Raw genomic sequence first — 56,119 nt, forward strand, 5'->3', positions numbered from 1 at the left:
TGTATTAGGCACGCCGCCAGCGTTCGTCCTGAGCCAGGATCAAACTCTCCGATAAAAGTTTGAATAGCTCTTTTTTGCAACGATTAAATCGTTGCGGTAAATCTAAAATTAACGTTGACGTATTGTCTTGTTTTGTTCAGTTTTCAAGGTTCAATTTGTTGCGTGCTTCGTTTGAAGCGACTTTATTAATTTATCACATTTTTCAATGTGATGTCAACTGTTTTTTAAAAATATTTTTCAGGGCGTTTTCGAGATATTCGATAGCGCAACAGCGACGTTTAATAATATACCAAGTTTTTTTTACGGGGTCAATACGTTTTTAAAGATTTTTTTACAAATGATTAAGTTCATGACATTTAAAAGCGGCTGCTCAATGAGAATGGTTCCTCCCCTCCGGGAGGCCCGTCCATTAAATAGCCGCTGGTCGTTTCAGTATTTTTCTTTTTTAGCACTGCTGTTCTTCATATATTTGAGGCATTCTTTATGACTTGCAAATCTGCGGAATAGAGAAAACAATATTTTATATCGTTCGTCCATGGCCCTTTTTACGATATGATCAATCCGGGCATCTTTCATGTCGAATAGGATTTCATCCATTTCTCTTTTCAACAGATATTCTAGTTCTTGTCTTTCTCTGTCGTCAATCATTAACCCCAGCAAGTAAGTCACCCCTTTATGTTGTTATTTGTAGTTTTTTCCATAAGCGGGATATTATAATCAATTTTTTCACTGAAGTTAGATATTTTTTCCGGGGACATGCATATCTTTAATAGAGATATACGTCACGGAGGGATTATGAAATGAATGTTTTCTATACCGTCAATGCGAAAAGAATGAAGCAGATCAGTCTCGTCATCATCATCTCTTTCTTTACCGCCCTTTTTGTCTATAGCGGTACGCTCTCTTCTGTCCCTGTATTCGGAACTAAAGATGGTCCAAAGGCGATCTATAAGGGAGAAAAAGGAGTTGCCCTGACTTTCAATGTTGGGTGGGGAGATGAGAAGGCAAAACCGATTTTGGATGAATTAAAAAAGCTAAAGGTGCAGTCGGCGACCTTTTTCCTTTCCGGATCATGGGCTGAGCGTCATCCCGACCTGGTTGAGGAGATCGTCAAAGCCGGATATGAAATCGGGAATTTGGGGTATGCATACTCTGATTATACGGATATGGAGCCCCAGAAGATCCGGCAAGATATTACGAAAGCTGATGATGTGTTTGAAAAATTGAATGTAAAAGATGTAAAGCTTCTCCGTGTCCCCACCGGTCACTTTAACAAGGAAACATTGAAGGTCGCGGATAGTCTGGGGTTAACAGTCGTTCATTGGAGCGTCGACTCCAAAGATTGGACCAATCCAGGAACAGAAGAAATCATCAACAATGTGAAGGATGCGAAGAAAGGGGATATCATCCTCCTCCATGCATCCGATTCTGCAAAGCAGACCAAAAATGCACTGCCGGCCATCGTAAAGACTCTTAGAGGAAAAGGGAGTTTTGTGTCGGTATCGGATATGATCTCAAACGGAGATGCGAAATCATCTTTAATTCAATAAGAAAACCCCGGAAAGGCATATTGCACTCTTCCGGGGTCTTTTTTAATTCTTCTGTTGTTTATTCTGTCTTTCGATTTGGGATTGCTCGATGTATTTAGGAAGCTTCAGCAGCTGATAGGCATTACATACCAATAATGCGATCAACATTAGATACAACCACTTAATGGAGTTCACCAGGAGCACCGGAAGCCATTCCAGCGTGGTGACGACGACCATGAAGAATAATGCTGATATAAAAGTGTTGGTCTTCGATTCCGATTGTTGATTCTTCGCATAGGCAACAATCATCCCCACAAGCAGGATGCCTATTCCCAATAGGATATACGGAGTGTAAGAAGAACCTTCTTCTGCAAAAGCCCGGAACCGGAAGTAAATAAGGTCAAATAACACAAAAGCAATCAAAACGAGCTGAACGGAATTCCAAAAACCCCTGAACATTCCCATTCCAAATTGGTGAATGGTCAGATATGCAAAGTATCCCATTTGACTGATGACACTGAATGTAAATCCAACGAATAAAAACCATAAAAGGCTGGATAATATGCCGATTACATCCCCGTCTTGAATGAACGGGCTGTATTGATCCCACCTGATGAACAGAGATGCAACCGCTGTCACGGCACCGCCGAGAACCAATGTATGTACAAAAAAACGAATCCAATTTCGGATGGTCACTTCATTTTTCCCCCAACTATATAATATACACTCTGTTGATTGTACCAACGCTTCCCTAAAAAATCTAGGTTCCAGTGCCGGATGTGTATATTTTTTTCGCAACTTCTCATATTAAAGGTAAGGGAATTTGTATGGAAGGAGCCTACCCATGAAAAAATATTCCTTTCTATTTCTCCTGCCAATGCTCCTCTTGGCCGCTTGCGGCGGAGGCGGAGACACAGGCAGCAGTAAAATGGATTATGAAGAAACCAAGAAAATGGTTGTCGATATATTAAAGACCGATGATGGAAAAAAAGCCATCCAGGAAGTAATGTCAGACGATAAGATGAAGTCAGAGCTTATTATGGATCAGAAAGTAGTAAAAGATACCATATCAAAAACCCTTACGTCAGAAAAAGGCACAGAATTTTGGAAGAAATCCTTTGAAGATCCAAAGTTTGCCGAAACCATGGCCAAAAGCATGAAGGACGGCAACGAAAAGCTGCTCAAGGATTTAATGAAAGACCCTGAATACCAGGGGATGATGATGGATTTGATGAAGGACCCTGAATTCCAGAAAGAATTGACAGAGGCCTTAAAGAGCAAAGAGTTCCGCGAACATCTTCAAAAAGTGATACTTGAAACATTTGAAAGCCCATTGTTCAAAGCTAAAATGCAGGATATTCTCCTGAAAGCAGCGGAGGAAGCCGGAGGTGGCAAACAAGGAGAAGACGGCGGCGGTGCCAGTCAAAGCGGCCAAACCGGAGGCGGTCAAGGCGGCGGTGGCGGTGCAGGCGGTTCTTCGGGCAGCGGCGGCTGATAAACCCGGGCCCCTCTATGAAAGGCGAAGAAGCATTGTTCAGACGGCAAGCGTCTTAGGCCGGCCAGGTGAAGTCATTATTTGACACCAGCTGCCGGCATGGAACATCTTAAGGGGCTGGTGCTTTGCCAGTTCTCAACTCCAACACAAAAAAGGACAAATAGCAGAGGGTGCTCCCCCGCTATTTGTCCTTTTCATTTTCTCAGGATAATTTATCTATGACTTTATGGGCGATCTCCCCATAAATCTGTCCGAGCCTGTGGTCTTCAGCATAAATGGAAGGAGCGAAATCCTCTTCATTCCAATCAGGCTGCTGCAGCGGTAATTTGCCAAGCAGGTCGGTCCGGAGTTCTTCCGTCAGCTTCTCTCCTCCGCCTTGTCCGAACACGAATTCCTTCTCACCGGTCAGCTTGCTTTCAAAGTAAGACATATTTTCAATGACACCGAGGATATCGTGATCCGTCTGCAGCGCCATCGCTCCTGCACGGGCCGCTACAAAGGCAGCGGTCGGATGAGGGGTTGTAACGATGATTTCCTTACAGTGCGGAAGCATCGTGTGAACATCCAGTGCCACATCCCCCGTACCCGGCGGCAGGTCGAGAAGAAGATAATCAAGATCTCCCCACTCTACTTCCGAGAAGAAGTTGTTCAGCATTTTCCCGAGCATCGGCCCCCTCCATATAACTGGAGCATTGTCCTCGACGAAGAAGCCCATTGAGATGACTTTTACGCCAAAACGTTCTACCGGGATAATTCTTTCACCTCGGACGACCGGACGCTTTACGATCCCCATCATATCTGGGACGCTGAATCCGTAAATATCAGCATCGATCAATCCAACTTTCTTTCCTTGGCGGGCAAGTGCCACGGCAAGATTCACTGAAACCGTCGATTTACCTACACCGCCTTTACCGCTGGCAATGGCAATGAATGTTGTTTTGCTGGCAGGAGACAATAAATCGGTGCCTTCCCCGCCTGTACCGCGGTGTTTTTCAAGCTCTTCCTGCGGGAGTTCCGTAAAACGGATCCCAACTGTTCCCGCCCCGTTTTCCTTTAATAATTCAACGACCTTTTGCTGGAATTGCATCTGTTCGCCTGTACCGGTCTTGGCGAGCGCAATTTTCACACTGACATGTGCTTTTTCTTCTTTTACACTCACTTCCACAATACCGTTCGTTTCTTTTAACGTTTTATGTAAAAAAGGATCCTCTAATTGTGATAAAAGATCGCGAGTCTGTTGTTCTGTTAACATGAATAACCACCCTTTTTTATGTATTCGTTTACACCCATTATCAGTATAACATATCGTTGTCAGAAATAACTGTAAAAAGGGCTGGAATACTTTCTGCATATACTATTGAAGGTGAGCGGAATTTGGTGCTGAAGGCTTTACACACCCGCCGGCACCCAGATATTGTTATCCTTTGAGCGCGTTTAGGCAAAAAAAGAACCGCCGTCATGACAGTTCTTTTATTTGCTGCTAATGATTCATTTGATTTTGTGCAAAAATCAGACCGTTGTTGAGGGAACTGAATGTCCTGAGCTCTTTCAGATCGATTCCCAGGTTGATGAGGGTCTGGGCAATTTCCGGACGTACGCCGACGAGGATGCATTCAGCACCGAGCAGCCCTGCCGCCTTTGTGGATTCAATGATTCCCTGGGCTGCAAATGTATCCAATACCGGTACGCCTGTTATGTCCATGAAGACAATGGAAGAATGATATTTCGTCACCCCTTCGAGCAGATTTTCTTTGATCCTGCTGATCCGTTCTTCATCAATATTCCCTACTAAAGGCATCACCGAGATATGATCATATAATTGAATGACGGGTGCAGACAATTCAACAAGTGTCTGTCTCTGCATGTTAAACGTTTCTTCCCAGGTATCCGTACACATACTGATCATCTTATTGAAGACGGGATCAAACCAGTGATCGATTTCCATATAAAAACCCAATACCTCTTCTTTAGTCAACTCATCTTTTAAAAGAATTTCCAATGCAGCCCGCCGAAAAGACTGGTATCCGGCAGAAATAAATTCAAGGGCTTCATTATTCTCTACAATTTTTTTATACAAATCGTTGAATTCCCTGATGAAGTCTTCATTCTCCTGTTGAAGACTTTTATAGATTGATTCGAATAATTCATTCTTCACGTGGGTGTTCTGGTAATAAGAGATATTCAACTTGTCTGTTGTCTCATCAAGATCCCGGATCCATTTCGAATATAGATCCTGATAATGCTGTTCAAGAGTTTCGATAGTCGCTGCTTTCATATTTGAACCCTTCCTATCCTGATAACTTGTTTACTTCAAGTGTAGACTACTTCGAAGTTTCTAATACTCTATACCCCTGCCTTTAACTTTCTTAACGTGGTTTCGGGTTTTTCACAAAAAATAAAAAAGCCGCTCCTATGGTGAGGAGAAGCTTTTGTTGTCATTCTTTTTCGGTAAGATAGTTCAGGACTCCCTGGTATATGGAGGCAGCCACTTTTTCCTGGTAATCTTCCTTAAGGAGGTTAGACCGCTCCTCCGCGTTTGAAAGGAAGCCGATTTCCACCAAAGCGCCCGGTTTTTTCGCATGTTTCAGGATATACACACTTTGAAGACCTTTCGCTTCACGGGTTGTGTTTTCAAGGTTGCGGGTGAGTTCTTTCTGGATGGCTTTTGAAAGGGCTTTGTTTTCTTCATACTTTGGATTATAGAATGTCTGTGCTCCGCTCCACCTTGGAGAAGGAATGGAATTCAAATGGATGCTTAAGAACATATCTGCTTCAGACTCATTGACCAGCTTGAGACGTTTGTGAAGGTCCTCTACCTTTCTCCTGCTGTACCCCTTCATATCCTCCGGGGCAAGATCCTTGTCCTCTTCACGTGTCATCAGCACAAGCGCCCCCTGCTCCTGAAGATAGTCCCTGATCATCAATGACACATTCAGGGCGATATCTTTCTCAAGGGCCTTTTCATCCCCCGCACCTCCATCTGGACCGCCATGCCCCGGATCAATATAGATGATCTTTCCTGACAAGGGAAGGTTCCATGAGTCCCACGTATCTTTATCCATGATTTTATATTGAACGATAAATAATAGGATTCCGAGGGCGGCAATGATCCCTGCAAGTTTCAGTTTCTGTTTCATGTCTCTCCCCCTATTTTCAGTAACCACGCTTTTCTCTTTACTAAAAATATGGGACAAGAAACCATTTTAGAACTGAAAAAAAATCAGTGGAGCCGAAGCTTACGGCGTTTAATTCCCTTTTCATACCCCTCCGACCACCATGTCTCCACAAAATGCTCGCAGCTGTAGAAAATGGATTCATCCACTTGATTGGAGATGCCCATCTCGGACCAGTACAGCCAGAAGTTATAAAGTGTATCGATGAAGTGTTTCAATTCTTCACTGCACCGCTTCTTCACAGCCTCCCTGTCTTCCCCGCTGTATCCAAATTTACTCACTTTACCCCCGAGGAGGTAGGCTTCAATCGCGACATCGAAGCACGCCTCATCAAAACCCTGCTGCATGAATACGCCGCCTTGAATCTTTATATATCCAAAATGCTTCCGGACACTTTCCTGGAGCATTTTTATTGAAATTTCCTTTAGCAGTTTTCTTTCTGTCTTGATTTGCTTTTCTCTTCTCTTTGTATTGAAGGTTGTAATAACGTTCAATGTAGATCCACCCCTTTGAACGTATTTTCCTTCTTAAGAGAAGTCTTCATTCGAGTAACTGTTACCAATTTTATTGGGAAATCAGTTGGCTTATTCTCTAAAAACTGTTCCCTTATCTTGCTTTCCGCGGGGAGGAAGTCGAGCCTCCTCGGCACATATGCCTGCGGGGTCTCGACTTTTCCTCTACATCCCGCCGGAGTCAATTGCCTTCCGCTCCAATCCACTCTAGGTTTTATTGAGGTTTGATTCTTTAACAAAGGCTATTCCCAAAAATATTACCTAATGAAAAGTGAATCCAAATACAAAACACGCTTCATTAAGTCTTATTTTATAAAAACCCGAACTTTCATTTAAATCATTTCAAGGTTTTATTAGTAATACAAAATACTTTATTTTTTAGCTCGTTCCAGCGTTTGATTGGAGTGGAAGACGAAGACTCCTAATCGAAAAGCGGAAGGGCTTTGCTCAGAGGCGTGTGGCATAAGACGAATCGGCCACGAAGGCGTTCTTTGCCTTCTTGGTCGATTTGGCTTATGACTTGTGCCTCTAAGCCCTGGAGCTGGACAGTTACCCCCATGACCGAGGCTCAGCAACCGCCCGCGGAAAGCGAAGTCTTCCACGGAAATCAAAAGCGGAGTTAGAGGACTATAACTAAAACCAGAACAGGTTCGTTGATCATCATTTCGTAAAATACCACTTCCACAACGACAATCCGATGATGGTGAGGAAGGTGATGAAGCCGTAGAGCCAGATTGAGAGCATTTCGTTAACGAACATGTTGTTTCATCCTTTCCTTTACTTAATATTGTAGACTTTTTCGAGCCTTTGGCTGGTTTGCGGTTGTTTTTCTTTCAAGATAGGGGCGAGCACTGTGATCACGGCGATGCCGATGAAGGTTGAAACTGCTCCCGCTGCCATGGTGCTTGGTACGATTCCCCCAAAGTATAGGATGAGGTAAGAAAGCAGTCCGAGCAACATGGAAAGTTCCGCTGCCCTTGCAGATGCTTTTCTACGGCCGTATACTGCGTGTAAAATCGGCCCCATCGTTCCGGCTGCGATTCCTGAAATGCCGATCCACATGATATCTCCCATATACGCGGGCGGCTTCAGCACAATCAAGTATGCCAGGACCCCAATGATGGGCACTGAAAGACGGCTGATCTGCAGCGCGATCTTTTCTGCTTTCACGTCGCTCACTTTCACGATTCCTCTTTTCACCAATACTTTCAAAAAGATATCATTGGCAAAAACAGTCGAAATCGAAACAAACAATCCATCCGTTGTCGACATCGCCGCAGCAAGGACCACTACTCCCAAAAGGGCAACGATGACTGCCGGAAATGCATAGACTGCATATTCCATCAGTGCCAGATCAGGAGCAGCGACGTTATCTCCCAGGGCTGCCCTGCTGTAAATCCCTCCGAATAACACCAAAACTGATAACGCGGCGGTAATCACATAAGTCAAAATCATTTTTCCTAAATCTTTTTCACTCTTCAGCCCGAGCACTTTGTTAAACAGATGGGGGGCTGAGGCAAATGCCCACTGAATCACGATCGCCCCTGTCACTAAACTCAGGGAAGAGAAATGAGCAGAATCGGGGTTGAAAGCCTGGATCAGATTCACATCCTGTCCAGCCAATTTCCCGCTGATGCCGCTGAAGGTCGCCTGGATGCTCCCCTTCCAGAAGAGGACGAGCCCTGAAATGAAAATAAACACACCGGCCGCGGCCATCATCACCGCCTGGACGGCATCCGTATAAATATCGGCGAATGCCCCTCCGCCAAAGACGTAAAGCACAACAATCACGGCTATAAAAATCAATCCGCCCTGATAGGACATGCCGAGAAGATATTCAAAGATGCGGGCCCCTGCAACAAACTGGGCGGCTATATAAAAAATGTTGAACAAAAGAATCAACCCTGTACCCACCCGGAGAAGATCGCTGTTATAAAAATCCCCCAGCCAGTCGGGAAGCGACAGCGACTTTTGTTCATTATTGAGCTTCCGGACTTTCTTGGCTACCATCAATACGCCGATCGGCCCCCCGCCGATCATTGCCAGGAACAGCCAAAGATTCGATAGTCCCCAATCATGCGACCAGCCAGGGTAACCGAGGAAGGTGGCGGCACTTAAGTACGTGGCGGCAAAGGAAAGCCCCAGGACATAAGGGCCAAGGTTCCCCCCGCCTATGGCAAAATCTCTGACACTTTTCGTCTTTTTCATACTGATAAAGCCCAGCGCGAACATCGCTGCAAGAAATATGGCAAATCCTATCCATGTATATAATGCAATTTGACTCATTTTCTTCTCCCTTCTTTTTTCAGTGTTTTATGAATGAACCGGTACAAGCTTCTTGGCAGGATGATCAGCAGGCAAGTGTCTCCGGCCTCTGCCAAACATGTTTTCCCTCAGGGTGGAGCCTTCATAATCAGTCCGGTAAATCCCCCTCTTCTGGAGTTCCGGGACAACATGGTCGACAAACTCGGTAAAGGTGCCCGGTGAATACGTCTGGGCGATATTGAAGCCGTCCGCGTCCCCTTCTACAGCCCATCTTTCGATTTCATCCGCAATCTGCTCAGGGGTGCCGATGAACTTGACCGTCCCGTTACCCAGGCCGTGATTCTTGATCGCTTCCCGGAGCGTCCACCTTTTGTTCGGATCTTTTCCGTACATATCGAGATTCCCCTGCATTGCATCCGTTTCAATGTCTTCGATATATTGATCGGGGTCGAATTGCGAGAAATCAATACCCGTATGACCTGATAAAAGAGATGCCGTTCCTTCGTAGCTGACATGGTTTGTAAGTTCTTCATATTTGGCATATGCTTCTTCCTCTGATGAACCTATGATAGGCAGGATCATCGGGAAGATCAGGAGCTCGGCCGGGTTTCTTCCCTGTTCCTCTGCCCGTCTCCGGATATCCGATGTATAAAGCTTCAGCCCGTCCAGTGAGTGATTTTTTGTAAATACCGCTTCGGCATGCTTTGCTGCAAAATCCCTGCCTTTAGGGGAAGATCCCGCCTGGAATAATACCGGGGTGCGCTGCGGCGACGGCTCCACCAGATGAGGACCCGGCACACTGAAGAATTCTCCTTCGTGGTTGATGGGGTGAACTTTTTCAGGTTCCGCAAAGGTATCATTTTCTTTATCATAAACAACCGCTTCGTCCTCCCAGCTGTGCTCCCACAATTTATAAGCGACCTGGAGAAATTCATCGGCTCTGTCATATCTCAGTTCCTTCGGAAGCCTGCCCGAAAGCCCAAGGTTCACGGCTTCACTCTCCAGATACGAGGTAACCACATTCCACGCAATTCTTCCGCCTGTCAGATGATCGAGCGTCGATAACTGCCGTGCCAGTGAATAAGGCTTTGCATAGGTAGTCGAAATGGTCGGGGCGAATCCCAGGTGTTCAGTTACGGCGGCCATCGCTGAAATTGGAATGACCGGATCATGTGCAGGCAGCTGCACTGCACCCCTGACCGCTGCATCATGACTGTTTTCATATACGCTGTATGTACCAAGCACATCCGCGATGAACATCGCATCAAATTTCCCGCGTTCGAGCGTCTCTGCGGTTTCGATCCAGTAAGCCAGGCTGTTATGAGAAGTACCTTGATCTTTTTCATGCTTCCATAAGCCTGTTGAATGCGGTGAAGGCGAATTTTGAATAAAGCCGTTTAGATGAATTTGTTTTTTCATGGGACAGGTCTCCTTTTTCTTAAAAATTGATTGGCCGTGGCTTGGGATTGGATTGATATGATGCTGGGTGATGAGATGGGAGTAGGTAGGGTTGTGACTTTTAGTGTTAGTATTCTTATCGTTATACTTGGTTTAGAAACAGCGACTCACCAACTATCTGCTGCAACGAAAAAACCTCTCCCGATGAGGAAGAGGTTCAATTCTATACCATCCACTCATCTTTCAAGCATCTGCTTGCTGGAATTAGCACCTTGTTACAAGTAACGGTTGCTGCGGGATCACGGGACCAGATTCCTCCCCCGGCTCTTGATAAGGATTTATTCAGTTGTGTTGTTCGAATTTTTATCATCATAACGGAGTCGGAATAATCTGTCAAATCAGAATTTTAATTTATAAGTGGGCTGATTTGTGAAGATGGTCACAAGTTTAAATTTGGAAACGCTTACCTTTATTCTTAAATCTAAAAGAGTGTTTTAATAGAAAATCTTGATGTTCCAGCCTTTATTGGCAGTTAATTCGGGAGAGACTCTTTTACTTTAAAGGAATAATGAACTATATATGGTGGAGAATCTAGTTATAAATGATCCTTTTTGTGAGTTTTTTGTTGGGGGAGGAGCCATGGGGACAGGTCCGGCGGTTTTTTTAAAAGTTAATTCGATCTTATAGTGTGAGAAATCCGTCCTTGTGGTGAGTGTTGCTGATGAAAGCAGATTAACGTTCGCGGTAATCCAAATTTCAGGACAATAAGGACGAAAACCTGACGATAAGGCGAACTATAATGTGGAATGGACCACCAAATACCGGCTTTGACGTTCATCTGGCTTTCAAAACCCAGGAATGGCACGGCGGTTCAAAACGAACTTGAAGTAATCTTTTAATTTTGCTGTATAATCTTCGAATTTAGCCCGAAAATCTTTTAATTTTGACCATTAATCTTTTAATTTCCTCCACTTATCTTTCGATTTTCAGGATAATTCCGCCACTTGGGAAATTAAGGAAAAACGATGAGATGTTTCAAAATCCTGTACATAGATATGTGCGGGGTCTGCCGATATAAGTGCGAAATTCCCAATATAAGAGCGGAAAATCTGATATAAGTGCGAAATTCACCTATTAAGTGCGAACTGCCGATTTTTCGACAAACGTCTGCCATACAACCTCCGCATTCTCGACACCCAAACCACACAATAAAAAAGACCCCCAACCAAAAGGTTGAGAGTCTCTTGTAAGCAAATTAACGCTTTGAGAATTGTGGTGCACGACGAGCGCCTTTAAGACCGTATTTTTTACGTTCTTTCATACGAGCGTCACGAGTTAACAATCCAGCGCGTTTTAGAGAACCGCGGTACTCAGGATCAGCTTGTAGTAAAGCACGAGCGATACCGTGACGGATCGCACCAGCTTGACCAGCGTAACCTCCACCGTGTACGTTTACTAAAACGTCATAGTTACCAAGAGTTTCAGTTGCAACTAGTGGCTGCTTGATTACTTCTCTTAGTGCTGCGAATGGGATATATACTTCTACTTCACGATCATTGATAACAATGTTACCGTTACCTGGTACTAAACGTACGCGAGCTACTGAGCTCTTACGACGACCAGTTCCGTAATATTGAACTTGAGCCAAGATAATAACCTCCTCTTTTTAATTATCCACGAAGTTCGTAAACTTCTGGTTGTTGTGCTTGGTGTGGATGCTCAGATCCAGAGTATACATGTAGCTTCTTGATCATTTGACGACCTAGAGAACCTTTAGGAAGCATACCTTTGATCGTAAGCTCTAGCATTTTCTCTGAGTAGTTTGTACGCATTTCTAATGCAGTACGCTGCTTCAAACCACCAGGGTGGTTACTGTGACGGTAGTAGATCTTATCAGTAAGCTTTTTACCAGTCAATTCGATTTTTGAAGCGTTAAGAATAATTACGTGATCACCAGTGTCAACATGTGGTGTGAAAGTTGGTTTGTGTTTACCGCGTAGAACTGAAGCTACTTCACTAGCCAGACGACCAAGAGTCTTGCCTTCAGCATCTACAACGTACCATTTACGATCGATTTCGTTGGCTTTTGCCATATACGTAGTACGCATGAGTTTACCTCCTATTAAATGAATCCGTAGTATTTATTTTCTAATCACAATAAGATTCCGGGGCTTATCGTGGGGTTAATAACATACCATATGCTATAATATCTTGTTCCCAGATGATTGTCAAGGGGATGTTACACCAGGATTAGTTGTTTTAGAAAAAAAGTTTATTTCCAGTTACTATTCTCTAAACTTAGTCCGCAGTCTGAATACCCTTCGCTTTCCGCGGGTGACCCGTGAGCCTCCTCGGTCGTTCCTCCCTGCGGGGTCTCACATTGGCCACGAATCCCGCAGGAGTCTGCGTGTATTCAGACTGCTCAGAAATAACCTCATCACAATAGTCCACTAATTATGGTATTAACAAACCCTCCAGACACTCCTCTTACTCCCCATACTCCACCTTCCACAAATACAATCCATGTGGCGGAGCGGTCTTCCCTGCCTGGTTCCTGTCTTTGGCTTCAAGTATATCCTTCATGTCCTCACTGCGGAGACTCCCGGAACCTGCCTCCAGCAGGGTTCCAACCAGGATTCTGACCATATTATAAAGGAACCCATTCCCCGTAAAGGAAAAAATGATTTCTCCTTCTTGTTCGGTGATGGTGATGCGCTGGAGGTTCCTGACCTTGTCTTCCACTTCCGTTTTTGCAGAGCAGAAGCTTGTGAAGTCATGCTCCCCTATTAAATGTTCTGCCGCCTTTTTCATGTCATCCACTGAAAGAGTATATGGGTGGTGGAGGGCATAATGGCGGAGGAAGGGGCTCCGCGACTGAGCCGTGTATACCCTGTACCGGTATTCCTTCCTCTTGACGGAAAATCTGGCATGAAAGTCCTCAGGTACATATTGAGCCTCTTTGATGACCATTTCGTCAGGGAGGCGCGTGTTCAGGACCACCGGCCACTTTTCTTCAGGTATGGTCAGAGGGGTATCAAAGTGGAACACCTGTCCATTTGCATGGACCCCTGCATCCGTCCTGCCCGAAGCAGTGACACGGACCCGTTCCCCTTTATGGACAGCACTGAGGGTGTCTTCCAGGAGCCCTTGCACCGTCCGCCGATTCGGCTGTATCTGATAGCCGCTGAAATGGGTGCCGTCGTATGAAATTGTACATTTTACACGCTTCATAGATTCACTCCCCTACCCTCTGAAGACCAATAATAAGGCTGTCAGGATGCCCAGTACAACCAGAGCACCCGTATCTTTTTTATGCCAGGAGAGAAGTCTGTATTTCGTCCTTCCTTCACCGCCCTGGTATCCCCTTGCTTCCATTGCTGTTGCCAGGTCTTCGGCACGCTTGAACGCACTAACGAATAATGGGATCAAGAGTGGGATGATCGCTTTAATACGGTCTTTGACCGGCCCAGAGGAAAACTCTGCTCCCCTTGCGATCTGAGCCTTCATGATTTTATCCGTTTCTTCCATCAGTGTCGGGATGAAACGCAATGAGATTGACATCATCAGGGCAAGCTCGTGAACGGGGAACTTTACCTTCCGCAATGGATTCAATAATGTTTCAAGCCCATCTGTGATCGTGATCGGCGACGTTGTCAGCGTCAGCAGGGACGTAATCAGGATCAGGTAAAAGAATCTCAGTGAAATGAATATCCCCTGGCGCAAGCCTTCCTCATGAACCTTCAGGAAACCAAGATCGAGGACGACCGCCCCTTCTTTTGTAAAGAACACATGAAGGAAAAACGTAAACAGAATCAGCCACAGGATCGGTTTCAATCCTCCGATAATAAATCGGATGGAAAGATTAGAAAAAATAAGTGCAGTAAGCGTGAATGCCCCCAATATGGCATAGGTGGCTGCATTATCGGCTAAGAATACAACACAAATAAATCCGAAAATAAAGAGAAGCTTCGCTCTTGGATCCATGCTGTGAAGAATGGAGTTTGCCGGTACATACCGTCCGAAAATCATTTTTTCCATCATGGCCGGCCGCCTCCTTCCTGAAGGGGACGAATGGCATCTGCAAGCTCTTCAATCGTCAAACAGGTGACCCCGAGTTTTCTGCCGATGCGCTCTTCCAGCTTAAACTGGAACCTGACTACATCGGGAACATCAAGACCCATCTCAAACAGTTCCTCAGGATTTGAGAATATATCCTGAGGGGTGCCTTTCTTCTTTAAACGTCCCTTCTGCATGATGACGATCTCATTCGCATAATGAGCCGCATCTTCCATGCTGTGCGTGACCAGGATCGTGGTTAGCCCCTTCTCCTTATGAAGGTCATGGAACATATCCATGATCTCGCGCTGCCCCCTCGGATCGAGTCCTGCTGTCGGCTCGTCCAGAACGATGACATCCGGGTTCATGGCAAGAACGCCGGCAATGGCCACCCTTCTCATCTGGCCGCCTGAAAGATCGAAAGGCGACTTCTCCAGGACCTCTTCTGTGAGCCCTACTTTCACGATCAGTTCCTTCGCCCGTTCTTTCGCCACTTCTTCGGAAACACCGAAATTCATAGGTCCGTAGCAAATATCCTTCAATACAGTTTCTTCAAATAATTGATGCTCCGGGAATTGAAAGACAATCCCGACCTTCTGCCGGATCGGCTTCAGGCTTTTCGTCTTTTTATCGGGGCTGATGGCATAATCCCCTACATTCACTACACCAGAAGTCGGCTTTAGCAATGCGTTCAGATGCTGAAGCAAGGTCGACTTTCCTGAACCGGTATGGCCGATGACAGCCAGAAACTGCCCGGAAGGAATGGAAAGATTAATATCTTCAAGAGCAAGCTTTTCAAACGGGGTCTTATATGAATAACGATATTCTACTTGTTGAAATGAGATTTGCATAACTCGTTCACCAGCTCTTCTTCTGTAAAATATGTGTCAGATAATGATATCCCCGCGTTCTTGAGTGCCCCTGAAAGCTTGATCGTAAAGGGTGAATCAAGCCCCAGCTTCTTCAGTTCATCCTCAAGCAGGAAAATCTCCTGAGGCGTGCCTTCCTTAAAAACCTTGCCCCTATTCAGTACGATGATCCTGTCTGCCTTCGCTGCTTCTTCCAAGTCGTGGGTAATGGAGATGACAGTCAGATTCTCTTTTTCCTTCAGATCCCTGACCGTCTCAAGCACTTCCTTCTTTCCTTTCGGGTCAAGCATCGAGGTGGATTCATCCAAAATGATGATGTCAGGCTGCAGCGCCACCACACCTGCAATCGCCACCCTCTGCTTTTGTCCGCCGGATAAATGGTGCGGCTCTTGATCAAGAAAATCTTCCATATGGACACGCTTAAGGGCGTCACTCACGCGTTGTACCATTGCTTCATAAGGTACTCCATGGTTTTCTAACCCAAAAGCCACATCATCTTCCACTGTAGCACCGACGAATTGATTATCTGGATTCTGAAAGACCATACCCATTTTGGCTCGGATATCCCAGATCGTCTCTTCTCCGAGAGCAATCCCGTCAACCGATACATCACCCTTTTCAGGAAAATGAAGGCCGTTCAGCATCTTTGCAAGTGTGGACTTACCCGACCCATTATGGCCGACGATTGCAAGCCACTCCCCCTGCTCCACATGAAGGCTGATTCCCTCAAGAGCATAAGCTTCCTGATCGGGATAACGGAAATACACATCCTTAACGTTAATCATCTCTCGCACAATACATACCTCCTCTATGCTCATCAATTCTCAACTATAAATTCACTCTGCTCTGCTTTTTATCATTTTGTAAGAACAGGTTTATTTTATTTTCGAACATACTATCTTTATTAAACTGTTTCCAGCTATTGATTGGAGTGGAAGGCGAAGACTCCTGCGGGAAAAGCGAGACAGATGAGACCACGGAGGCGAAGCCGAGGAGGCTCACCGGCCGCCCTCGGAAAGCGAAGCCTTCCACGGAAATCAATAGCGGTATTAAGAACTGGTATATAATCCACTAAATAAATAATAGCAAAAATCCATATAAATAAAAAAAAGCCTGCACCCCGACCAAAGAAAAGAAACCTTTTCTTGTTCATCCACTGAACAGCTTCTATCGATATAGAAGTCGGAAGGGGCGCACGAGCTAGACGAGTCAGCAGTGCTGCTCATCGTAACGCTCTGCTTTTCATCATCAATCATGCACTTATACAAAAAGGGCAAAGAAGCAGTTAAGGATTAACTGTCCCGCCCTTAATGTAGTAGTCACGAATTATTAAACTAATTCGATGATTGCCATTGGAGCACCGTCACCACGGCGAGGACCAACCTTCATAATGCGAGTATATCCGCCTTGACGCTCGTTGTAACGAGGAGCGATGTCAGAGAATAACTTTTGAAGAGCATCTTGGTTGTTTTCAGCGTTTGCAACTTCTTTACGAATGAATGCAGCAGCTTGACGACGTGCGTGAACATCACCACGTTTACCTAATGTGATCATTTTTTCGACAACTGAACGAAGCTCTTTCGCACGAGTTTCAGTTGTTTCAATACGCTCATTGATGATTAGGTCAGTAGCTAAATCACGTAGCATTGCTTTACGTTGAGCACTTGTACGTCCTAACTTTCTGTAAGCCATTAAGGGTTCCCTCCTTTGTTGAAACTATCTATCTAAAATGATTATCAATCGTCTTTACGCAACCCTAATCCAAGGTCTTCAAGTTTAACTTTAACTTCTTCAAGAGATTTACGTCCTAGGTTACGTACTTTCATCATATCTTCTTCAGTCTTGTTGGCAAGCTCTTGAACAGTGTTGATTCCAGCACGCTTCAGGCAGTTGTAAGAACGAACAGAAAGATCTAATTCTTCGATCGTCATCTCTAGAACTTTTTCTTTTTGATCTTCTTCTTTTTCTACCATGATTTCAGCATTCTGCGCTTCATCTGTAAGGCCGACGAAAATATTCAAGTGTTCTGTCAGAATCTTGGCACCAAGAGAAATGGCTTCTTTAGGTCCAATACTTCCATCAGTCCAAACATCAAGAGAAAGTTTGTCATAGTTAGTCATTTGACCAACACGAGTGTTTTCTACTTGATAGTTAACGCGTGAAACTGGAGTGTAAATAGAATCGATTGGGATCACACCGATAGGAAGATCCTCACGTTTGTTTTGGTCAGCAGGTCTGTATCCACGTCCGCGTGATGCGCTTAAACGCACACGGAAGTGACCACTTTTAGATAATGTGGCGATGTGTAAATCAGGATTTAGCACTTCCACATCACTATCATGAGTAATATCAGCAGCTGTAACGACTCCTTCACCCTGCACATCAATTTCAAGCGTCTTCTCTTCATCAGAGTAAATCTTTAACGCTAGCTTTTTGATATTCAAAATGATGGATGTGACATCCTCTACGACGCCTTCAATTGTTGAAAACTCATGCAGTACTCCATCTATTTGAATAGATGTGACAGCGGCACCTGGGAGTGACGATAATAGGATACGACGTAAGGAGTTACCCAAAGTTGTACCATATCCACGCTCAAGTGGTTCTACGACGAACTTTCCATATGTGGCATCATCGCTGATCTCAACCGTTTCAATTTTTGGTTTTTCAATTTCGATCATTAATATTTACCCTCCTTCAAAACGTCGAAACTCCGGGCTAAATAAATGAAGTCCGAAATTCCCCATGTTTACGTTCCCTATTGTGCACCAACAACTGGTTACATTTTTCTGAACGAACGTATTTTGTATCATATCCCATTATAGACAACGATACAAAATTTATACAGAAAAATTAAACGCGGCGACGTTTTGGCGGACGGCATCCGTTATGAGGAACTGGAGTAACGTCTCTGATTGCAGTAACCTCAAGACCGGCAGCTTGAAGAGCACGGATGGCAGCTTCACGTCCAGCTCCAGGTCCTTTAACTGTTACTTCAAGAGTTTTCAAACCGTGTTCCTGGGAAGCTTTTGCAGCAGTTTCAGCAGCCATTTGTGCTGCGAAAGGAGTAGATTTACGAGAACCTCTGAATCCTAGTGAACCTGCACTTGACCATGCAACAGCGTTTCCGTGAACATCAGTGATAGTTACGATTGTGTTATTAAATGTAGAACGAATGTGTGCAATACCAGCTTCGATATTCTTTTTCACACGACGTTTACGAGTGTTAGTTTTACGTGCCATGTTAAGAAGTAACCTCCTTTACCTATTATTTTTTCTTGTTTGCTACAGTCTTACGAGGACCTTTACGTGTACGAGCGTTGTTCTTCGTATGTTGTCCACGAACAGGTAGTCCACGACGGTGACGAAGACCGCGGTATGAACCGATTTCCATAAGACGTTTGATGTTTAGAGAGATCTCACGACGAAGATCACCTTCAACCTTTAATTTATCAACGATATCACGAATCTTTCCTAGTTCGTCTTCAGTTAGATCACGAACGCGAGTATCTGCAGAGACACCAGCTTCTGAAAGAATTTGTTGTGCAGTATTTTTACCAATACCGTAGATGTATGTTAATGAAATGACAACACGTTTGTCACGTGGAATGTCTACACCAGCAATACGTGCCATAGTGATAGCGCACCTCCTTTAAGTTTAGCCTTGTTTTTGTTTGTGTTTAGGGTTTTCACAGATAACCATGACTTTACCTTTTCTGCGGATGACTTTACACTTTTCGCAGATCGGCTTAACAGATGGTCTAACTTTCATCTTATTCTAACCTCCTTAATAGTACGGAGTGCAATGAATTATTTATAACGATAAGTGATTCTACCACGAGTTAAGTCATACGGTGATAATTCAACTGTCACCTTGTCACCAGGTAAGATACGGATGAAATGCATACGAATCTTTCCTGAAACATGGGCCAGAACTGTATGACCATTTTCTAATTCTACCTTAAACATCGCGTTAGGCAAAGTCTCGGCGACCGTACCTTCCACTTCAATTACATCATCCTTAGCCATCGAACATGTCTCCCTTCTTCTCATCAATTAATACTTCATTCACAAACTTTGTAACAGCATAGCGCAGTTTACCGTTCGTTACTTTTCCTGTTTCGATAATACTGTTTTGAACTTCTGGAGAAACATAGTCAAACAGTTGAAGATGTCCGATATTCTTTCGCTTGGCGCGGTCGAATTTCCTTCTATCTCCGTCTGCTATGAGTACAAAACGTTCATCCAATTGCTGAACAACGACCGAATACGTTCCAGCTTCCCTGCCCTTGAGCGGCAGGACGATCTGGCCTATACTCGGAACCGTCGAATCTGACTCGATCAATCCAATCACCTTCACTTAGGCTTTCGTCAATATCTCATAGCCGTCTTCAGTAATTGCAATGGTGTGTTCAAAGTGCGCACACATTTTATCATCAACTGTCACGACTGTCCAGTTATCCGATAACGTTCTAACATATCGACTTCCTGCATTAACCATTGGTTCAATCGCCAGTACCATGCCAGGCTTCAAGCGAGGACCTTTGTTAGGCGGTCCATAATGAGGAATCTGAGGGTCCTCATGTAAGTCTTGACCAACTCCGTGTCCCACATACTCTCGAACGATAGAAAAGCCATTTGCCTCAACAAAAGTTTGAATACTATGAGAGATATTCGACAGACGTTCGCCTGGTTTAGCTTCCTTAAGCCCCAGATATAAAGATTCCTCTGTTACATCCAGAAGCTTGCGGGTTTCATCATCAATCTTCCCAACTGGATAGGTCCAGGCGGAGTCACCGTGATAGCCGTTATATTTCGCACCGATATCGATACTGATTATATCGCCATCTTTCAGCACCCGATCTCCCGGAATTCCATGTACCAGCTCGTTGTTGACCGAAGCACAGATGCTGCCACGAAACCCATTATACCCTTTAAAAGATGGAATTGCATCATGTTTACGAATGAATTTTTCAGCAATTGCATCCAATTCTTTCGTCGATATTCCAGGAAGAATATGCTTTTGCAATTCCGCATGAGTCAGTGCCACGATTTTACCAGCGTGACGCATGATCTCAATCTCTCTCGGAGTTTTACAAATGATCATACTGAAAGGCCTCCAAGTAGTACATCAATGTCAGCAAACACTTTATCGATGTCTTGTTGACCGTCAATGTTTTTGAGATAGCCTTTATCTTCGTAGTATGCCAAAAGCGGCTGGGTTTGTTTGATGTTTACATCCAGGCGGTTTTGAACTGTTTCTTCGTTATCATCAGCACGCTGATACAGTTCTCCTCCACAGCGGTCGCAAACGCCCTCTTCTTTTGGCGGATTAAAGACAAGATGATAAGTAGCGCCGCACTCTTTACAGATTCTGCGACCTGTCAAGCGCTCCATCAGGATGTCCTTATCTACATCTATATTAATGACATAATTCATTTTTTTACCAAGATCAGCGAGAATGTTTTCAAGTGCTTCTGCCTGGGCTACCGTTCTCGGGAACCCGTCAAGCAAGAAGCCCTTTTCACAGTCCTCTTTGCTTAATCGTTCACGGACGATTCCGATTGTCACTTCATCAGGGACAAGATCGCCGTTATCCATGAATGATTTAGCCTTCAAGCCAAGCTCAGTGCCATCTTTGATAGCAGCACGGAACATGTCACCAGTCGAAATATGAGGGATACCATATTTTTCAACGATTTTCTCAGCTTGAGTGCCTTTTCCTGCGCCTGGTAAGCCCATAAGAACAATATTCACTCGAACTCCCCCTCAATGTCTATAAAATGGCTTCAGGAACTGGACGTTCCCGAAAACCCTCTTATTTAATGAATCCTTTGTAGTGACGTTTCACTAGCTGTGCTTCCAATTGCTTCATTGTCTCAAGTGCCACACCGACTACGATGAGCAGGCTTGTTCCGCCAATTTGTGCCGCAGGCGGCAGACCGGCGAAGTTAATGAAAAGCATTGGGAGAATTGAGATCACAGATAAGAATATAGCCCCTACAAATGTTAGGCGGTACAGAACGCGAGTGAGATACTCCTGAGTGGTTTTACCCGGTCGGATACCAGGGATATATCCACCCTGCTTCTTCAAGTTCTCCGCCATTTGTTCCGGATTTACTTGAATGAAAGCATAGAAGTAAGTAAACGCGACGATCAATGCAACATAGATGATCATACCGACCGGCTTCGTGTAATCAAAGATGTACTGGATCGTACTTGTCACATCATTATCTCCAAAGAATGTCGAGATGGTCTGAGGTGTAATGATAAAGGAAATCGCGAAGATTACCGGAATAACACCTGCAGCATTGACTTTCAAAGGAAGATGCGTTGATTGTCCGCCAACCGGACTGCGCCCCACTAAACGTTTTGCATATTGAATCGGGATTTTACGAAGTGCTTGTTGAATGAACACTGTACCAACCACGATTGCAATAACTGCCAAAAGTATAAGTGCAAGAACCACAATGCGAAGGAAAAGCTGCTCGCCTGCACCTTCGATTTGTTGAGCATAAATTTGGTTTACAGTGTTAGGGATCGCAGCTACGATACCTGCAAAGATCAGGATCGAGATACCATTTCCAACACCCTTAGCCGTGATTTGTTCACCCAGCCACATAAGAAAAGCCGTACCGGCTGTCAATACCAAAGCGATTAACAGGTACGTGCTTACTCCAGGGCTTTGGATAAGCATTCCACCATAAATTCGGTTAAAGCCGTAGGACATACCCAGAGCTTGGATGAAACCGAGAATGATTGTGAAATAACGAGTGAACTGAGCTAATTTACGGCGGCCTACTTCACCTTGCTTCGACCATTCAGTGAACTTAGGGACAACGTCCATTTGAAGCAGCTGAACAATGATCGAAGCCGTGATGTAAGGCATGATTCCCATCGCGAAGATGGAGAAGTTCTGCAGCGCACCACCGCCAAAAGTATTCAGGAATCCGAGAATTCCTGCCTGGTCTTGCATCTTCAGTACATTTGCGTCTACGTTTGGCACCGGAATGAAGGTACCAAGACGGAAGACGACTAACATTAAAAGGGTGAAGATAATTTTATTTCTTATATCACCCACGCGCATAAAATTGGAGATAGTTTGGAACATTAGATCACCTCAGATGTACCGCCAGCAGCTTCGATAGCTTCTTTAGCAGTGGTTGAGAATTTGTGTGCTTTTACTGTAAGCTTTTTCTCGATTGAACCTTTACCAAGAATCTTGATTCCTGCTTTTTCGTTACTTACTAGACCAGTTTCAACTAGTAGAGTAGGAGTAACTTCTGTACCATCTTCGAAGCGATTCAATGCGTCAAGATTGACGATTGCATATTCTTTACGGTTGATGTTGGTGAAACCGCGTTTAGGTAAACGTTGGAATAAAGGAGTTTGACCACCCTCGAATCCTGGGCGAGTTCCTCCGCCTGAACGAGCGTTTTGTCCTTTATGACCTTTACCGGCAGTTTTACCATTACCAGAACCAATTCCACGTCCTACGCGATTGCGGACTTTACGTGAACCTTCTGCAGGTTGTAACTCATGTAATTTCATGTCGGCACCTCCTTGTTATCGAAAGAAATCGATTATTTTTCTGTTACCGTTACAAGGTGAGCAACCTTGTTAATCATTCCGCGGATAGCAGCGTTGTCTTGTTGCTCAACTGTTTGATGCATTTTACGAAGTCCTAAGGCTTCAACAGTCTTACGTTGGTCTTGTGGACGTCCGATTACACTGCGAGTGAGGGTAATTTCTAGTTTGTTAGCCATCGTTATCCCTCCCTTATCCTAGTAGTTCTTCTACTGATTTACCACGTAACTTAGCTACGTCTTCAGCACGCTTTAATTGTTTTAAACCTTCGATTGTTGCACGAACCATGTTGATCGGAGTGTTGGATCCTAGTGATTTAGAAAGGATATCTTGTACCCCTGCTAATTCTAGTACCGCACGAACAGGTCCACCAGCAATAATTCCTGTACCCGCAGAAGCAGGCTTGATAAGAATTTGACCAGCACCAAATCGTCCAGTTACTACGTGAGGAGTTGTACCTCCTACCATAGGAACTTCAACAAGATTCTTTTTCGCATCTTCAATTGCTTTGCGGATTGCCTCAGGTACTTCTTGAGCTTTACCCGTTCCGAAACCAACGTGACCGTTTTTGTCGCCTACTACTACAAGAGCAGCGAAACGGAAACGACGTCCACCTTTAACAACTTTCGCAACACGATTGACTGTAACTACGCGTTCTTCAAATTCTAGTTTGCTTGGATCAATATTACGCATCTGGATTGTCCCTCCTTTTTATTAAAATTCTAAGCCGTTTTCACGAGCTGATTCAGCTAGAGCTTTGATACGGCCATGATATAGATATCCACCACGGTCAAATACTACAGATTTTACACCTTTATCTGCCGCACGCTTCGCAACTAGTTCTCCAACTTTAGCAGCTGCATCAACAGTCGCTGTGGATTCTAATCCGAAATCTTTATCTTTAGAAGATGCACTTGCAAGAGTAACACCGTTCATATCATCGATAATTTGAGCATAGATGTTTTTGTTAGAACGGAAAACGTTCAGACGAGGACGAGTTTCAGTTCCAGTAATTTTTGAACGTACACGGGCATGTCTTTTCTTACGTGTTTTGTTCTTATCTGGCTTAGTAATCACCTACGGTCACTCCTTTCTTTTGCCTACGCGGCATTATTTACCTGTTTTACCTTCTTTACGACGAACATATTCACCTTCGTAGCGAATACCTTTTCCTTTGTAAGGCTCAGGAGAGCGTACTGCACGAATGTTAGCTGCTAATGCACCAACACGTTCTTTGTCGATCCCTTTGATAGAGATCTTTGTATTTGCTGGTACTTCGATTTCGATACCTGCTTCAGGCTCGATTTCAACCGGGTGAGAGTACCCAACGTTAAGCACAAGCTTAGTACCTTGTTTCTGAGCACGGTAACCTACACCGACAAGCTCAAGATTTCTTTCGAATCCTTTAGATACACCTTCAACCATGTTCGCGATCAAGGCACGAGTTGTACCGTGTAACGCGCGGTGTTCTTTTGCATCAGAAGGACGCGTAACTGTTACTGTGTTACCTTCTAATTCAACTTTAATATCAGAACTGAATGTACGAGAAAGTTCACCTTTTGGTCCTTTTACAGTTACTAGGTTGTCTTCACCTACTGTAAGAGTAACGTCAGATGGCATTTCGATAGGCTGTTTTCCTACACGTGACATCCTGTTGCACCTCCATTCATTTAAAAACTATTACCAAACGTAAGCTAATACTTCTCCGCCCACTTGTTGTGCACGAGCTTCTTTATCAGTTAAAACACCTTGAGAAGTGGAAACAAGTGCGATACCTAATCCGTTTAATACTTTAGGTACTTCTGTAGATTTTGCATATACACGTAAACCTGGTTTAGAGATACGCTTTAATCCAGTGATTACGCGCTCGTTGTTTGCTCCATATTTTAAGAAAATGCGGATAACACCTTGTTTGTTATCTTCAACATATTCTACGTCACGTACGAAACCTTCACGCTTGAGGATTTCGGCGATTTCTTTCTTGATGTTAGAAGCAGGAACTTCCAGTCTTTCGTGACGAACCATGTTCGCATTACGGATGCGAGTAAGCAAATCTGCAATTGGATCTGTCATTGTCATAATAATTTACCTCCTTCCCAATATAGGGTATTACCAACTAGCTTTCTTAACGCCAGGAATCTGACCCTTGTATGCAAGTTCACGGAAACAAATACGGCAAAGCTTGAATTTACGGATTACTGAATGAGGACGTCCGCAACGTTCGCAACGAGTGTACGCTTGAACATTATGCTTTGGCGTGCGTTTTTGTTTCGCAATCATTGATTTTTTAGCCACATTTTCGCCTCCCTTATATAGCGATTACTTTTGGAATGGCATTCCGATTTGAGTCAATAGCTCACGAGCTTCTTCGTCTGTGTTAGCAGTAGTAACGATAACGATATCCATACCGCGTACTTTAGACACTTTATCATAATCAATCTCAGGGAAAATCAATTGCTCTTTCACACCAAGAGTGTAGTTACCGCGACCGTCGAATGCTTTTTTAGAAACACCGCGGAAGTCACGTACACGTGGAAGTGATACAGAGATCAATTTATCTAAGAATTGGTACATACGCTCTCCGCGTAGAGTAACTTTTGCACCGATAGGCATACCTTCACGAAGACGGAAGCCTGCGATAGATTTTTTAGCTTTTGTTACAACTGGTTTTTGACCAGTGATTTGAGTCAATTCGTCAACTGCTACATCAAGAGCCTTTGAGTTTTGAACTGCATCACCGATACCCATGTTGACAACGATCTTTTCAACTTTAGGTACTTCCATTACTGATTTGTAATTGAATTTGCTCACTAGAGCTGGGCTGATTTCACTTTGAAATTTTTCTTTTAGGCGGTTCATTCAGAATACCTCCCTTCTTAATCGTACTATTTATCTAGAACTTCACCTGATTTTTTTGCTACACGTACTTTTTTACCGTTTTCCGTTTTGTAACCTACACGAGTTGCCTCGTTAGATTTCGGATCTAGAAGCATAACGTTTGATACGTGGATAGATGCTTCCTGGCTGATGATTCCGCCTTGCGGGTTCATCTGTGAAGGCTTAGCGTGTTTTTTCACAACGTTGATTCCTTCAACAAGCACTCGGTCGTTCTTAGGGAACGCAGCAAGAACAGTTCCTGTTTTGCCTTTGTCTTTCCCAGTAATGACCACTACTTTATCGCCTTTTTTCACATGCATTTCATCGCACCTCCTTGATTGGCCAATGCTAATCTATTAAAGAACTTCTGGAGCTAAAGATACAATTTTCATAAAGTTGCTGTCACGTAATTCACGAGCAACAGGTCCGAAGATACGAGTTCCACGTGGTCCTTTATCGTCACGGATGATTACACATGCGTTCTCGTCGAACTTGATGTAAGTACCGTCTTGACGGCGCACACCAGACTTCGTACGAACGACAACCGCCTTTACTACGTCACCTTTTTTAACAACGCCACCTGGTGTTGCTTGTTTTACTGTACATACGATTACATCACCGATGTTAGCAGTCTTGCGTCCAGAACCACCAAGAACTTTAATCGTTAATACTTCACGAGCACCAGAGTTGTCAGCAACTTTTAAACGTGATTCTTGTTGAATCATGTAGGTTACCTCCCTTCGGAATTACAAATTATCCGAGCAAATATATTAGATAATAACTGCTTTTTCAACAACTTCTACTAAACGGAAACGTTTCGTAGCAGATAGTGGACGAGTCTCCATGATACGTACGATATCGCCTACTTTTGCTTCGTTGTTCTCATCATGAGTTTTGAACTTCTTAGAGTACTTTACGCGCTTGCCGTATAGAGAATGCTTTTTATAAGTTTCTACCATAACCGTTACTGTTTTATCCATTTTGTCGGAAACAACACGGCCAGTGTAAACCTTACGTTGGTTGCGGTCACTCATTTAAGCAAACCTCCTCTCATTTATCGATTGTTAACCCCGATCTCTCTTTCACGGATTACAGTTTTCATACGAGCGATCCCTTTGCGGACTTCACGGATGCGGGCTGTGTTTTCAAGTTGGCCAGTCGCAAGTTGGAAGCGAAGGTTAAATAACTCTTCTTTCAGAGTTTTTACTTTTTGTTCAATTTCGGCAGTGGTTAGGTCACGAATTTCATTAGTTTTCATTTGATTCACCACCAATTTCTTCTCGTTTTACAAACTTGCATTTAACAGGAAGTTTGTGTGCTGCAAGACGAAGAGCTTCACGAGCAACCTCTTCAGAAACACCAGCTACTTCAAACATGATTTTTCCAGGCTTAACTACTGCTACCCAACCTTCTGGAGCCCCTTTACCAGAACCCATACGTACTTCTAGAGGTTTAGCAGTGTAAGGTTTATGAGGGAAGATTTTAATCCATACTTTACCGCCACGTTTCATGTAACGAGTCATAGCGATACGAGCTGATTCGATTTGACGGTTTGTGATCCAAGAAGCTTCAGTAGCTTGAAGACCGTATTCACCGAACGCAACTTCCTGACCGCCTTTAGCACGACCACGCATTTTACCACGGTGTTCGCGACGATGTTTAACGCGTTTAGGTAATAACATAATTATTTGCCTCCTTCCTCAGATTTCTTTCTTGTAGGAAGAACTTCTCCACGGTAGATCCATACTTTAACACCAAGCTTACCGTAAGTTGTGTCAGCTTCTGCGTGAGCATAATCAATGTCAGCGCGAAGAGTATGAAGTGGAACAGTACCTTCACTGTAATGTTCAGCACGAGCGATGTCAGCTCCGCCAAGACGACCAGATACTTGTGTTTTGATTCCTTTTGCACCAGCACGCATCGCACGTTGGATGGCTTGCTTTTGAGCACGACGGAATGAAACACGGTTTTCCAGTTGGCGAGCAATGTTTTCTGCTACTAATTTAGCATCAACGTCAGCTCTCTTGATTTCAACGATATTGATGTGTACACGTTTTGAAGTAAGTTCGTTAAGTGCTTTACGAAGAGCTTCAACTTCAGTACCACCTTTACCGATAACCATACCAGGTTTTGCTGTATGAACAGTAATGTTGATACGGTTTGCAGCGCGTTCGATTTCTACTTTAGAAACAGATGCGTCTACTAAACGTTTTGCAATATATTCACGTACTTTTAAGTCTTCGTGTAAAAGTGTAGCGTAATCTTTGTCTGCGTACCATTTAGACTCCCAATCACGAATTATACCGACACGAAGTCCGACCGGATGTACTTTTTGACCCACGGATTATCCCTCCTTCTTTTCTGATACTACAAGTGTAATGTGACTTGTACGTTTGTTGATTTGACTTGCACGACCCATCGCACGTGGACGGAAACGTTTAAGTGTTGGTCCTTCATTTACATAAGCCTCAGTTACGATCAGGCTGTTAATATCCATGTCATAGTTATGCTCTGCGTTTGCGATAGCAGATTTAAGTACTTTTTCAACGACTGGTGAAGCTGCCTTAGGCGTGTGCTTAAGAATCGCAACTGCTTCTCCAACTTGCTTACCTCGGATTAGATCGATGACTAAACGTACTTTACGAGGAGCAATACGTACTGTTCTAGCAACAGCTTTTGCTTGCATTAGGATACCCTCCTCTCAATTAGCGTCTTGTTTTCTTATCATCACTGCCATGACCTTTGTAAGTACGAGATGGTGCAAATTCACCAAGCTTGTGTCCTACCATGTCTTCAGTGACGTATACAGGTACATGTTTACGACCATCGTAAACTGCGATAGTGTGACCGATGAATGCTGGGAAGATCGTTGAACGGCGAGACCAAGTCTTAACAACTTGTTTGCCTTCAGTTTCGTTCAATTTTTCGATCTTTGTCATTAAATGATCATCAACAAAAGGTCCCTTTTTTAAGCTACGACCCATGTTTGAACCTCCCTTCGTGATTGTGCTACGGCTCTGTGAACGAACCGTAGTTCAATCCCGTTATTTTTTGCGACGACGCACAATAAATTTATCAGATTTGTTGTTCTTCTTACGTGTCTTGTATCCAAGAGTAGGTTTGCCCCATGGAGACATTGGTGACTTACGTCCGATTGGCGCACGTCCTTCACCACCACCGTGTGGGTGATCGTTAGGGTTCATAACAGAACCACGAACTGTTGGGCGCTTACCTAACCAGCGAGAACGTCCTGCTTTACCGATGTTGATAAGTTCGTGCTGTTCGTTTCCAACTTGACCTACTGTAGCGCGGCAAGCAGAAAGGATCATACGAGTCTCACCAGAGTTAAGGCGTACAAGAACGTATTTACCTTCTTTACCAAGTACTTGTGCAGATGTACCAGCAGAACGTACCAGCTGACCACCTTTACCTGGTTTAAGTTCGATATTGTGTACTACTGTACCAACAGGAATGTTGATAAGTGGTAACGCATTACCTGTTTTGATATCTGCTTCTGGTCCAGACATTACTTCCATACCTACTTCGATTGACTTAGGTGCAAGGATGTAACGCTTTTCTCCATCAGCGTAATTGATTAGTGCAATATTTGCAGAGCGGTTTGGATCGTATTCGACCGTAGCAACGCGTCCAGGTATACCATCTTTATCACGCTTGAAGTCGATGATACGGTATTGACGCTTATGACCGCCGCCTTGATGACGAACTGTTAACTTACCTTGGTTGTTACGGCCACCCTTTTTATGCAGGGGTGCTAAAAGTGACTTTTCCGGAGAATCCGTAGTGATTTCAGCGAAATCAGATGAAGTCATACCGCGACGACCATTAGAGGTAGGTTTGTACTTTTTAATCGCCATGTTTTTCCCTCCTCTTCTTAATTAAGTGAATTATACTTCAAAGAATTCGATTTCTTTACTATCAGCAGTAAGTTTAACGATTGCTTTACGACGCTTGTTAGTGTAACCAACGTGTTTACCCATACGCTTGAACTTACCTTTGTAGTTCATGATGTTGACTTTATCTACTTTAACGTCAAAGATTTCTTCGACAGCATCTTTAACTTGAGTTTTGTTCGCTCTAGTATCAACTTCGAACGTGTACTTTTTCTCAGACATAAGATCTGTAGAAGCTTCTGTGATTACGGGGCGCTTAATGATTTCACGTACATCCATTATGCAAGCACCTCCTCTACTTTTTCGACAGCTGTTTTAGTCATCACTAGTTTGTCGTGTCCTAATACATCTAGAACGCTGATTCCATCTGCAGGAACAACAGTCACACCAGGGATGTTACGAGCTGAAAGTGCTACGTTTTCGTCAAGACCGTCAGTTACGACTAATGTTTTAGCGTTAATTGAAAGACCTTTAAGAACGTTAGCAAATTCTTTTGTTTTTGGAGCATCAAATGATAATGCTTCTAATACTAAGATGTTCTCTTCCACTACTTTAGAAGAAAGAGCAGATTTGATCGCTAAGCGACGAACTTTCTTAGGTAATTTATAGCTGTAGCTGCGTGGAACTGGTCCAAATACAGTACCACCGCCGCGCCATTGTGGAGAACGGATTGACCCTTGACGAGCACGACCTGTTCCCTTTTGACGCCAAGGCTTGCGCCCACCGCCACGTACTTCAGAACGATTTTTTACTTTATGATTTCCTTGACGTAAAGAAGCTCTTTGCATTAATACTGCTTCGAACAGTACATGCTTGTTTGGTTCGATACCAAATACAGAATCATTAAGTTCGATATCACCAACTTTAGAACCTGTTTGGTTAAATAATGCTACTTTCGGCATTCTTGTTTCCTCCTTTCCTGAGAAGTTCTATTATTTAGCTGCTTTGACAGCTGTTTTTACTTTGATAAGTTGTTTCTTAGGTCCAGGTACATTACCTTTTACCAAGATAAGGTTGCGTTCTGCATCCACTTTTACGATTTCAAGGTTTTGAATCGTGATTTGTTCTCCACCCATGCGCCCAGGTAGTAATTTACCTTTGAATACGCGGTTCGGATCGACAGGACCCATTGAACCAGGACGACGGTGATAACGAGAACCGTGAGACATAGGTCCGCGAGATTGGTTATGACGCTTGATAGCACCTTGGAAACCTTTCCCTTTTGAAACTCCTGTTACATCTACTACATCGCCTGCAGCGAAAATATCAACTTTGACTTCTTGACCAACTTCGTACTCTTCTACGTTTACACCGCGGATTTCACGGATGAAGCGCTTAGGAGCAGTTTCAGCTTTAGCAACGTGGCCTTTCGACGGTTTGTTAGAAAGCTTGTCGCGTTTGTCTTCGAAACCTACTTGGATCGCTTCATAGCCATCAACTTCAGTAGTTTTCTTTTGAAGAACAACGTTTTGAGCAGCTTCGATAACTGTTACCGGGATAAGATCACCGTTTTCAGCAAAAACTTGAGTCATACCAATCTTTCTTCCTAAGATTCCTTTGGTCATAAGTCACACCTCCTGTTAATGTTGTTTTTATAAAATTAAAGTTTGATTTCGATATCTACACCAGATGGTAAGTCTAAACGCATTAGCGCATCAACTGTTTGTGGTGTTGGGTTCACAATGTCGATTAAGCGTTTGTGTGTACGCATTTCGAATTGCTCACGAGAATCTTTGTATTTGTGCACAGCACGCAAGATTGTGTAAACAGATTTTTCAGTCGGTAGTGGGATCGGTCCTGAAACCGCCGCACCTGAACGTTTTGCTGTTTCAACAATTTTCTCAGCTGATTGATCAAGAATTCTGTGATCATAAGCCTTTAAACGGATACGAATCTTTTGTTTTGCCATTATTTTCCCTCCTTTTTCGCCTATTTTTGAATAGACATTCTCCATGGAAATTTCCCACACACTCGCCATGGCAAAGCGGCCGGGTGTGTCAGCAACCTTCCATTTCATCGCAGTCAAAGACCAACATTGTCTATTATAACTAAAACACCTAGAAGATGCAAGGGTTTCTTGCAGAATCTATATGTTTCGCACACTTTCTCTATTATACAAAGTGGGTAGGTGAATATCAAGGGTATGGGAAGTTTTCATAATATTTAATAATGGGTGATGGGTTTGAGGATTTGTTTTTGTATTTTGGTGGGTTACTTATATAGAAGAAAGTCGGTTTTTACGTGAATTTTTAATGCGGTTTGACTGGTGACAATGAGTAGTGGATGATTTTTTGAGTAGTTCCAGTTCAAGTTAGGTTTCATTACAATTGTTCTTAGAAGATTATAAATCGGAAAATAGGAACGTATTTTTGATATTAGGAATGTAAATCCCAGATTAGGATCATAAATCTTGAAATTGGAACGTAAAATTTTATAAAGGGTCGTACACAACTGTAAAACTTGTATTGTCATTGATCGAGAAACAAATTTCAGCAGCTTTATGTATTTTCTTTCTCTAACTTTTCATTTTAACTAATACTCCTTTCAGACCCCCTGCATATTTAGTCCACAATAAAACTTAAATATAAAAAAGCAGGCGGACAAAATGCCCGCCTGCTTTTGAAAAATCAATATTACTCAGTGATTGTAGCTACTACTCCAGCACCTACAGTACGTCCACCCTCACGGATAGAGAACTTAGTACCTTCTTCGATCGCGATTGGCGCGATTAGCTCAACAGTCATTTCGATGTTGTCGCCAGGCATAACCATTTCTACGCCTTCAGGAAGGTTACAGATACCAGTTACGTCAGTTGTACGGAAGTAGAACTGAGGACGGTAGTTAGAGAAGAATGGAGTGTGACGTCCACCTTCTTCTTTAGAAAGAACATAAACTTCTGCTTTGAACTTTGTGTGTGGAGTGATTGTACCTGGCTTAGCAAGTACTTGTCCACGTTGGATATCGTCACGGGATACACCACGAAGCAGCGCACCGATGTTGTCTCCAGCTTCAGCATAGTCAAGAAGCTTACGGAACATTTCTACACCTGTAACAGTAGTCTTTTTAGACTCTTCAGAGATACCGATGATTTCGATTTCGTCACCGACTTTAACTTGTCCACGCTCAACACGACCAGTAGCAACTGTACCACGACCAGTGATTGAGAATACGTCCTCAACTGGCATCATGAATGGCTTGTCAGTGTCACGCTCTGGAGTCGGGATGTAGCTGTCAACAGCTTCCATAAGTTCGAAGATTTTCGCTTCCCACTCAGGATCTCCTTCTAGAGCTTTAAGAGCAGAACCTTTGATCACTGGTACGTCATCTCCAGGGAAATCGTACTCAGAAAGAAGGTCACGTACTTCCATTTCTACTAGTTCAAGTAGCTCTTCGTCGTCTACCATGTCACATTTGTTCATGAATACAACTAGGTAAGGTACACCTACTTGACGAGAAAGAAGGATGTGCTCACGAGTTTGTGGCATTGGACCATCAGCAGCAGATACTACTAGGATTCCGCCGTCCATTTGCGCAGCACCAGTGATCATGTTTTTAACATAGTCAGCGTGTCCTGGGCAGTCAACGTGTGCATAGTGACGAGTGTCAGTTTCGTACTCAACGTGTGCAGTAGAGATTGTGATACCACGTTCTCTTTCTTCTGGTGCACCATCGATTTGGTCATAAGCCATTGCAGTTCCACGACCATACTTCTTGTGAAGTGTAGTTGTGATTGCAGCAGTTAAAGTAGTTTTACCATGGTCAACGTGACCGATTGTACCGATATTCGCATGTTGCTTGGAACGATCAAATTTTTCCTTACCCATTTGAAAATCCTCCTTTAATTTTAAAAGAAATAAGTATATTGTTTGGTTATTTTCAGAAGTGGATTGCTCCACCCCTGAAAATGTACTAGCTTACAATAGTAGTTATACTTTATAAAAATGAATAAATCAATTATTCACCTTTATTTTTTTTGATGATTTCTTCAGAAATCGATTTAGGTACTTCTTCGTAGTGATCGAAGTGCATGGAGTACGTTCCGCGCCCTTGTGTGTTAGAACGAAGTGACGTAGCGTAACCAAACATTTCAGATAGAGGTACGAACGCTTTAACGACTTGTGCGTTACCGCGTGCTTCCATACCTTCTACACGTCCACGACGGGAAGTGACGTCACCCATGATATCTCCGAGGTATTCCTCAGGGATAACAACCTCTACCTTCATCATTGGCTCAAGGATTACCGGCTTACATTTAGAAGCGGCATTCTTAAGTGCCATTGAAGCAGCGATCTTAAACGCCATTTCAGAGGAGTCAACATCATGGTATGATCCATCGAATAATCTTGCTTTAACATCAACAAGTGGGAAACCAGCAAGTACACCATTTTCAAGTGCATCTTCAAGGCCGGCTTGTACTGCAGGGATGTATTCACGTGGAACTACACCACCGACGATACCATTCTCGAATTCGAATCCTTTACCTTCTTCGTTAGGCGCGAATTCGATCCAAACGTGTCCGAATTGTCCACGTCCACCAGATTGACGAGCGAACTTACCTTCAACTTTAGCCGTATCACGGAAAGTCTCACGGTAAGATACTTGAGGAGCACCAACGTTTGCTTCTACTTTGAATTCACGTTTCATACGGTCAACGATGATATCTAAGTGAAGCTCACCCATACCCGCGATGATAACCTGTCCAGTTTCCTGGTCAGTGTGAGCGCGGAATGTAGGATCTTCCTCTTGAAGTTTTTGCAGTGCAGTAGTCATTTTATCTTGGTCAGCCTTGGATTTAGGCTCAACAGATAGAGAGATAACAGGCTCTGGGAAGACCATAGATTCAAGAATGACAAGATTCTTTTCATCACATAGTGTATCTCCAGTACTTGTATCTTTAAGACCAACTGCTGCTGCGATATCCCCAGCGTAAACGCTTGAGATCTCTTCACGGGAGTTAGCGTGCATTTGAAGGATACGTCCTACACGTTCACGCTTGCCTTTTGAAGAGTTTCTTACGTATGAACCTGACTCTAAGATACCAGAGTACACACGGAAGAATGTTAATTTACCAACATAAGGGTCAGTTGCAACTTTGAACGCCAAAGCAGAGAATGGAGCATCGTCTGAAGATGGACGAGTTACTTCTTCTTCTGTTTCAGGAACAAAGCCTTTGATATCTTCAACATCAGTTGGTGCTGGAAGATAATCGATAACTGAGTCAATTAGTAATTGAACCCCTTTGTTTTTGAAGGCAGATCCACATACTACCGGATAGAACTCAACAGTTAGAGTTGCTGTACGGATAGCAGCTTTAAGCTCATCATTTGTAAGCTCTTCGCCTTCTAGGTATTTCATCATTAGCTCTTCATCAAGTTCAGAAACTGCTTCAATTAACTTTCCGCGGTATTCTTCAGCTTGATCTTTGTACTCATCAGGAATTTCACGAGCTTCTGCACGAGTTCCAAGGTCATCTTCGTAGAAGTAAGCTTTCATTTCCACTAGGTCGATGATACCTTCGAAATCATCTTCAGCACCGATTGGAAGCTGAATTGGGTGTGCATTCGCTTGTAAACGCTCATGAAGAGTTTTTACAGAGTAAAGGAAGTCAGCACCGATTTTGTCCATTTTGTTTACGAACACAACACGGGGAACCCCGTAAGTTGTTGCTTGGCGCCAAACTGTTTCAGTTTGAGGCTCAACACCAGATTGAGCATCAAGAACTGCTACTGCACCATCAAGTACACGAAGTGAACGTTCAACTTCAACAGTGAAGTCTACGTGTCCAGGTGTATCGATGATGTTGATACGATGGCCTTTCCATTGAGCTGTTGTCGCAGCAGATGTGATCGTGATTCCACGTTCTTGCTCCTGCTCCATCCAGTCCATTTGAGAAGCACCTTCGTGAGTTTCTCCAATTTTATGGATACGACCAGTGTAAAATAGGATACGCTCAGTTGCAGTTGTTTTACCGGCATCGATGTGTGCCATGATACCGATATTACGAGTGTTTTCTAAGGAGAACTCTCTTGGCATGTGGTCTTTCTCCTTCCTTATATGGGTGTGATTTGATTGAAATTAAAGATTACCAGCGATAGTGAGCAAACGCTTTGTTCGCTTCAGCCATCTTGTGTGTATCTTCACGCTTCTTAACAGAAGCACCAGTGTTGTTAGCTGCATCAAGGATTTCGTTAGCTAAACGCTCTTCCATTGTCTTCTCACCGCGAAGACGGGAATAGTTTACTAACCAACGAAGACCTAGTGTAGTACGGCGCTCAGGGCGGACCTCAACTGGTACTTGGTAGTTTGAACCACCAACACGACGAGCTTTTACTTCCAATACCGGCATGATATTTTTCAAAGCTGCATCGAATACTTCCATTGCATCTTTCCCAGAACGCTCGCTGATGATATCAAACGCAGAGTATAATTTCTTTTGAGCTTTACCTCTTTTACCGTCAATCATGATTTTGTTGATTAAACGGGTAACTAATTTAGAATTGTACATAGGATCAGGTAAAACGTCTCTTTTTGCTACAGGACCTTTACGTGGCATGTGATTTCCTCCTTTCAACGAGAAATGAATTTATGATTTGTCGATTATTTTTTAGCTGCTTTAGGGCGCTTAGTTCCGTATTTAGAACGTCCTTGCATACGGCCTTCAACTCCAGCTGTATCAAGCGCACCACGTACGATATGATAACGTACCCCCGGTAAATCCTTTACACGTCCTCCACGGATAAGCACGACACTGTGCTCTTGAAGGTTGTGTCCGATACCAGGAATGTAAGCAGTAACCTCGATTCCATTAGTCAAACGAACACGTGCATATTTACGAAGCGCGGAGTTCGGTTTCTTTGGAGTCATAGTACCTACACGAGTACAAACACCACGTTTTTGTGGAGAAGACAAGTTAGTGTGCACTTTCTTAAAGCTGTTGTAACCTTTGTTAAGTGCTGGTGACTTAGACTTTGTAGATTTTGACTGACGAGGCTTGCGAACTAATTGGTTAATAGTTGGCATTATGTTTTCCTCCCTTCTTACTTGGTAAGCCCACACATCCAGGTGGATCATTTTTGGGTAAAAGTAAAGTTTTTGCAGAGTCGTCTACAAAAACTATTTTACTGTATAATCGCAACAGCTGCTGCTCCAACATCTATTCCGCACGATTTCCCAAGCTTCTTCATAGAATCCACTTTGTTAACCGGTACTTCAAGATCTTCAGCGGCCTGCACTACTTTCGCTATCACCCTCGGATCAGCATCTTCCGCGACGACAACTTCCAGTACATGACCATTCTTCAGAGCTTTCACTGCTTGCTTTGTCCCTACAATAATTTCTTGCGCCTGTGATACTTTTTCATAAGACATTTCATATCCTCCAAAGTAGCAGGTTATTAATAGGAGCAACCTTGAATATATTATCATCTTAAATTTTCAATGTCAACATCGAAATAAAAGATTTATAAAAGCTAACTCTCAGAAAGATGAAATATCCCCTGAGAGTTAGCCTTATTTTATTACTCTACAGTCACTGTCTCTTCCGTGTTTTCTTCGGCGAGGACAGGTTCTGCCTTGCGGTAACGCTGCATACCTGTACCAGCAGGAACCAGTTTACCGATGATAACATTTTCTTTCAATCCTAGAAGCTCATCGCGTTTTCCTTTAATTGCAGCATCCGTCAACACGCGGGTTGTTTCTTGGAATGAAGCTGCAGATAAGAAGGAATCCGTCTCAAGGGAAGCTTTTGTGATTCCGAGCAATACAGGTCTGCCTGTTGCCGGGATGCTTCCATCAAGTAATGCTTTTTCATTCGCATCTCTGAACTGATGAATGTCCATAAGAGTACCCGGAAGTACCTCAGTTTCACCAGCGTCGATCACGCGAACTTTTCGAAGCATTTGACGAACCATTACTTCTACGTGCTTATCGCCGATTTCAACCCCTTGCATACGATATACTTTTTGTACTTCGCGCAGCAAGTATTCTTGAACGGCAGATACGTCACGTACTTTAAGTAATTCTTTCGGATCGATCGAACCTTCAGTAAGCTCTTGTCCGCGGGCAACTTTATCGTTGACACCGAACTTGAGGCGAGCTGTATAAGGAGCTGTATAGCTTCTTGTTTCGACATCACCTTGGACAGTGATTTCATATTGACGGTCTTTTCCTTCACCGATGGAAGTAATGACACCGTCCATTTCAGAGATGACAGCCTGACCTTTAGGGTTACGCGCTTCGAAGATCTCTTGGATACGCGGTAAACCTTGGGTGATATCGTCCCCTGCAACACCACCGGTATGGAATGTACGCATTGTAAGCTGTGTACCAGGTTCCCCGATGGATTGTGCAGCGATGATACCGACTGCTTCTCCCACTTCTACTTTTTGACCAGTAGCAAGGTTTGTTCCATAACATTTCTCACATACACCGTGGCGGGTGTTACATGTGAATGCAGAACGGATCGAAACGTGTTCAACGCCCGCATCTACGATGGACTTCGCCAAGTCTTCATTGATCAGCTGATTTTCATCGACGAGAATCTCATCCGTTTCAGGGTGACGCAATGTTTTACGTGAGTAACGGCCAAGCAGGCGCTCTTCAAGAGGCTCGATGATTTCTGTGCCTTCTTTAATGGAACCTACTAACAGACCTCTGTCAGTTCCACAGTCTTCTTCACGTACGATAACATCCTGTGCCACATCAACAAGACGACGAGTCAGGTAACCTGAGTCAGCTGTTTTCAGTGCTGTATCGGCAAGACCTTTACGCGCACCGTGGGTAGAAATAAAGTACTCAAGAACCGTCAGACCTTCACGGAAACTTGATTTGATCGGTAATTCAATGATACGTCCAGCCGGGTTGGCCATCAGACCACGCATACCGGCAAGCTGAGTGAAGTTAGATGCGTTACCACGGGCACCTGAGTCACTCATCATGAAGATCGGGTTGCGTTTATCAAGTGTAGCCATCAGCTTACCTTGGATCGTATCTTTCGCAGCACTCCAGATCGAGATGACACGGTCGTATCTCTCATCTTCTGTAATCAGACCACGTTTGAATTGCTTCAATACGTTGTCTACTTTACTTTGTGCTTCAACCAGGATCTGTTCTTTTTCAGCCAATACCACGATGTCGGCGATACCAACGGTAATACCTGCTTTCGAAGAATATTTGAATCCTAAGTCTTTCATTTTATCGAGCATTCTTGAAGTTTCGGTGATCGCAAACTTCTTGAATACTTCTGCAATGATGTTTCCTAAGAAACCTTTTTTGAACGGATTGATCAACTCACGGTTTTTGAATTCTTCTTTGATGTCTGTACCAGGCTCTACAAAGTAATGTTCTGGAGTTACTTCTTCCAGGTTCGTCTTTGTCGGTTCATTAATGAACGGGAAGGAGTCCGGCAAGATTTCATTGAAGATTACTTTACCAACCGTCGTTAATAGCATTTGGCTGTTTTGCTTTTCAGTGAACGTCTTGTTATGAAGTGTTCCTGCATTGATTCCAATACGTGTATGCAAGTGTACATATCCATTTTGATAAGCAAGCAGTACTTCATTTGCATCAGAGAAGACCATGCCTTCGCCGACAGCATCTTCACGTTCAAGAGTAAGGTAATAGTTACCCAGTACCATATCCTGTGATGGTGTAACAACAGGTTTACCGTCTTTAGGATTCAGGATGTTCTGAGCGGCAAGCATAAGCATGCGCGCTTCAGCCTGTGCTTCAGAAGACAACGGTACGTGGACCGCCATTTGGTCACCGTCAAAGTCCGCATTGTATGCAGTACATACGAGCGGGTGAAGACGGATCGCACGGCCTTCGACAAGAGTTGGTTCAAAGGCTTGAATACCAAGTCTGTGAAGGGTAGGTGCACGGTTCAATAGAACAGGGTGTTCTTTGATTACCTCTTCTAAAACATCCCATACTTCCGGCTGCACGCGTTCAATTTTGCGTTTTGCACTCTTGATGTTGTGAGCCAATCCTTTTTCAACGAGTTCTTTCATGACGAATGGCTTGAATAATTCAAGTGCCATTTCTTTTGGAAGACCACATTGGTACATTTTCAGGTTAGGACCAACAACGATTACAGAACGGCCTGAATAGTCAACACGCTTACCAAGAAGGTTTTGACGGAAACGTCCCTGCTTCCCTTTAAGCATGTGAGAAAGAGATTTCAATGGACGGTTACCTGGTCCTGTTACCGGACGTCCGCGGCGGCCGTTATCGATCAGAGCGTCTACTGCTTCTTGAAGCATACGCTTCTCATTCTGCACGATGATGCTTGGGGCACCAAGATCTAATAAACGTTTTAAACGGTTGTTACGGTTGATGACACGACGATATAAGTCGTTCAAATCAGATGTTGCAAAACGTCCCCCATCCAGCTGAACCATAGGACGAAGCTCAGGAGGGATGACAGGAAGTACATCAAGGATCATCCAGTCAGGATCATTTCCTGAATTCCTGAATGACTCGACCACTTCAAGACGCTTGATGGCACGTGTGCGTCGCTGACCTTGCGCTGTTTTCAGCTCTTCTTTCAAGAAATCGGCTTCTTTGTCAAGATCGATATCCTGAAGGAGTTTTTTGATCGCTTCTGCACCCATTGCCGCCTGGAACTTCACTCCATATTTCTCACGGTAAGCACGGTACTCTTTTTCAGAAAGCAGCTGCTTTTTCTCAAGAGCAGTATCACCAGGTTCTGTTACTACATAGGAAGCGAAGTAAATGACTTCTTCCAAAGCACGAGGGGACATGTCCAAAACAAGACCCATACGGCTTGGGATTCCTTTGAAGTACCAGATATGTGAAACGGGAGCGGCAAGTTCGATGTGACCCATGCGTTCACGGCGGACTTTCGCTTTTGTTACTTCAACACCACAGCGGTCACAAACAACGCCTTTATAACGTACGCGCTTGTATTTACCACAGTGGCATTCCCAGTCCTTTGTAGGACCGAAAATACGTTCACAGAACAAGCCGTCTTTTTCCGGCTTTAAAGTACGATAGTTGATGGTTTCCGGTTTTTTGACTTCCCCGTAAGACCACGAACGGATCTTATCGGGGGAAGCTAAACCAATTTTCATATACTCAAAGTTATTTACATCTAGCAAGGGGCCTACCTCCCTTTTAATCTACAGGCTCTAACCCTAATTGCTCTAAATTTATTCCTTTGACCCTACTGTCTCGGATTCTTGCTCATTAGACTCAGATATATTCAGCGTGTCGGCTTGTTGTACTTCTTCTTCGTCTTCCAAGTCACGCATTTCAATCTCTTCTTCTGTGCTTGAAAGGATCTTAACATCCATACCTAAACTTTGAAGCTCTTTGATCAGAACCTTGAACGATTCCGGAACCCCAGGCTCAGGCACGTTTTCACCTTTGACGATTGCTTCGTATGTTTTCACACGGCCGACAACGTCATCGGATTTAACGGTAAGGATTTCTTGCAGTGTATAAGCGGCACCGTATGCTTCAAGTGCCCAAACCTCCATCTCACCGAAACGCTGTCCGCCGAATTGAGCTTTACCGCCCAGCGGCTGCTGCGTAACAAGTGAGTAAGGACCGGTAGAACGAGCGTGAAGCTTGTCATCGACCATGTGGGCAAGTTTGATCATGTACATGATTCCAACCGACACACGGTTATCAAACGGTTCACCAGTTCTTCCGTCGTAAAGAACGGTTTTGGCATCGCGTGCCATACCTGCTTCTTCGATCGTATCCCAGACATCTTCCTCACGCGCTCCATCAAATACAGGTGAAGCGACATGGATGCCAAGATATCTTGCTGCCATACCAAGGTGAAGCTCAAGCACCTGACCGATGTTCATACGTGATGGAACCCCAAGCGGGTTAAGCATGATATCGATCGGTGTGCCGTCAGGAAGATAAGGCATATCTTCTTCAGGCAGAATCTTAGAGATAACACCCTTGTTACCATGTCGTCCGGCCATCTTGTCACCTTCAGAAATCTTACGCTTCTGAACGATGTAGACACGGACAAGCTGGTTTACACCAGGAGGCAGTTCATCGCCGTCTTCACGGTTGAAGACTTTGACATCAAGGATGATCCCGCCGCCGCCGTGAGGCACGCGCAGGGAAGTATCCCTTACTTCACGGGCTTTCTCACCAAAGATCGCATGTAGTAAGCGTTCTTCAGCTGTCAGCTCCGTTACACCTTTAGGCGTTACTTTACCAACAAGCAAGTCGCCATCTTTTACTTCTGCACCGATGCGGATGATCCCGCGTTCGTCAAGGTTTCGCAAAGCATCTTCCCCGACGTTCGGGATATCACGTGTGATCTCTTCCGGTCCGAGCTTCGTATCACGGGACTCAGACTCATATTCTTCAATATGGATGGAAGTATAGACATCGTCTTTCACAAGACGCTCACTCATGATGATCGCATCTTCATAGTTGTAACCGTCCCATGTCATGAAACCAACCATTACGTTGCGTCCCAAGGCTAATTCGCCTTTCTCCATTGAAGGACCGTCAGCAAGGATTTCACCTTTCACTACGCGGTCGCCTTCACTTACGATCGGACGTTGGTTGTAGCAGGTTCCCTGGTTGGAACGGATATATTTTTGCATACGATACTTATCTAGGTCACCTTTTACTTCCTGACCGTCAATTTCTTTCACACGGCGGACCCAAACTTGTTTCGCCTCAACTTTTTCGACAATACCTTCATACTTACAGATGACTGCAGCTCCGGAATCTTTAGCCGATACGTGTTCCATACCGGTTCCGACAAGCGGTGATTCAGGATTTAAAAGAGGCACTGCCTGACGCTGCATGTTCGCTCCCATCAGGGCACGGTTGGAGTCATCGTTTTCCAAGAAAGGAATACATGCTGTCGCAGCTGATACTACTTGTTTAGGAGATACATCCATGTAGTCGATGCGGTCACGTCTCATAGCCGTGTTCTCACCGCGGAAACGCGCGATTACTTCCTCATCAAGGAATGAACCGTCGTCGCCCAGACGTGCGTTCGCCTGTGCCACTACATAGTTATCTTCTTCATCTGCCGTTAAGTAATCGATACGGTCGGTAACTTTGCCCGTATCAGGATCTACACGGCGGTAAGGTGTTTCGATGAAACCGAATTTATTCACTTTCGCAAATGAAGAAAGTGAGTTGATCAGTCCGATGTTCGGACCCTCTGGTGTTTCGATCGGACACATACGGCCGTAGTGGGAATAGTGAACGTCACGCACTTCGAATCCGGCACGTTCACGAGTAAGACCACCAGGTCCGAGTGCTGACAGACGGCGCTTATGCGTCAATTCCGCAAGCGGGTTCGTCTGGTCCATGAATTGAGAAAGCTGTGAGCTTCCAAAGAATTCTTTCATCGATGCGATAACCGGACGAATGTTGATCAGCTGCTGAGGAGTGATCGTATTCGTATCCTGGATGGACATTCTTTCACGAACGACACGCTCCATACGGGAAAGACCGATACGGAACTGGTTCTGAAGCAATTCGCCAACCGAACGTAAACGACGGTTGCCCAGGTGATCGATATCATCTGTAAATCCTACTCCATGCAATAAATTGAAGAAATAAGAGATGGATGAAATGATGTCAGCAGGTGTGATGTATTTGACTTCCTCTTCTACATACGCGTTGCTGATTACATTAATCTCTTGTTCTCCTTCTTCATTAGGAGAGTAGATTTTGATAGATTGGAGAGTCACATCATCCTCCAACACTCCGCCGGACTGCTGATAAGTCTTGAAGCCGATACCTTCTTCTAAATAAGGGATGACTTTGTCTAGAGTACGACGGTCCAGAACCGTGCCCTTCTCTGCAAGAATCTCGCCCGTTTCCGGATCTGCAAGAGTTTCTGCTAGAGTCTGACCGAATAAACGGTTCTTAATGTGAAGCTTTTTATTCATCTTATAACGTCCAACGTTTGCCAAGTCATAACGCTTTGGATCAAAGAAACGTGAAACGAGTAAACTTTTAGCATTTTCTACTGTAGGAGGTTCTCCCGGACGCAGACGCTCGTAGATTTCGAGCAATGCTTTGTCGATACCTTCCGTATTGTCTTTCTCGAGCGTGTTACGAATGTACTCATTGTCACCGACCAGATCGATGATTTCTTGATCAGAGCCAAACCCAAGGGCACGTAAAAGAACCGTTACCGGCAGTTTGCGAGTTCGATCAATTCGCACATAAACAACATCTTTTGCATCTGTTTCATACTCAAGCCAAGCTCCGCGGTTTGGTATAACGGTAGCAGTAAACCCTTTCTTTCCGTTCTTATCTACTTTTCCGCTGAAGTACACACTAGGTGAACGTACAAGCTGAGAAACGATTACACGTTCAGCTCCGTTAATGACAAAAGTACCTGTATCTGTCATAAGCGGGAAGTCACCCATAAATACGTCTTGATCTTTCACTTCTCCAGTTTCCTTATTCACAAGACGGACTTTCACCCTAAGCGGCGCAGAGTAAGTTACATCTCTTTCCTTTGATTCTTCCACCGAGTACTTTGGCTCTCCCAGACTATAATCAATAAATTCCAAAGAGAGATTACCAGTGAAGTCCTCAATCGGAGAAATGTCACGGAACATTTCTCTTAACCCCTCATCAAGAAACCATTGATACGAGGAAGTTTGAATTTCGATTAAATTCGGCAATTCTAAAACTTCACTGATACGCGCAAAACTTCTGCGTTGGCGGTGTCGTCCATACTGAACTAGTTGACCTGTCAACTGATTCACCCCTCAAATCAAGCGTTTTGGTTGTGTCTATATGTCTAAGACAGAATGCACTCTGCCCAAGACAAAAAGAAAAAGGGTTTTAATGATAAAACCTCATTTTCATATGACGAACTATTATTTTATAATCTTTTCCAATTTATCCAATATGTATACATATGGACACAATACCGGAAAATAATATTTTTGCATTTTATAATGTTATCATAGCAGATTAGCTACGTCAACGGATTTCTTTTACCGATCTCAGAATGAAGTAACCTTTTTTTCTTGCAGCAATTTCTACATTCGAGAACAATTCTTCCATTTTATCCATGGCGGATGGAGCACCCTGTTTCTTCTGAATAACGACCCATAATTCACCTTTATCCGCCAGATGGTCATAGCTTCCTGAAAGGATGGAATGAACGGTTTCTTTCCCCGCCCTGATAGGCGGATTTGTAAGAATTGCCGCAAAGCCCTTCTCTATAACATTTTGATAGCGGTCGCTTTGGTAGATGCTCACGTTTTCCACGCCGTTAGCTTTCGCGTTTTCACCCGCAAGCGAAAGGGCTCTTTCGTTAACATCGACCATATGGATCATGCGGTCACCAAAATCTTTCGCCAAAGCAAGGCCGATCGGTCCGTACCCGCACCCGACATCAAGCAATGCACCTTTTGTCTCCGGCAGTACGAAGTTTTCGATCAACGTCCTTGAACCGAAATCCACTTCCTTTTTCGAAAAGACTCCCTGATCCGTCTTGAACCGAAAGGAATGCCCGCGCAATTCAAATTGAATGCTTTGAGGATTACTTTCCACTTCCGGCTTACTGGAATAGTAGTGATTAGTCATTATTACACCTCCATCTTTCATGTACTTAAAGTAAGAATGCGTTTAAGCCTGCATCAATTAATTTAAGTGAATAGCAGCTGTTGGTTGGCGTGCAAGACGAAGACTCCTAATAGAAATGCGGAAGGGCTTATGACATATGCCTCTAAGCCCTGCAGCTAGACAGTTCCTACCTTATACGAGGAGGCTCACCAGCCGCCCGCGGAAAGCGAAGTCTTGCACGGAAACCTACAGCGGCAGTATAAAGTGATAACCAAAAGAAGAAAAAAGCTCGCTTATAAAGCGAGCTTTTCTTCTATGCGGTTATTACTTAACTTCTACGCCAGCGCCAACTTCTTCAAGTTTAGCTTTAAGCTCTTCAGCTTCTTCTTTAGAAATGCCTTCTTTAAGAGCTTTTGGAGTGTTGTCAACAAGTTCTTTCGCTTCTTTAAGTCCAAGACCTGTGATTTCACGAACAACTTTGATAACTTTGATCTTTTGAGAACCAGCGCTCTCAAGAACAACGTCAAATTCAGTTTTTTCAGCAGCAGCTTCTGCTCCGCCACCAGCTACAGCTACAGGTGCAGCAGCAGTTACTCCGAATTCTTCTTCGATAGCTTTTACTAGATCGTTCAGTTCAAGAACGGACATTTCTTTAATCGCATCAATGATTTGCTCTTTACTCATTTTAAATTTCCTCCTTAGTGTGTTGGTACTTTTTATTATTTAAGCGACTCTGTTTAACTTACGCGCCTTGTTCTTCTTTTTGGTCTGCAACGGCTTTTGTTGCCAATGCGAAGTTGCGCATTGGCGCTTGAAGCACGCTGAGTAGCATAGAAAGAAGTCCTTCGCGGCTTGGAAGTTCAGCGATAGCTTTAACATCTTCAACAGATGTGATTGTTCCTTCGATAACACCAGCTTTGATTTCAAGTGCTTCGTGATCTTTAGCGAAGTTATTAAGGATCTTGGCAGGAGCTACAACTTCTTCCGTACTAAACGCGATTGCGTTTGGACCAGTTAGGAATTCGTTTAACCCTTCAAGACCAGCTTCTGCTGCCGCACGACGAGTCATAGTGTTTTTGTACACTTTGAAGTCGATGCCAGCGTCACGAAGTTGTTTACGAAGCTCAGTTACTTCAGAAACATCAAGGCCACGGTAATCTACAATGATTGTAGATACACTGTTCTTTAGCTTGTCAGAGATTTCTCCAACGATGTGTTGCTTTTGTTCTAGAATGCTGCTCATCATTACACCTCCTGTAGATTGACTGATGAACATTTATACCGTCATCCAATAAAAAATGCCCTTATATCAAGGTAGACATAAGGGCATCGCTAACACGCACAGGGCGCATTTTTTATCGCAATTACCTCGGCGGGAAATTAAGCTCCGGGGAGCACCAGCTGTCTACGGTACAAATGTATTCGTTTTTTAACAACAGAACTAATTATAATGATTAGTTCATGTTAAGTCAATACCAAATTATGCCTTAACTGCGAAAGTTGAAGGATCAACTTTAACACCAGGACCCATAGTTGAAGTAACAGCGACGTTCTTCATGTAAGTTCCTTTAGCTGCAGAAGGTTTAGCTTTAAGCATTGTGTCGTACATAGTTGTGAAGTTCTCAACTAATTTTTCGCTGTCGAAAGAGATCTTTCCAACAGGAACGTGTACGTTACCAGCTTTGTCAGCACGGTATTCTACTTTACCAGCTTTGATTTCGTTAACAGCTTTTTCGACGTCGAAAGTAACTGTTCCAGTTTTAGGGTTTGGCATTAAGCCTTTAGGTCCCAATACGCGTCCAAGCTTACCAACTTCACCCATCATGTCCGGAGTTGCAACGATTACGTCGAACTCGAACCATCCTTGTTGGATTTTGTTGATCATGTCCGCATCGCCAACGTAGTCAGCACCAGCAGCTTCTGCTTCTTTTGCTTTTTCACCTTTAGCGAATACAAGGACTTTTTGAGTTTTACCAGTACCGTGAGGAAGCACGACTGCTCCACGGATCTGCTGGTCATTCTTACGAGTATCTACACCTAAGCGGAACGCCACTTCTACAGTTGCGTCAAACTTAGCGATGTTTGTTTTCTTAACTAGTTCGATTGCTTCTTCAACTGAATAAGCTGTAGTACGATCTACAAGCTTTTGAGCTTCAAGAAACTTTTTACCTTTTTTAGCCATTTTTAAAATTTCCTCCTCGATGTGGTTTTAGCGGAATAACCTCCCACGAAATAAGGTTGCGAGAGTGAAACAGTACATTTCATCATCGCAACCTCGTTCAACAGGAACATTCAATTGAGCGAAGCTGGATTAGTCTTCGATGACGATACCCATGCTGCGCGCAGTTCCTTCTACCATGCGCATAGCTGATTCAACGCTAGCTGCATTTAAGTCAGGCATTTTTGTTTCAGCAATTTCACGTACTTTATCGCGTTTAAGTGTTGCCACTTTTTTGCTGTTAGGTTCGCCTGAACCAGACTCGATACCAGCAGCTTTCTTAAGAAGAACAGCAGCAGGTGGAGTTTTTGTGATGAATGTAAATGAACGGTCTTCAAAAACCGTGATTTCAACAGGAATGATTAAGCCAGCTTGATCTGCTGTACGAGCATTGAATTCCTTACAGAATCCCATGATGTTAACACCTGCTTGACCTAATGCAGGACCAACCGGTGGAGCTGGATTAGCTTTACCCGCAGGAATCTGCAATTTAACCATTTTGATAACTTTTTTAGCCACGAGACACACCTCCTTAAGTCCGTGATGTGGTTATTGGGTTTTTCACCCTCCCACTCAAATGTAAAAAATGTCTTTATCAAACATAAAGAACGTTTATTAGTTTCAGTATCTCTTGTCGAGACGCACTGACTTATGAAATATTATCACTTTTTTTGAGTGATTTCAAGTTCTTTTCCATTATAATTTATCAATTTGAGAGAAATCAAGTTCTACCGGGGTATCCCGTCCGAACATATTCACATGGACTTTCACTTTTGATTTTGCCGAATCGATCTCTTCGATTGTTCCTGTGAAGTTGGCAAACGGCCCTTCGTTCACTTTTACCGTCTCACCCAATTCGAAGTCTATTTCAACTTTCTTGTCGGCCATACCCATTTGTTTCAAGAGATATGTCGCTTCTTCCGGAAGCAGCGGCGTAGGCTTTGATCCCGATCCTGTTGAACCGACGAAACCTGTCACTCCCGGGGTATTGCGGACTACATACCATGAATCATCCGTCATGACGATCTCAACGATGACATAGCCTGGGAATACTTTCTTTTTCACTACTTTTTTCTTACCGTTCTTAATATCCGTCTCTTCTTCTTCAGGTACGAGTACGCGGAAGATCTTATCCTGCATCCCCATTGATTCAACACGCTTCTCAAGGTTCGCTTTGACCTTGTTCTCATATCCTGAATAAGTATGGACTACATACCAGTTTTTCTCCATCTGATAGGACTTAGCGTCCGTCCCTCCTCGCTATTTAAAGAATACTCTCTGACTTTTTTCTCCAAATGAAAAAACCCGTAAAAGTGAACGGGCTTAAAGGTCATGTACTCTATTAATGTTCATTATACCATGCTTTGGCATGTTATATACAACTAATTCTATCTTTCTATCGGGCTCATTTCGAATACTTTATTGCTTTGCACCCGTGTAAATGCCTGAACTTGGGTATCTACGGCTTGTCCGTCCGTCTTTCATTTGAACTTGAGTTCAAAAAGAGCACGCCCACAAGCTATATTCAGGCTGCAAGCAAATTTAAAAGCAACAACCTTATAGAAAACAGCCTATTTAGAACCGATGATCAGACGCATCAATTCGGAAATGCCTAAATCGATGACGGCAAAGAATAGAGCAACGAATACAACCGTCGTGATAACAGTGATCGTGTAGCGCGTTAATTCTTTACGTTTCGGCCAGCTGACCTTTCTCATCTCTGATGCAACATTGCGAAAGAAATTAACCATCCTTTTGTAACCTCCAACTTATATCAATACGCAGGACTTTCCACCCGCCTATTTCGTTTCTCTGTGCAGGGTGTGAGCATTGCATGTATTGCAGAACTTCTTCAATTCCAGCCTCACCGATTGATTGCGGTTACTTGGAACACTGTAATTTCTGGAACCGCACACCGAACAGGCCAGTACTAGTTTAGCAGTCATATCATTCACCTAAAATTCACATAGTAAGTCCTATCAAAAATAACACGGGCACCAATTTGTGTCAATAACACAATTACATTGTAATCTCCCGTACTTCAAGATATCTTTCAAGCTTCCGCTTCACACGCTGTAAAGCGTTATCAATCGATTTGACATGACGGTTCAATTCTTCCGAAATTTCCTGATAGGATTGTCCATCGAGATAAAGTGCCAGGACTTTCCTCTCAAGGTCTGAGAGCAGCTGGGCCATCTTATCTTCCATGTTATCGAACTCTTCACGATTAATGATCAATTCTTCGGGATTCATCACTTTCGTACCTGAAATCACATCCAGCAGCGTCCTGTCAGATTCATCATCATAAATGGGCTTGTCCAGTGATACATACGAATTGAGCGGTATATGCTTCTGTCGGGTCGCCGTCTTGATCGCCGTGATGATTTGCCTCGTGATGCATAGTTCGGCAAATGCCTTGAAAGAGGTAAGCTTGTCCTCTTTATAGTCACGGATTGCTTTATAAAGACCAATCATGCCTTCCTGGACGATATCTTCCTTATCCGCCCCGATCAGAAAATAGGAGCGGGCTTTCGCTCTCACAAAATTCCGATATTTTTTGATCAGGAAATCCAGGGCTTCACTATTCCCCTGATGGACCGCTTCTATGATTTCTTCATCATCCATCTTTTCAAATTGACCGGCAATCGCATCCTTCTTGGTGATATTGCTCACACACATCCCCCCGAGCAAAACAATAGATAGAAATATTATACATTACAGAAAATTCAATCGTCAACCGCTCATCGTTCCCCTCGGCGCCATTTTTCGAAAATTTCCGCAACTTCATCGGATAATTGAATCTTGGAAGAAGGCTTATCATCAGTGGATTTACGGACTTTTCTCTCAATCTTTTTTTCAATCACATTTATTTCTGTTAAAAGTTCCCTCGCCGACTTGCGGAGGGCCCCCTGACCGAAGATCGCCCATTGTTCTGTGAAGTCGGAAGTCGCCACATGGATCTGGGTTTTTATGTTCCCGAGTTCGATGGCGAGCTTCTCGATGCGTTCATCCGCGGTTTCATTTTCTCTTGTGAATAACACTTCCACCTTATAATTCTTGTACTTGCGCGCGATGCCCTGTACATAGTAGGCATCGAAGACAACGATAACCCGGTAACCGGTATACCCCTGATATTCCGCCATCTGTTCGACCAGACGGTCACGGGCCGAGGCCAGATCTTTATTCTTCAATTCATTCAGTTCCGGCCAGGCACCGATGATGTTGTATCCATCCACAAGGAGAATATCCATTATTCCCTATTCTCCCAGCGGATGGCGATTCCGGTAAACCTCGTACATCAAGATACTGGCTGCCACCGAGGCATTCAGGGACGTGACGCGGCCGACCATTGGAAGCTGGACGAGGAAGTCACATTTATCACGGAGAATCCTGCTCATCCCTTTCCCTTCACTGCCGATAATAAGACCGATCGGCAATGTCCCGTCAAGCTGGCGATAATCCTGCTTGCCTTTTGCATCCGTTCCGGCAACCCACACCCCGCGCTCTTTAAGCTCGTCCACCGCTCGCGAGAGGTTGGTGACCCGTGCAACAGGGATATGTTCGATGGCCCCCGTTGAAGCTTTTGCCACGGTCGAGGTCAATCCCACTGCCCGCCGTTTAGGAATGATGATCCCATGTGCGCCTGACGCATCCGCCGTCCTCATGATGGAGCCGAGGTTATGGGGATCTTCAAGCTCGTCCAGGATGAGGATGAACGGGTCCTCCCCTTTTTGTGCCGCTTTATCGAAAATGTCATCGATCTCGGCATATTTATAAGCAGCAACAGACGCCACGACTCCCTGATGATTTTCTGCGACCATCTGTTCGATTTTCTTTTTTGGTACATATTGGACCATCACGCCTGCTTCTTTCGCAAGGCCGAGGACCTGCTGGATCGAACCCTTCTGGGAGCCTTCGGCAATCCAGATCTTATTAATTTCCCTCCCCGATTTCAGTGCTTCGATGACGGGATTTCTTCCACCGATAAAATCTTTGCTCATCGCTTACTCCTCCTTTCCTTTCTGTTCGAATATGATGGTGATCAGCTCTTCTAGCCGCTCAGTCCGATTCAGTAAAAATAAATACCCGATCAGCGCTTCAAAAGCGGTACTGTGGTTATACGTCTGTACATCGGTATTCTTTGGGACGCTTCCCGATTTCGCATTGCGCCCGCGCTTGACGATATTGATTTCTTCCTCACTCAGCAGATCTTCATCAAACAGTTTCTTCAATGACGCAGCCTGCGCCTTTGCCGACACATAATTGGTTGCGGCGCGGTGAAGCTGGTTCGGCTTTATTTTCCCTTTCGTCAATAGGAGCTGCCGTACATATGTTTCATAGACGGCATCTCCCATATAGGCAAGGGCAAGGGCATTTATTTGTTTAGCGTCGATCTTTTCATTTGTTTCGTATATCATCAGGATCCCCTTTTCCAGCGTGTACCCTGCGGTGTGTCTTCTAAAATGATATTCATTTCCTTCAGCGTATCACGGATTTCATCAGCAAGCTGGAAGTTCCGGTCTTTACGGGCCTGGATGCGCTTTTCGATCAATTCTTCGACTTCTTCATCCAGAAGTTCCGCTTCAGCTTGCAGGCTGAGACCCAGCACCTCGAAGAAATCTTCGAATTGGTGAAGGAAGGAATCGATGACCTGTACAGCTGTATTCTTCTCCATCAGATAATAGTTCGCCTGGCGTGAAAGTTCAAACAGCACTGAAATTCCATTCGCTGTATTAAAATCATCATCCATTTCGGAGATGAATTGTTCTTTCAGTTCTGCAATCTTATCTAGCCATTCCTGATTGTTATCCGTCAGGTCCGTGCTTGATTCCTTGCGGTGCTTCAGGTTCTCGTATGCAGTCTTGATCCTGTCGAGGGCCGTTTCGGCATTTTGCAGGAGCTCCAGATTATAGTTGATTGGATGGCGGTAATGAACCGACAGCATGAAGAAACGGAGGACTTGTGGATCCTGTTCCATGATGATGTCGTGAACGAGGACGAAATTCCCCAGCGACTTCGACATTTTTTCGTTATCGATATTAATGTAGCCGTTGTGCATCCAGTACTTTGCGAACGGCTTCCCTGTCAGCGCTTCTGACTGCGCGATTTCATTTTCATGATGAGGGAAAGTGAGATCCTGTCCCCCGGCATGGATATCGATGCTGTCGCCGAGATAACGCTTAGCCATCGCCGAGCATTCGATATGCCAGCCCGGACGTCCTTCGCCCCACGGGCTATCCCATGAAATCTCGCCTTCTTTCGCAGCTTTCCAAAGGACGAAATCAAGCGGATCTTCTTTCTTGTCGCCCACATCGATGCGGGCCCCCGCTTTCAGCTCATCGATCGGCTGATGGGAAAGCTTTCCGTATCCTTCGAATTTCCTTGTACGGTAATACACATCACCTTGTGATTCATAGGCATATCCCTTTTCGATAAGAGCCGATACAAAGTCGATGATCGTTTGAATGTTATCCGTAACGGTCGGGTGGATATCCGCCTTTTTGCAGCCGAGCGCCCCCGTGTCCTCGAAGTATGCCTCGATGAAACGCTTGGCGATCGCAGGCACCTCTTCGCCCAATTCGTTCGCTGCTTTGATCAGCTTGTCGTCGACATCTGTGAAATTGGATACGAATTGGACATCATACCCTCTATATTCCAAATAACGTCTGACTGTATCAAATACGATGGCAGGACGGGCATTTCCGATATGAATATAGTTGTATACGGTCGGCCCGCACACATACATCTTCACTTTACCCTCTTCCAGCGGCTGAAATTCCTCTTTCTTTCTGGTTAACGTATTATATAAACGAATCGTCACAATGATCGACTCCTTCCCTCATGATCCTTAAGTAGTGTTTTCAGTTCATCGATTTCTTCCTGCATCTGTTTCATCCGGTCGTAAACAGGATCGGGCAGATTGCTGTGATTCAGGTCCTTCTGCACCTTTACTCCATCCCTTATCACAATTCTTCCCGGTATGCCGACAACAGTGGAGTTCGGGGGCACATCCTTCAACACAACAGATCCGGCACCGACTTTGGAATTCTCGCCGACTATGATCGAGCCCAGTACCTTCGCACCGGTTGCAACCAGTGCATTATCATGGATCGTCGGATGGCGTTTCCCTTTTTCCTTGCCGGTCCCCCCAAGGGTCACCCCCTGGAAAATCGTCACATTATCGCCTATCTCACACGTTTCCCCGATCACCACTCCCATACCGTGGTCAATGAAGAACCTTCGGCCGATCTTCGCCCCCGGATGGATCTCGATCCCGGTGAAGAACCGGCTGATTTGTGAAATCACCCTGGCCAGGAAGAAAAACTTCCGTTTGAAAAACGCATGCGCGATCCGGTGGGACCAGATGGCATGAAGGCCCGAATATGTCAGAATCACTTCGATATAGCTCCTGGCAGCCGGATCCTGATCGAACACCACATCGATATCTTCCTTGAATGTCTTAAACATCGTCTTCCCTCCTATCTGGAAAAGCGCAAACACTTTGTTCAGGCCAAACCAACGATTTTATTCCGACCAGTGAAGTCGTTCTTTGACTTCATTGTCAGTCCGGAACGTCTCGATTTGCCGGGCACTGGAGCTGGCCACTTCTTAGATTTGAATTATTTTTCTTGAAAATAAAAAAACGCCCCTGTCATAACGACAGAGACGCATCGGCAGCGCGGTTCCACTCTGATTGAGAAGAATAAATCTCCTCCACCTCGACCTGTTAACGGCAGGAAACCGCCGCTGCCTACTTATTTCAGCAGCGGGCTCTGAGGTGCATTTCAGAAAGGGAGAGGCCTGAACCACTTTCAGCCGGTGATGGTTCTCTCTTCTAAGCGTCCTTTTCTTACTTCTCCTCATCAACGCGATATCATTAATTAATTGGTACTCTTACTATATTACATTTATCCAGAAATGTTAACCTAAAAGGCTCTGAAGACGATGCTTTACTTTATCTTTCCCTAAAAGCTCGATTGCATTCGGCAATTCAGGACCGTGTGTCTGACCGGTAACGGCAGCACGGATCGGCATGAACAGCTTTTTCCCTTTATGTCCGGTCGATTTTTGAACGGCCTTGATCGATTTTTTGATTTCAGCCGCTTCGTAGTTTTCAAGCGCATCAATCTCTTCAAGGAATGCCTTAAGGACTTCCGGCACCTGCTCTTCATCCAGGACAGCCTTTGCATCTGCATCATAGTCAAGGTCCGTCTTGAAGAACATCTCGGACAATTCCACAATCTCTGCACCAAAGCTCATTTGCTCCTGATAAAGTGAAATGACGCCTTTTGCCCATTCACGCTTCTCATCTGTCATCGGCTCTTCAAGCTTGCCCGCCTTAACCAGATGAGGAAGTGAAAGTTCCACCACTTGATCGAGCTCAAGATTCTTCATGTATTGATTGTTCATCCAAGTCAGCTTCTGGTTGTCAAACAACGCTGAAGAAGTCGATAAACGTTCAGGATCGAAGATTTCAATGAACGCTTCTCTCGAGAACAATTCCTCTTCCCCTTTAGGCGACCAGCCCAATAGCGCAATGAAGTTGAATAACGCTTCCGGCAGATAGCCGAGGGCTTCATACTGTTCGATGAATTGAATGATGCTTTCATCACGCTTGCTCAACTTTTTGCGGCTTTCATTTACAATCAATGTCATATGGCCATATACAGGTGCTTCCCACCCAAATGCTTCAAAGATCATCAGCTGTTTAGGTGTATTCGAGATATGGTCTTCACCGCGAAGGACGTGAGAAATTTTCATCAAATAATCATCCACTGCCACCGCAAAGTTATACGTAGGCGTCCCATCCTTCTTCGCAATGACGAAGTCACCGATCCCATCAGATTCGAAGGAAACGTCTTCTTTCACGATGTCATTGAACGTATACACTTTGCCTGCAGGCACTCTGAAACGAATGCTCGGCTGGCGGCCTTCAGCTGCAAGGCGCTCCTGGTCTTCCTGCGTTAAATTACGGCATTTGCCGGAATAACGCGGCATCTGGCCTGCTTCCGTCTGCGCTTCACGCTCCGCTTCAAGTTCTTCCTCGGTGCAGTAGCACTTATAGGCCTGACCGCTTTCTAACAGCTCGTTCAAATACTGCTCATAGATATGGTTACGCTCTGATTGGCGGTACGGTCCGTATTCACCTGGCTTATCGACGCTTTCGTCCCAGTCGATTCCGAGCCATTGAAGGTATTTCAGCTGGCTTTCTTCGCCGCCTTCAATGTTTCTCTTTTTATCTGTATCTTCAATACGGATGATGAATTTACCGTTTACGCTTCGGGCAAACAGGTAGTTGAACAGGGCTGTCCTTGCATTACCGATATGTAAATGTCCCGTTGGACTCGGGGCATAACGTACACGAACTTCATTTGTCATGGGTGTTTCCTCCTTTAGATACGTGCTTGAATCCTCTGCTTATTTTAACACCGTTGTGAAATGGAATAAAGCGGATTTTGTGTGGTTAATTCTATTTGGAGACTTCTTAAGGAGCCCGTTGATTTCCGCGGAAGGCACTCGCTTTCCGCGGGGTGGGCGGTGAGCCTCCTCGTCGCTTCGCTCCTGCGGGGTCTCACCTGTCCCACGCATCCCGCAGGAGTCGAGTGCCTTCCGCTCCAATCAACTCAGCAGCAGGATCATTGAATCCCTTTCTAAATCCACTCTCAAAAAAATGTACATCTTGAAAA

At 44.3% G+C, this 56,119-nt stretch carries 69 protein-coding genes, 1 riboswitch and 2 other annotated features; of the genes, 2 read left to right on the top strand and 67 right to left on the bottom strand.

All coding sequences use genetic code 11. From position 1 onward, the window contains the following. Positions 1 to 429: 429 nt before the first annotated feature. Positions 430 to 660 carry a hypothetical protein gene (locus ACKA06_RS18285; protein ID WP_032085311.1) on the bottom strand — a complete coding sequence of 77 codons (231 nt, stop codon included), beginning with the start codon at positions 658 to 660 and terminating at the stop codon, positions 430 to 432. A gap of 140 nt (positions 661 to 800) precedes the next feature. On the opposite strand from ACKA06_RS18285, the gene pdaB reads away from it, so the two are divergent. Then, the gene (gene pdaB, locus ACKA06_RS18290; protein ID WP_032085310.1) at positions 801 to 1,550 is read left to right on the top strand and encodes a polysaccharide deacetylase family sporulation protein PdaB; all 750 of its coding nucleotides are present in this window, start codon (positions 801 to 803) and stop codon (positions 1,548 to 1,550) included. Between the two features lie 42 nt (positions 1,551 to 1,592). On the opposite strand, the gene ACKA06_RS18295 is transcribed toward pdaB, so the two are convergent. Then, a complete protein-coding gene (locus ACKA06_RS18295) occupies positions 1,593 to 2,225 on the bottom strand; it encodes a KinB-signaling pathway activation protein (RefSeq protein WP_032085309.1) in 633 nt (210 codons plus the stop codon). Between the two features lie 148 nt (positions 2,226 to 2,373). On the opposite strand from ACKA06_RS18295, the gene gerD reads away from it, so the two are divergent. Continuing rightward, positions 2,374 to 3,024, top strand: coding sequence for a spore germination lipoprotein GerD (gene gerD, locus ACKA06_RS18300; RefSeq protein ID WP_411160349.1), 651 nt, complete (start codon positions 2,374 to 2,376; stop codon positions 3,022 to 3,024). A 202-nt stretch (positions 3,025 to 3,226) separates the two neighbouring features. On the opposite strand, the gene ACKA06_RS18305 is transcribed toward gerD, so the two are convergent. The 65 genes from ACKA06_RS18305 to gltX all read right to left on the bottom strand — a co-directional run bounded on the left by ACKA06_RS18305 (position 3,227) and on the right by gltX (position 55,811). Next, a complete protein-coding gene (locus ACKA06_RS18305) occupies positions 3,227 to 4,276 on the bottom strand; it encodes an Mrp/NBP35 family ATP-binding protein (protein ID WP_032085307.1) in 1,050 nt (349 codons plus the stop codon). Between the two features lie 228 nt (positions 4,277 to 4,504). After that, the gene (locus ACKA06_RS18310) at positions 4,505 to 5,299 is read right to left on the bottom strand and encodes an STAS domain-containing protein (RefSeq protein WP_411160350.1); all 795 of its coding nucleotides are present in this window, start codon (positions 5,297 to 5,299) and stop codon (positions 4,505 to 4,507) included. Positions 5,300 to 5,459: 160 nt separating this feature from the next. Next, positions 5,460 to 6,161, bottom strand: a complete 702-nt coding sequence (cwlD, locus tag ACKA06_RS18315; RefSeq protein WP_032085305.1) for an N-acetylmuramoyl-L-alanine amidase CwlD — start codon at positions 6,159 to 6,161, stop codon at positions 5,460 to 5,462. Positions 6,162 to 6,244: 83 nt separating this feature from the next. Next, entirely contained in the window at positions 6,245 to 6,691 is a 447-nt protein-coding gene (locus ACKA06_RS18320; RefSeq protein WP_032085304.1) for a DUF2521 family protein, read from the bottom strand. Between the two features lie 795 nt (positions 6,692 to 7,486). Continuing rightward, positions 7,487 to 8,995 carry a sodium:solute symporter family protein gene (locus tag ACKA06_RS18325; protein WP_411160351.1) on the bottom strand — a complete coding sequence of 503 codons (1,509 nt, stop codon included), beginning with the start codon at positions 8,993 to 8,995 and terminating at the stop codon, positions 7,487 to 7,489. Positions 8,996 to 9,022: 27 nt separating this feature from the next. Continuing rightward, positions 9,023 to 10,393, bottom strand: coding sequence for an LLM class flavin-dependent oxidoreductase (locus ACKA06_RS18330; RefSeq protein ID WP_411160352.1), 1,371 nt, complete (start codon positions 10,391 to 10,393; stop codon positions 9,023 to 9,025). Between the two features lie 212 nt (positions 10,394 to 10,605). After that, a riboswitch (SAM riboswitch) is annotated at positions 10,606 to 10,709 on the bottom strand. A gap of 918 nt (positions 10,710 to 11,627) precedes the next feature. After that, positions 11,628 to 12,020: a 30S ribosomal protein S9 gene (rpsI, locus tag ACKA06_RS18335; RefSeq protein ID WP_032085301.1), complete on the bottom strand. Its 393-nt coding sequence runs from the start codon at positions 12,018 to 12,020 to the stop codon at positions 11,628 to 11,630. 22 nt (positions 12,021 to 12,042) lie between these two features. After that, positions 12,043 to 12,480, bottom strand: coding sequence for a 50S ribosomal protein L13 (rplM, locus tag ACKA06_RS18340; protein ID WP_032085300.1), 438 nt, complete (start codon positions 12,478 to 12,480; stop codon positions 12,043 to 12,045). Between the two features lie 379 nt (positions 12,481 to 12,859). Further along, positions 12,860 to 13,603 carry a tRNA pseudouridine(38-40) synthase TruA gene (truA, locus tag ACKA06_RS18345; RefSeq protein WP_032085299.1) on the bottom strand — a complete coding sequence of 248 codons (744 nt, stop codon included), beginning with the start codon at positions 13,601 to 13,603 and terminating at the stop codon, positions 12,860 to 12,862. A 12-nt stretch (positions 13,604 to 13,615) separates the two neighbouring features. Further along, on the bottom strand, positions 13,616 to 14,413 hold the full coding sequence (locus tag ACKA06_RS18350; RefSeq protein WP_032085298.1) for an energy-coupling factor transporter transmembrane component T family protein: 798 nt from the start codon (positions 14,411 to 14,413) through the stop codon (positions 13,616 to 13,618). Next, positions 14,410 to 15,279 (bottom strand): energy-coupling factor ABC transporter ATP-binding protein, encoded by an 870-nt coding sequence (locus tag ACKA06_RS18355; RefSeq protein ID WP_032085297.1) that lies wholly within the window; start codon positions 15,277 to 15,279, stop codon positions 14,410 to 14,412. Before ACKA06_RS18355 ends, ACKA06_RS18350 begins: the two co-directional genes overlap by 4 nt. Beyond that, positions 15,255 to 16,082, bottom strand: coding sequence for an energy-coupling factor ABC transporter ATP-binding protein (locus ACKA06_RS18360; protein WP_032085313.1), 828 nt, complete (start codon positions 16,080 to 16,082; stop codon positions 15,255 to 15,257). Before ACKA06_RS18360 ends, ACKA06_RS18355 begins: the two co-directional genes overlap by 25 nt. Before the next feature lie 544 nt (positions 16,083 to 16,626). Beyond that, the gene (gene rplQ / locus ACKA06_RS18365) at positions 16,627 to 16,989 is read right to left on the bottom strand and encodes a 50S ribosomal protein L17 (RefSeq protein WP_032085296.1); all 363 of its coding nucleotides are present in this window, start codon (positions 16,987 to 16,989) and stop codon (positions 16,627 to 16,629) included. Between the two features lie 44 nt (positions 16,990 to 17,033). After that, entirely contained in the window at positions 17,034 to 17,978 is a 945-nt protein-coding gene (locus ACKA06_RS18370) for a DNA-directed RNA polymerase subunit alpha (protein ID WP_032085295.1), read from the bottom strand. Between the two features lie 172 nt (positions 17,979 to 18,150). After that, positions 18,151 to 18,540, bottom strand: a complete 390-nt coding sequence (gene rpsK / locus ACKA06_RS18375) for a 30S ribosomal protein S11 (RefSeq protein WP_032085294.1) — start codon at positions 18,538 to 18,540, stop codon at positions 18,151 to 18,153. Positions 18,541 to 18,565: 25 nt separating this feature from the next. Next, complete coding sequence (rpsM, locus tag ACKA06_RS18380) at positions 18,566 to 18,931, bottom strand: 30S ribosomal protein S13 (RefSeq protein WP_032085293.1); 366 nt, start codon at positions 18,929 to 18,931, stop codon at positions 18,566 to 18,568. A 24-nt stretch (positions 18,932 to 18,955) separates the two neighbouring features. Then, a complete protein-coding gene (rpmJ, locus tag ACKA06_RS18385; RefSeq protein WP_003156543.1) occupies positions 18,956 to 19,069 on the bottom strand; it encodes a 50S ribosomal protein L36 in 114 nt (37 codons plus the stop codon). A gap of 38 nt (positions 19,070 to 19,107) precedes the next feature. Continuing rightward, a complete protein-coding gene (gene infA / locus ACKA06_RS18390; protein WP_003217190.1) occupies positions 19,108 to 19,326 on the bottom strand; it encodes a translation initiation factor IF-1 in 219 nt (72 codons plus the stop codon). Next, positions 19,319 to 19,642 carry a KOW domain-containing RNA-binding protein gene (locus ACKA06_RS18395; RefSeq protein ID WP_032085292.1) on the bottom strand — a complete coding sequence of 108 codons (324 nt, stop codon included), beginning with the start codon at positions 19,640 to 19,642 and terminating at the stop codon, positions 19,319 to 19,321. Before ACKA06_RS18395 ends, infA begins: the two co-directional genes overlap by 8 nt. Positions 19,643 to 19,657: 15 nt before the next feature. Continuing rightward, positions 19,658 to 20,404 (bottom strand): type I methionyl aminopeptidase, encoded by a 747-nt coding sequence (gene map, locus ACKA06_RS18400; protein ID WP_032085291.1) that lies wholly within the window; start codon positions 20,402 to 20,404, stop codon positions 19,658 to 19,660. After that, positions 20,401 to 21,054, bottom strand: coding sequence for an adenylate kinase (locus ACKA06_RS18405; RefSeq protein ID WP_032085290.1), 654 nt, complete (start codon positions 21,052 to 21,054; stop codon positions 20,401 to 20,403). The genes map and ACKA06_RS18405 overlap by 4 nt, the downstream gene beginning before the upstream one ends. Before the next feature lie 61 nt (positions 21,055 to 21,115). Then, a complete protein-coding gene (secY, locus tag ACKA06_RS18410; protein ID WP_032085289.1) occupies positions 21,116 to 22,408 on the bottom strand; it encodes a preprotein translocase subunit SecY in 1,293 nt (430 codons plus the stop codon). Next, entirely contained in the window at positions 22,408 to 22,848 is a 441-nt protein-coding gene (gene rplO / locus ACKA06_RS18415; protein WP_032085288.1) for a 50S ribosomal protein L15, read from the bottom strand. Before rplO ends, secY begins: the two co-directional genes overlap by 1 nt. A gap of 32 nt (positions 22,849 to 22,880) precedes the next feature. Next, entirely contained in the window at positions 22,881 to 23,063 is a 183-nt protein-coding gene (rpmD, locus tag ACKA06_RS18420; protein ID WP_032085287.1) for a 50S ribosomal protein L30, read from the bottom strand. A gap of 13 nt (positions 23,064 to 23,076) precedes the next feature. After that, on the bottom strand, positions 23,077 to 23,577 hold the full coding sequence (gene rpsE, locus ACKA06_RS18425; protein ID WP_032085286.1) for a 30S ribosomal protein S5: 501 nt from the start codon (positions 23,575 to 23,577) through the stop codon (positions 23,077 to 23,079). A 21-nt stretch (positions 23,578 to 23,598) separates the two neighbouring features. Then, a complete protein-coding gene (gene rplR, locus ACKA06_RS18430) occupies positions 23,599 to 23,961 on the bottom strand; it encodes a 50S ribosomal protein L18 (protein WP_032085285.1) in 363 nt (120 codons plus the stop codon). Between the two features lie 33 nt (positions 23,962 to 23,994). Beyond that, positions 23,995 to 24,534 (bottom strand): 50S ribosomal protein L6, encoded by a 540-nt coding sequence (gene rplF / locus ACKA06_RS18435; protein WP_032085284.1) that lies wholly within the window; start codon positions 24,532 to 24,534, stop codon positions 23,995 to 23,997. 30 nt (positions 24,535 to 24,564) lie between these two features. Continuing rightward, a complete protein-coding gene (rpsH, locus tag ACKA06_RS18440; RefSeq protein ID WP_032085283.1) occupies positions 24,565 to 24,963 on the bottom strand; it encodes a 30S ribosomal protein S8 in 399 nt (132 codons plus the stop codon). 30 nt (positions 24,964 to 24,993) lie between these two features. After that, entirely contained in the window at positions 24,994 to 25,179 is a 186-nt protein-coding gene (locus tag ACKA06_RS18445; protein WP_010191505.1) for a type Z 30S ribosomal protein S14, read from the bottom strand. Between the two features lie 24 nt (positions 25,180 to 25,203). After that, positions 25,204 to 25,743: a 50S ribosomal protein L5 gene (rplE, locus tag ACKA06_RS18450; protein ID WP_032085282.1), complete on the bottom strand. Its 540-nt coding sequence runs from the start codon at positions 25,741 to 25,743 to the stop codon at positions 25,204 to 25,206. Positions 25,744 to 25,769: 26 nt separating this feature from the next. Continuing rightward, on the bottom strand, positions 25,770 to 26,081 hold the full coding sequence (gene rplX, locus ACKA06_RS18455; protein WP_032085281.1) for a 50S ribosomal protein L24: 312 nt from the start codon (positions 26,079 to 26,081) through the stop codon (positions 25,770 to 25,772). A gap of 36 nt (positions 26,082 to 26,117) precedes the next feature. Beyond that, the gene (gene rplN / locus ACKA06_RS18460) at positions 26,118 to 26,486 is read right to left on the bottom strand and encodes a 50S ribosomal protein L14 (protein WP_032085280.1); all 369 of its coding nucleotides are present in this window, start codon (positions 26,484 to 26,486) and stop codon (positions 26,118 to 26,120) included. A gap of 45 nt (positions 26,487 to 26,531) precedes the next feature. Then, entirely contained in the window at positions 26,532 to 26,795 is a 264-nt protein-coding gene (gene rpsQ / locus ACKA06_RS18465) for a 30S ribosomal protein S17 (protein WP_032085279.1), read from the bottom strand. 20 nt (positions 26,796 to 26,815) lie between these two features. Beyond that, positions 26,816 to 27,019, bottom strand: coding sequence for a 50S ribosomal protein L29 (gene rpmC / locus ACKA06_RS18470; RefSeq protein WP_032085278.1), 204 nt, complete (start codon positions 27,017 to 27,019; stop codon positions 26,816 to 26,818). Then, positions 27,009 to 27,443: a 50S ribosomal protein L16 gene (gene rplP, locus ACKA06_RS18475; protein ID WP_032085277.1), complete on the bottom strand. Its 435-nt coding sequence runs from the start codon at positions 27,441 to 27,443 to the stop codon at positions 27,009 to 27,011. Before rplP ends, rpmC begins: the two co-directional genes overlap by 11 nt. Before the next feature lie 2 nt (positions 27,444 to 27,445). Then, positions 27,446 to 28,102, bottom strand: coding sequence for a 30S ribosomal protein S3 (gene rpsC / locus ACKA06_RS18480; RefSeq protein WP_032085276.1), 657 nt, complete (start codon positions 28,100 to 28,102; stop codon positions 27,446 to 27,448). Between the two features lie 3 nt (positions 28,103 to 28,105). Then, positions 28,106 to 28,447, bottom strand: a complete 342-nt coding sequence (rplV, locus tag ACKA06_RS18485) for a 50S ribosomal protein L22 (RefSeq protein WP_032085275.1) — start codon at positions 28,445 to 28,447, stop codon at positions 28,106 to 28,108. Positions 28,448 to 28,466: 19 nt separating this feature from the next. Beyond that, positions 28,467 to 28,745 (bottom strand): 30S ribosomal protein S19, encoded by a 279-nt coding sequence (gene rpsS / locus ACKA06_RS18490; protein ID WP_032085274.1) that lies wholly within the window; start codon positions 28,743 to 28,745, stop codon positions 28,467 to 28,469. Positions 28,746 to 28,805: 60 nt separating this feature from the next. Continuing rightward, positions 28,806 to 29,636: a 50S ribosomal protein L2 gene (rplB, locus tag ACKA06_RS18495; protein ID WP_032085273.1), complete on the bottom strand. Its 831-nt coding sequence runs from the start codon at positions 29,634 to 29,636 to the stop codon at positions 28,806 to 28,808. Between the two features lie 30 nt (positions 29,637 to 29,666). Beyond that, positions 29,667 to 29,951, bottom strand: a complete 285-nt coding sequence (rplW, locus tag ACKA06_RS18500) for a 50S ribosomal protein L23 (RefSeq protein WP_411160353.1) — start codon at positions 29,949 to 29,951, stop codon at positions 29,667 to 29,669. Beyond that, a complete protein-coding gene (gene rplD / locus ACKA06_RS18505) occupies positions 29,951 to 30,574 on the bottom strand; it encodes a 50S ribosomal protein L4 (protein WP_032085271.1) in 624 nt (207 codons plus the stop codon). The genes rplW and rplD overlap by 1 nt, the downstream gene beginning before the upstream one ends. 30 nt (positions 30,575 to 30,604) lie before the next feature. Continuing rightward, on the bottom strand, positions 30,605 to 31,237 hold the full coding sequence (rplC, locus tag ACKA06_RS18510; RefSeq protein WP_032085270.1) for a 50S ribosomal protein L3: 633 nt from the start codon (positions 31,235 to 31,237) through the stop codon (positions 30,605 to 30,607). Between the two features lie 35 nt (positions 31,238 to 31,272). Further along, on the bottom strand, positions 31,273 to 31,581 hold the full coding sequence (rpsJ, locus tag ACKA06_RS18515) for a 30S ribosomal protein S10 (RefSeq protein ID WP_007085291.1): 309 nt from the start codon (positions 31,579 to 31,581) through the stop codon (positions 31,273 to 31,275). 724 nt (positions 31,582 to 32,305) lie between these two features. Continuing rightward, a complete protein-coding gene (gene tuf, locus ACKA06_RS18520) occupies positions 32,306 to 33,496 on the bottom strand; it encodes an elongation factor Tu (RefSeq protein ID WP_032085269.1) in 1,191 nt (396 codons plus the stop codon). A 130-nt stretch (positions 33,497 to 33,626) separates the two neighbouring features. After that, on the bottom strand, positions 33,627 to 35,705 hold the full coding sequence (fusA, locus tag ACKA06_RS18525; RefSeq protein ID WP_198259121.1) for an elongation factor G: 2,079 nt from the start codon (positions 35,703 to 35,705) through the stop codon (positions 33,627 to 33,629). A gap of 49 nt (positions 35,706 to 35,754) precedes the next feature. Further along, positions 35,755 to 36,225 (bottom strand): 30S ribosomal protein S7, encoded by a 471-nt coding sequence (gene rpsG / locus ACKA06_RS18530; protein WP_032085267.1) that lies wholly within the window; start codon positions 36,223 to 36,225, stop codon positions 35,755 to 35,757. 44 nt (positions 36,226 to 36,269) lie between these two features. Continuing rightward, the gene (gene rpsL / locus ACKA06_RS18535; RefSeq protein WP_032085266.1) at positions 36,270 to 36,692 is read right to left on the bottom strand and encodes a 30S ribosomal protein S12; all 423 of its coding nucleotides are present in this window, start codon (positions 36,690 to 36,692) and stop codon (positions 36,270 to 36,272) included. A gap of 98 nt (positions 36,693 to 36,790) precedes the next feature. Next, a complete protein-coding gene (locus tag ACKA06_RS18540; protein WP_032085265.1) occupies positions 36,791 to 37,039 on the bottom strand; it encodes a 50S ribosomal protein L7ae-like protein in 249 nt (82 codons plus the stop codon). 149 nt (positions 37,040 to 37,188) lie between these two features. After that, positions 37,189 to 40,788, bottom strand: coding sequence for a DNA-directed RNA polymerase subunit beta' (gene rpoC, locus ACKA06_RS18545; protein ID WP_411160354.1), 3,600 nt, complete (start codon positions 40,786 to 40,788; stop codon positions 37,189 to 37,191). Positions 40,789 to 40,839: 51 nt separating this feature from the next. Then, entirely contained in the window at positions 40,840 to 44,397 is a 3,558-nt protein-coding gene (rpoB, locus tag ACKA06_RS18550) for a DNA-directed RNA polymerase subunit beta (RefSeq protein ID WP_032085263.1), read from the bottom strand. A gap of 229 nt (positions 44,398 to 44,626) precedes the next feature. Continuing rightward, complete coding sequence (locus ACKA06_RS18555) at positions 44,627 to 45,235, bottom strand: class I SAM-dependent methyltransferase (protein ID WP_411160355.1); 609 nt, start codon at positions 45,233 to 45,235, stop codon at positions 44,627 to 44,629. 303 nt (positions 45,236 to 45,538) lie between these two features. Next, on the bottom strand, positions 45,539 to 45,898 hold the full coding sequence (rplL, locus tag ACKA06_RS18560; protein ID WP_032085261.1) for a 50S ribosomal protein L7/L12: 360 nt from the start codon (positions 45,896 to 45,898) through the stop codon (positions 45,539 to 45,541). Between the two features lie 58 nt (positions 45,899 to 45,956). Continuing rightward, positions 45,957 to 46,457 (bottom strand): 50S ribosomal protein L10, encoded by a 501-nt coding sequence (gene rplJ / locus ACKA06_RS18565; protein ID WP_032085260.1) that lies wholly within the window; start codon positions 46,455 to 46,457, stop codon positions 45,957 to 45,959. A 42-nt stretch (positions 46,458 to 46,499) separates the two neighbouring features. Beyond that, positions 46,500 to 46,643 (bottom strand) — a sequence feature (ribosomal protein L10 leader region). Positions 46,644 to 46,694: 51 nt separating this feature from the next. Then, a complete protein-coding gene (rplA, locus tag ACKA06_RS18570) occupies positions 46,695 to 47,396 on the bottom strand; it encodes a 50S ribosomal protein L1 (RefSeq protein ID WP_032085259.1) in 702 nt (233 codons plus the stop codon). Between the two features lie 129 nt (positions 47,397 to 47,525). Beyond that, positions 47,526 to 47,951 (bottom strand): 50S ribosomal protein L11, encoded by a 426-nt coding sequence (rplK, locus tag ACKA06_RS18575; protein ID WP_032085258.1) that lies wholly within the window; start codon positions 47,949 to 47,951, stop codon positions 47,526 to 47,528. A 177-nt stretch (positions 47,952 to 48,128) separates the two neighbouring features. Continuing rightward, positions 48,129 to 48,662: a transcription termination/antitermination protein NusG gene (gene nusG, locus ACKA06_RS18580; protein ID WP_032085257.1), complete on the bottom strand. Its 534-nt coding sequence runs from the start codon at positions 48,660 to 48,662 to the stop codon at positions 48,129 to 48,131. Positions 48,663 to 49,003: 341 nt separating this feature from the next. After that, the gene (gene secE / locus ACKA06_RS18585; RefSeq protein WP_032085256.1) at positions 49,004 to 49,183 is read right to left on the bottom strand and encodes a preprotein translocase subunit SecE; all 180 of its coding nucleotides are present in this window, start codon (positions 49,181 to 49,183) and stop codon (positions 49,004 to 49,006) included. A gap of 48 nt (positions 49,184 to 49,231) precedes the next feature. Then, positions 49,232 to 49,378, bottom strand: coding sequence for a 50S ribosomal protein L33 (gene rpmG, locus ACKA06_RS18590; RefSeq protein ID WP_074440105.1), 147 nt, complete (start codon positions 49,376 to 49,378; stop codon positions 49,232 to 49,234). Between the two features lie 73 nt (positions 49,379 to 49,451). Further along, positions 49,452 to 50,111: an RNA polymerase sporulation sigma factor SigH gene (sigH, locus tag ACKA06_RS18595; RefSeq protein ID WP_052011214.1), complete on the bottom strand. Its 660-nt coding sequence runs from the start codon at positions 50,109 to 50,111 to the stop codon at positions 49,452 to 49,454. A 62-nt stretch (positions 50,112 to 50,173) separates the two neighbouring features. Beyond that, positions 50,174 to 50,683, bottom strand: coding sequence for an NYN domain-containing protein (locus tag ACKA06_RS18600; protein WP_411160356.1), 510 nt, complete (start codon positions 50,681 to 50,683; stop codon positions 50,174 to 50,176). 6 nt (positions 50,684 to 50,689) lie between these two features. Further along, entirely contained in the window at positions 50,690 to 51,433 is a 744-nt protein-coding gene (gene rlmB / locus ACKA06_RS18605) for a 23S rRNA (guanosine(2251)-2'-O)-methyltransferase RlmB (protein WP_032085254.1), read from the bottom strand. Positions 51,434 to 51,436: 3 nt separating this feature from the next. Next, positions 51,437 to 51,850 (bottom strand): Mini-ribonuclease 3, encoded by a 414-nt coding sequence (locus tag ACKA06_RS18610; RefSeq protein WP_064563536.1) that lies wholly within the window; start codon positions 51,848 to 51,850, stop codon positions 51,437 to 51,439. Beyond that, entirely contained in the window at positions 51,850 to 53,253 is a 1,404-nt protein-coding gene (gene cysS, locus ACKA06_RS18615) for a cysteine--tRNA ligase (protein WP_411160357.1), read from the bottom strand. Before cysS ends, ACKA06_RS18610 begins: the two co-directional genes overlap by 1 nt. Next, positions 53,250 to 53,900 carry a serine O-acetyltransferase gene (gene cysE, locus ACKA06_RS18620; RefSeq protein WP_032085252.1) on the bottom strand — a complete coding sequence of 217 codons (651 nt, stop codon included), beginning with the start codon at positions 53,898 to 53,900 and terminating at the stop codon, positions 53,250 to 53,252. Before cysE ends, cysS begins: the two co-directional genes overlap by 4 nt. Positions 53,901 to 54,091: 191 nt before the next feature. After that, positions 54,092 to 54,308: a binding site (T-box leader), on the bottom strand. Positions 54,309 to 54,353: 45 nt separating this feature from the next. Then, positions 54,354 to 55,811 carry a glutamate--tRNA ligase gene (gltX, locus tag ACKA06_RS18625; RefSeq protein ID WP_411160358.1) on the bottom strand — a complete coding sequence of 486 codons (1,458 nt, stop codon included), beginning with the start codon at positions 55,809 to 55,811 and terminating at the stop codon, positions 54,354 to 54,356. Positions 55,812 to 56,119: the final 308 nt, after the last annotated feature.

Origin of the sequence: Rossellomorea oryzaecorticis, assembly GCF_045897515.1 — a bacterium.
GTDB classification, from domain to species: Bacteria; Bacillota; Bacilli; order Bacillales; family Bacillaceae_B; genus Rossellomorea; species Rossellomorea enclensis.

Bases quoted from the DNA above. Each gene is read 5' to 3' on its own strand.
- ACKA06_RS18325 (WP_411160351.1), bottom strand. From the start codon at position 8,995: ATGAGTCAAATTGCATTATATACATGGATAGGATTTGCCATATTTCTT.
- rpsK (WP_032085294.1), bottom strand. From the start codon at position 18,540: ATGGCACGTAAAACTAACACTCGTAAACGTCGTGTGAAAAAGAATATC.
- rpsJ (WP_007085291.1), bottom strand. From the start codon at position 31,581: ATGGCAAAACAAAAGATTCGTATCCGTTTAAAGGCTTATGATCACAGA.
- rpmC (WP_032085278.1), bottom strand. From the start codon at position 27,019: ATGAAAACTAATGAAATTCGTGACCTAACCACTGCCGAAATTGAACAA.
- rplL (WP_032085261.1), bottom strand. From the start codon at position 45,898: ATGAGTAAAGAGCAAATCATTGATGCGATTAAAGAAATGTCCGTTCTT.
- fusA (WP_198259121.1), bottom strand. From the start codon at position 35,705: ATGCCAAGAGAGTTCTCCTTAGAAAACACTCGTAATATCGGTATCATG.
- ACKA06_RS18370 (WP_032085295.1), bottom strand. From the start codon at position 17,978: ATGATCGAAATTGAAAAACCAAAAATTGAAACGGTTGAGATCAGCGAT.
- rplX (WP_032085281.1), bottom strand. From the start codon at position 26,081: ATGCATGTGAAAAAAGGCGATAAAGTAGTGGTCATTACTGGGAAAGAC.
- gltX (WP_411160358.1), bottom strand. From the start codon at position 55,811: ATGACAAATGAAGTTCGTGTACGTTATGCCCCGAGTCCAACGGGACAT.
- nusG (WP_032085257.1), bottom strand. From the start codon at position 48,662: ATGGAGAAAAACTGGTATGTAGTCCATACTTATTCAGGATATGAGAAC.
- secE (WP_032085256.1), bottom strand. From the start codon at position 49,183: ATGGTTAATTTCTTTCGCAATGTTGCATCAGAGATGAGAAAGGTCAGC.
- rplM (WP_032085300.1), bottom strand. From the start codon at position 12,480: ATGCGTACTACGTATATGGCAAAAGCCAACGAAATCGATCGTAAATGG.
- rpsL (WP_032085266.1), bottom strand. From the start codon at position 36,692: ATGCCAACTATTAACCAATTAGTTCGCAAGCCTCGTCAGTCAAAATCT.
- rpmJ (WP_003156543.1), bottom strand. From the start codon at position 19,069: ATGAAAGTTAGACCATCTGTTAAGCCGATCTGCGAAAAGTGTAAAGTC.
- rplV (WP_032085275.1), bottom strand. From the start codon at position 28,447: ATGCAAGCAAAAGCTGTTGCTAGAACAGTACGTATTGCTCCTCGTAAA.
- rpsH (WP_032085283.1), bottom strand. From the start codon at position 24,963: ATGACAATGACAGATCCAATTGCAGATTTGCTTACTCGCATCCGTAAT.
- ACKA06_RS18310 (WP_411160350.1), bottom strand. From the start codon at position 5,299: ATGAAAGCAGCGACTATCGAAACTCTTGAACAGCATTATCAGGATCTA.
- gerD (WP_411160349.1), top strand. From the start codon at position 2,374: ATGAAAAAATATTCCTTTCTATTTCTCCTGCCAATGCTCCTCTTGGCC.
- rplD (WP_032085271.1), bottom strand. From the start codon at position 30,574: ATGCCGAAAGTAGCATTATTTAACCAAACAGGTTCTAAAGTTGGTGAT.
- map (WP_032085291.1), bottom strand. From the start codon at position 20,404: ATGATCATTTGTAAAACTCCGAGAGAGATTGAGATCATGCGTCACGCT.
- ACKA06_RS18610 (WP_064563536.1), bottom strand. From the start codon at position 51,850: ATGATATACGAAACAAATGAAAAGATCGACGCTAAACAAATAAATGCC.
- rplJ (WP_032085260.1), bottom strand. From the start codon at position 46,457: ATGAGCAGCATTCTAGAACAAAAGCAACACATCGTTGGAGAAATCTCT.
- rplW (WP_411160353.1), bottom strand. From the start codon at position 29,951: ATGGATGTACGTGAAATCATTAAGCGCCCCGTAATCACAGAAGCTTCT.
- sigH (WP_052011214.1), bottom strand. From the start codon at position 50,111: ATGTGTGTGAGCAATATCACCAAGAAGGATGCGATTGCCGGTCAATTT.
- rpsE (WP_032085286.1), bottom strand. From the start codon at position 23,577: ATGCGTAATATTGATCCAAGCAAACTAGAATTTGAAGAACGCGTAGTT.
- infA (WP_003217190.1), bottom strand. From the start codon at position 19,326: ATGGCTAAGGATGATGTAATTGAAGTGGAAGGTACGGTCGCCGAGACT.
- ACKA06_RS18350 (WP_032085298.1), bottom strand. From the start codon at position 14,413: ATGATGGAAAAAATGATTTTCGGACGGTATGTACCGGCAAACTCCATT.
- cysE (WP_032085252.1), bottom strand. From the start codon at position 53,900: ATGTTTAAGACATTCAAGGAAGATATCGATGTGGTGTTCGATCAGGAT.
- ACKA06_RS18330 (WP_411160352.1), bottom strand. From the start codon at position 10,393: ATGAAAAAACAAATTCATCTAAACGGCTTTATTCAAAATTCGCCTTCA.
- rplA (WP_032085259.1), bottom strand. From the start codon at position 47,396: ATGGCTAAAAAAGGTAAAAAGTTTCTTGAAGCTCAAAAGCTTGTAGAT.
- pdaB (WP_032085310.1), top strand. From the start codon at position 801: ATGAATGTTTTCTATACCGTCAATGCGAAAAGAATGAAGCAGATCAGT.
- rplP (WP_032085277.1), bottom strand. From the start codon at position 27,443: ATGTTATTACCTAAACGCGTTAAACATCGTCGCGAACACCGTGGTAAA.
- ACKA06_RS18355 (WP_032085297.1), bottom strand. From the start codon at position 15,279: ATGCAAATCTCATTTCAACAAGTAGAATATCGTTATTCATATAAGACC.
- rplF (WP_032085284.1), bottom strand. From the start codon at position 24,534: ATGTCACGTGTAGGAAAACAGCCTATCGAAATGCCATCTGACGTTACT.
- rplC (WP_032085270.1), bottom strand. From the start codon at position 31,237: ATGACCAAAGGAATCTTAGGAAGAAAGATTGGTATGACTCAAGTTTTT.
- rplE (WP_032085282.1), bottom strand. From the start codon at position 25,743: ATGAACCGCCTAAAAGAAAAATTTCAAAGTGAAATCAGCCCAGCTCTA.
- rplQ (WP_032085296.1), bottom strand. From the start codon at position 16,989: ATGGCTTACAGAAAGTTAGGACGTACAAGTGCTCAACGTAAAGCAATG.
- truA (WP_032085299.1), bottom strand. From the start codon at position 13,603: ATGAAGCGTGTAAAATGTACAATTTCATACGACGGCACCCATTTCAGC.
- cwlD (WP_032085305.1), bottom strand. From the start codon at position 6,161: ATGAAACAGAAACTGAAACTTGCAGGGATCATTGCCGCCCTCGGAATC.
- rplB (WP_032085273.1), bottom strand. From the start codon at position 29,636: ATGGCGATTAAAAAGTACAAACCTACCTCTAATGGTCGTCGCGGTATG.
- rpmD (WP_032085287.1), bottom strand. From the start codon at position 23,063: ATGGCTAACAAACTAGAAATTACCCTCACTCGCAGTGTAATCGGACGT.
- rplO (WP_032085288.1), bottom strand. From the start codon at position 22,848: ATGAAATTACATGAGTTACAACCTGCAGAAGGTTCACGTAAAGTCCGC.
- rpsQ (WP_032085279.1), bottom strand. From the start codon at position 26,795: ATGAGTGACCGCAACCAACGTAAGGTTTACACTGGCCGTGTTGTTTCC.
- rlmB (WP_032085254.1), bottom strand. From the start codon at position 51,433: ATGAGCAAAGATTTTATCGGTGGAAGAAATCCCGTCATCGAAGCACTG.
- ACKA06_RS18305 (WP_032085307.1), bottom strand. From the start codon at position 4,276: ATGTTAACAGAACAACAGACTCGCGATCTTTTATCACAATTAGAGGAT.
- ACKA06_RS18600 (WP_411160356.1), bottom strand. From the start codon at position 50,683: ATGGATATTCTCCTTGTGGATGGATACAACATCATCGGTGCCTGGCCG.
- rplN (WP_032085280.1), bottom strand. From the start codon at position 26,486: ATGATTCAACAAGAATCACGTTTAAAAGTTGCTGACAACTCTGGTGCT.
- rpsM (WP_032085293.1), bottom strand. From the start codon at position 18,931: ATGGCACGTATTGCTGGTGTAGACATTCCACGTGACAAACGTGTTGTC.
- rpmG (WP_074440105.1), bottom strand. From the start codon at position 49,378: ATGACTGCTAAACTAGTACTGGCCTGTTCGGTGTGCGGTTCCAGAAAT.
- ACKA06_RS18555 (WP_411160355.1), bottom strand. From the start codon at position 45,235: ATGACTAATCACTACTATTCCAGTAAGCCGGAAGTGGAAAGTAATCCT.
- ACKA06_RS18540 (WP_032085265.1), bottom strand. From the start codon at position 37,039: ATGTCTTATGAAAAAGTATCACAGGCGCAAGAAATTATTGTAGGGACA.
- rpsG (WP_032085267.1), bottom strand. From the start codon at position 36,225: ATGCCACGTAAAGGTCCTGTAGCAAAAAGAGACGTTTTACCTGATCCT.
- ACKA06_RS18360 (WP_032085313.1), bottom strand. From the start codon at position 16,082: ATGATTAACGTTAAGGATGTGTATTTCCGTTATCCCGATCAGGAAGCT.
- tuf (WP_032085269.1), bottom strand. From the start codon at position 33,496: ATGGGTAAGGAAAAATTTGATCGTTCCAAGCAACATGCGAATATCGGT.
- rpsS (WP_032085274.1), bottom strand. From the start codon at position 28,745: ATGGGTCGTAGCTTAAAAAAGGGACCTTTTGTTGATGATCATTTAATG.
- secY (WP_032085289.1), bottom strand. From the start codon at position 22,408: ATGTTCCAAACTATCTCCAATTTTATGCGCGTGGGTGATATAAGAAAT.